Here is a 56,378-nt window from a genome sequence, read left to right on the forward strand (position 1 = left end):
GCGAACAGGCATTTGCGTCCGTAGAGAGGGAACAGCTTGCGGACGGCGAAGTTGCCGGCGATCGGGACGCCCAGCGAGAACGGGATCGCGGTGAGACCGGTGTGCAGCGCCGACCAGCCGAGACCGCCCTGCAGATAGAGCGTCCAGCTGAGGAAGAAGCCGGCCGGGATGCAGCTGAACAGCAGCTGTGCGCCGACCCCGGCACCGAAGGTCCGGATCTTGAACAGGGAGAGGACGACCAGGGGCGATCCGCCCTTGGCGGTCTTGTACCGCTCGTAGTACACGAACGCCACGAGGACCGGCACGGCGGCGATGAGCGAGGCGATGCTCCAGGTCGGCCAGCCGAGTTCGCGGCCGCGCAGCAGGGGCAGCATCAGCAACAGCAGGCCGGTGGTCACCAGCACCATGCCGACCAGGTCCAGCCGGGTGGCGCGGGGCGACTTCGACTCGCGCATCCACATCGCACCGGCGATCAGGGCGGCCACGCCGAACGGCAGGTTGACCACGAAGACGGTCCGCCAGCCCAGGTCGGCCGGATCCCAGGAGATCAGCACGCCGCCCAGCACCGGTCCGGCGACGATGGCCAGGCCGATCATGCTGGCGTACAGGCTGACGACCCGGCCGATCTCCTCCGCCGGGAAGGTCACGTAGATGATCGCCAGGACCTGCGGCACCATGATCGCGGCGGCGATGCCCTGCAGCACCCGGGACGCCACCAGGACTTCGGCGCTGGGGGCGAAGGCGCACAGGGCCGAGGCCGCGACGAAGCCGGCGACGCCGACCAGGAAGGCCCGTTTGCGGCCGAAGATGTCGCCGAGACGGCCGCCGGTGATCAGCGTGACCGCGAAGGACAGGGTGTAACCGACGTTCAGCGCCTGGACGGCGGCCGAGGAGGCGCCGAGGTCCTCCTGGATGCTCGGGATCGCCACGGTGACGATGTTGACGTCGAGCAGGTCCATGAAGGTCGCGGCAAGCAGGACGATCAGCGCCAGCCAGCGCTTGGGGTCCGGACCGGCGGCGGCGACGGGCGGTCCGAGAGCCGCCTCCGCCGTCGTCGACTTCGCTTCCTCGCTCATGGGTGGTACTCCAGTTCTTCGATAGGGCGTGGCCGGGAGAGGGGACCGGCCGACGGCTCAGGGGGTGGTGCCGCTCTCCGGGGCGGGCGGACCGGTGGGTTCGGTGGTTCCGGCGCGGGCCAGCGCGGTCCACGACCGCATCAGCAGATCCACCACGTCCATGACGCCCCCGGCCGGGCTCTCGCCGGCCGAGAGCACGCGCTGGATGGAGAGCCCGTCGTCCAGGGCGTGCACGATCAGGGCGAGCAGCTCCACCGGCGCGGGCGGGGTGACCGACCGGGCGGCGAAACCCTGTGTGAGGGCCTGGGCCATCGCTTCGCGGGAACGACGCTCGCGGTCGGCCAGCACGGACAGCACCGCCGGATCGCGCATGCCGTAGAGCCACAGTTCGGTGCGCAGGGCCAGCCAGCTCGCGAAGTTCTTGTCCCGCTCGCGGTGCCACTTGCGCAGGTGCTCGATCGTCTCCTCGAACGAGCCGGCGTTGGCGCTGAGTGCCTGCACCTCGGCCAGTTCGCGCTCGGTGCGGTGCTCCAGCAGGGCCAGGATCAGCTGCTGCTTGCCGTCGAAGTTGCCGTAGAAGGCGCCCCGGGTGTACCCGGCGCGTTCCACGATCTGTTCGACCGAGGTGCCGTTGACGCCGCATTCGGCGAACAGGTCGGCAGCTGCCTGCAGCAGCTCCTGGCGCGTGATTTCCCGGCTCTCCTGCCGGGTGAGTCGTTTGCTGATGATCGGCCTCCTTCCGAGAACTCGGATACAGTATCGCATTCTGATACAGTGCTGTATCTGAAAACTGCATGGTTCAACCCGGGATGTGCCGCACCGCTCGCCGGCGGCCCCCGTCAACACCCGGATCAGCGTTGTGAAGCTAGCGAATGGGGATGTTGGTGACCGAAGCATTCGATTGGACGGACGTCGAGTTCGACCTGTCCGACGTCAATTTCGTGACCGACCGCGAGGCGGGGGAACGCTGGACGGGAGCCCCCCGACCGGTGTGCCCGGGCCGCTTCTCCGACGGCAACGACGTCTACGTCGTCACCCGTTACGAGGCGGTCCGCGGCCTGTTCGCCGATCGCCGGGTCAGCAACCACCCGCCGGAGGGCGTCCACCTCGACAGCATGCGCCGCCGCGGCGTGCCCGAGGAACTGCTCAAGTACTTCGACTCGACGATCATGACGATGGTGCCGGAGGACCACCGGCGCGTACGCTCCCTGATCGACCGGGCGTTCTCGGTGCGCCGGGTCAAGTCCCTGCGCCCCCGGATCGAGTCGCTCGCGGACCAGCTGCTCGACCGGATGGACCCCGAAGGCGAGACGGACCTCGTCGCCGAGTACGCCCACCCGATCTCCACCACGGTCATCTGCGAACTCCTCGGTGTCGACGACGAGTACCGCGACCAGTGGCTGAAGTGGTCCGAGGCGTTCACCACCTTCGTCCGCCCCGACCCGGAGATCCTGCCGCCCGCGCTGCACGGCATGGTCGACACGGTCATCCGGCTGATAGGCGCGCGCCGTGCCCAGCCCGGCGACGACCTGATCTCCGACCTGGTCCAGGTCAGCGACGAGACCGAGAAGCTCGACGAGGTCGAACTCGTCGCCCTGGTCCTGGTCCTGGTGCAGGCCGGCCTCGACACGGTCCGGCACTCGATCTCGCTCAGCTTCTTCAACCTCCTGACCCACCCCGACCAGCTGGAACTGGTCAGGACGCAGCCGGAGAACACCGTCCAGGCGGTGCGCGAGCTGATGCGCTACTCCGGCCCGATCAAGATGGCCCTGCCGCGTTTCGCCGCGGAGCCGATCGAGATCGACGGGGTGACCATCCCCAAGGACGGCCAGATCCAGCTGGTGGTCGGCGCCGCCAACAACGACCCCGAGCGGTTCACCGACCCGCGCGTCCTCGACGTGACCCGCGCCGACAACCCGCAGCTCAGCTTCGCCGCCGGCGACCACTTCTGCCCCGGGGCGTCGCTGGCCACGGCGGAGACCGAGATCGCGCTCAACAAGCTGTTCGCGCGCTTCCCCGACGTGCGTCTGGCCGCCGACCCCGACGACGTCGGCCCGCGCTTCCTGAAAGCCGTCACACGACTGCCCGTCCGGCTCGCGTGACCACCGTTTCCATGCCCGACAACGACCAGCAGGATGAGCTTTGTTGCAAAGAGTATTAGGAACGCAGTACCTGACCCCCCTGCGTGAGGGCGGATCGCTGCCCGGCTTGGTGGAAGCCGACGACGACGGCGTCTACGTCGTGAAGTTCCGCGGCGCCGGCCAGGGCACCGCGGCCCTCGTCGCGGAGATCGTCGTCGGCGAGCTCGGCCGGCGACTCGGCATCCGCGTCCCCGAGCTCGTCACCGTCGACATCGACCCGGAGATGGCGCGCCGCGACCCCGACCAGGAGATCCAGGAGCTGCTGCGGGCCAGCGCCGGCGAGAACCTGGGCATGGACTTCCTGCCCGGCTCGGTCGGTTACGACGGTGTCGGGTGGGAGCCGCCCGCCGAGGAGGCCGCCAGGATCTACTGGCTGGACGCGCTGACCGCCAACGTCGACCGCACCTGGTCCAACCCCAACCTGATCATCTGGCACCGCCGGCTCTGGGCCATCGACCACGGTGCCGCACTGCTGTTCCAGCACTCCTGGCCGGCCGTCGCCACCTGGGCCGAGCGCCGGTACGACCTGTCCCAGCACGTGCTCGCCGACCTGGTCGCCTCCCTCGACCCGGCCGTGCTCGCCAAGCTCGACGCCGAGCTCGCCGAGACGGTGACCGCCGAGGCGCTGACCGAGATCACCGCCCTGGTCCCGGACAGCTTCCTGCTGGGCATGAACTCCGTTCCGCAGGACGCGAATCCGGCCGACCTGCGGCAGCGCTACGTGGACTACCTGCTCACCCGATGCGCCGGCGTCCGCGCGTGGTGGCCGGAGGAGGACGCATGACCACCGCCACGCCGTCCGTCCTCAGCTTCGACTACGCACTGCTGCGCGCCGTCCCGCGAGTCGACCGCAGCGAGCAGATCAACGTCGGGGCGCTGCTCTACTGCCCCGGTGCGGACTTCCTCGGCGCCGCGGTCCACATCGACGCCGACCGGCTTCGCGCGCTCGACCCCGACATCGACATCGACATGGTCACCGCGGCCCTGGACACCATCCGCGCGGTGTGCACGGGCGGCCCCGAGGGCGGTCCCGCCGGGGCCGGCACGCGTGGGTCGCGCTTCGGCTGGCTCACCGCACCCCGCAGCACCGTGATCCAGACCAGTCCCGTGCACGGCGGACTCACCACCGATCCGGCCGCCGAGCTCAAGCGCCTGATGGGACGGCTCGTGCACTGACCCGGACGGCGGCCCGCCGGCCCCCCTGCTTCCGCAGTCGCGTACACGGAGGAGCACAGATGCAAGACATCATCAGCGCCGTTCTCGACCCGGACACCCGGCCGGCGGACTTCGCCGCACTGCCGGTCCCCGAGAGCTATCGCGCGGTGACCCTGCACGCGGACGAGGTCGAGATGTTCGTCGGAGTCGCGGCCGAGGACCGCGATCCGCGCCGGTCGGTGCACCTCGACGAGGTCGCCGTTCCCCAGGTCGGGCCAGGGGAGGCGCTGGTGGCGGTGATGGCCAGTTCGATCAACTACAACACCGTGTGGTCCTCGCTCTTCGAACCGTTGCCGACCTTCACGTTCCTGGCCCGGTACGGCCGCCGCTCACCCCTGGCCCGGCGGCACGACCTGCCCTACCACGTCATCGGCTCCGACCTCTCCGGAGTCGTGCTGCGCACCGGGCCCGGCGTGTTCGCGTGGAAGCCCGGCGACGAGGTCGTCGCGCACTGTCTGTCGGCCGAGTTGGAGGCGCCCGACGGGCACAGCGACACGATGCTCGACCCGGACCAGCGCATCTGGGGGTACGAGACCAACTTCGGCGGCCTGGCCCAACTGGCGCTGGTCAAGGCGAACCAGCTGATGCCCAAGCCGGCGCACCTGACATGGGAGGAGGCGAGCACGCCCGGTCTGGTCGCCTCCACCGCGTACCGGCAGCTGGTCTCCAGCAACGGAGCCCGGCTGAAGCAGGGCGACAACGTGCTCATCTGGGGCGCGTCCGGTGGCGTGGGGGCGTTCGCGACGCAGTTCGCGCTGGCCGGCGGCGCGAACCCGATCTGCGTGGTGTCCAGCCCGGCCAAGGCCGCCATCTGCCGGGCGATGGGCGCCGACGCGGTCATCGACCGCGCCGACGAGGGCTACACGTTCTGGAAGGACGAATACACCCAGGACCCGGCGGAATGGAAACGGTTCGGCCGCCGGATCCGGGAGCTCACCGGCGGTGAGGACCCCGACATCGTCTTCGAGCATCCCGGCCGGGACACCTTCGGCGCCTCGGTGTACGTCACCCGCAAGGGCGGCACCATCGTGACCTGTGCCTCCACCTCCGGCTACCGCCACGAGTACGACAACCGCTACCTGTGGATGTCGCTCAAACGGATCGTCGGATCGCATTTCGCCAACTACCGGGAGGCGTGGGAGTCCAACCGCCTCGTCGCCAAGGGCAGGATCCACCCCACCCTCTCCCGAACGTACGCCCTGGAACACGCCGGCCAGGCAGTCGACGACGTGTACCGCAACCGGCACATCGGCAAGGTCGGCGTGCTGGCCCTGGCACCGCACGAGGGGCTGGGCGTCCGCGACACCGCGATGCGCGACCGGCATCTCGACGCGATCAACCGCTTCCGGCGGACGCAGTCGCCGTGACACCGGGACCTCACGCGACCTGCGTACCGCCGCGCCCATGCACGCCTTCAGGGAAGGGAAACACATGACCGACACAAGCCTCACCACGGTCCGCTCCGACGCCGAGCTCGACCACGTCTGCGACCTCCTCGACCAGGACGGTGCAGTCGTCGTGGAGGAGTTCCTGGACCCCGGCACCCGGGAGGCGCTCTGGGCCGACCTGGGTCCCGCGCTGGAGAAGTTCGGGTACGGCGACAACGACTTCTCCGGCCACAAGACCAAGCGGATGTCCTCGCTGTTCGCCCGCAGCCGGCACATGGCCGCCGTCGCGCTGCACCCGCTGTTCCTCGGGGCCGCCCGCCGGCTCGTCCAGCAGCCCGTGCCGGTGTGGTTCAGCGGTCAGCAGGTGAGCATCTCACCCAACGTCCAGGTCAGCGCGACCCAGGTGATCCAGATCTGGCCCGGCGAGGACGAGCAGTGGCTGCACCGCGACGACACCTCCCATCTGCGGCCCTACCCCGCGCCCACCACCCGGGTCCAGGTCATGGTCGCGATGACCGATTTCACCGCGGAGAACGGCGCGACCATGACGATCCCGGGAAGCCACCGCTGGGACGACGAGCGGGCACCGCAGCGCGACGAGGCGGTGCCGGCCGAGATGCCTGCGGGATCCGCGCTGATCTGGCTCGGCGGTCTCTATCACGGTGGCGGGCGCAATGCGTCCACCGAGCCGCGTACCGGGCTGACCCTGTCCTATATCGCCGGCAACATGCGACAGGAGGAGAACCAGTACCTCGCGGTGCCGATGGACGTGGTACGCGAGTACCCCGAAGAGCTGCAGCGCCTGCTGGGCTACGACGTCTGTCCTCCCTTCCTCGGCTGGTACGAATCCAGCAACCCGCACGCTCTGCTCGCCGAGCGCGCCGGTTGACGAGCTTCCCGCGTCGGCCGTCATCCGCCTTCGACCTGCGCAGGTGAAAGACCGGGGATCGCGGTTTCCCTTCCTGCTTCTTGTCGGAGTGGGTTCGGGCCTCCATCACGACGCGGGCGCTCGGCGCAGTCACCCAAGAAGCGGGAGGCGTCCGGGTGGGGACGCCTCCGGGCCCCTCTCCGGCCTCGACGACGGCCTCGCCCGCGCCCAGGTGGAGCAGACCGTGGCAGCAGGCCCGTCGCACGACGGGCCCGATCCACCCCCGCAGCGGTGGATCGCCACGGCCCGCACGGGTGCTCGGGCATCTGGATCGTCAACGCCTCGTGTGCCTGCCACTTCTGGGCGTGCGCCCACGTCGAGCGCCGACGTGGGCTCGACCAGGCTGAGCTCAGCCGCCTCACGAAGGAGGTGATCGAGCTCTTCGCCGCCGGCCGGGCGGTGTCGGACGGCCCGGCAGATGCTGGACCACATCCTGGTCAGCCCGGGCCTGAAGCACGGCGCCGACTACGACGTGGTGCACATCAACAGCGAGTTCGCCGCGCAGACCAATGACCACGACCCGCAGGTCGACCGCGTGAAGCCGTAACGGTAAATCGCCCCGGTCGACGGCAGCCTGGTCGTCGTCACTGTGTCACCTTCGCCAGAACAAGTGGTGCGTCACGCCGCTCGCGCTGGGCACCACCTCCAGGTGGAACCGGTCGAGCAGCTCGTCGGGGGAGTCCCAGAGGCGCAGTCCGGACCCGAGCGTCACCGGCGCCACCGCCACATGCAGGGTGTCCACGAGGTCGGCGTCGAGGAACTGCCGGACGGTGGTGACCCCGCCGCCGAGCCGGACGTCCTTGCCCTGCGCCGCGTCCCGGGCCCGTTCGAGAATCGTGGCCGGGGCACCGTCGACGAAGTGGAACGTGGTGTCGGAGAGCGTGAACGAGGGACGCTCGTGGTGGGTCATGACGAACACCGGCGTGCGGAACGGGGGCTCCTCGCCCCACCAGCCGCACCACTCATGGTCCTGCCAGGGCCCGCGCAGGGGCCCGAACTTGTTGCGGCCCATGATCTCCGCACCGATGTTGCGTGCGAAGTCCCGCGTGAAGTAGTCGTCCAGGCCCCGGCTCCCTCCGGGATCCGTGCGCATGGGCCAGCTTGCCGTGGCTCCGGCCCAGGCGAACAGCCGCTCCGCATGGTCGAGGCCGAACGGCTTCTGCAGGCTCTGATGTTCACCGGCAGCGATTCCGTCACTCGAGACATTGAAGTTCATGACCCTCAGCAATTGATCCACCTGCATCCTCACCGAACCCTGTCGCGTCATCGTGCGGCCGAGCACCCCACACCATGACGTCGAACAGAAGGCGGCCGGATCGACAGCGGCACACGACTCTCTTCCGGGGCGTGTCGCGAAGCGCGCCCGTCGGCAGCATGTCAGGTCAAGCGTCCCGGGCACTTGACTCCGTCGGCGTGGGGCATGACCCTCGCCCCAGGTATTGCGCGGTTCATGACAAGTTCATGGTTTCGTCAATCGCGCCCTCCCGCCGACCGAGGGACGTGGACCGTGACGCCGACCGCACGCTCGTACCGCGGACGCAAGCACGTCACCATGCTGTCGCTGCTGCTCCTGGTACTGACCATGGCCCTCGGACCCACCCCGAGTGCCGCGGCCGGCAACGACTGGTGGATCCCGACCGCACGACCCGCCCCGGACGTCCAGATCGACGTCACCGGCGAGCCGTTCACCGGCACCGACTCGGCAGGAGAAGTGCAGGGGTTCGTCGACGCGCACAACCACCTGTTCGGCAACGAGGCGTTCGGGGGCCGGCTGATCTGCGGCAAGGTCTTCTCCGAGGCCGGAGTCGCCGACGCCCTCAAGGACTGCCCCGAGCACTACCCCGACGGCACCCTCGCGCTCTTCGACTACATCACCCACGGCGGTGACGGCAAGCACGACCCGGTCGGCTGGCCGACCTTCGAGGACTGGCCCGCGTACGACTCGATGACCCACCAGGCCGACTACTACGCCTGGGTGGAGCGGGCCTGGCGCGGCGGCCAGCGCGTGCTCGTCAACGACCTCGTCACCAACGGCATGATCTGCTCCATCTACCCCTTCAAGGACCGCAGTTGTGACGAGATGACCTCGATCCGGCTGCAGGCGAAGATGACCTACGCGCTCCAGGCCTACATCGACAAGATGTACGGCGGCACCGGCAAGGGCTGGTTCCGGATCGTCACTGACAGCGCGCAGGCCCGGCAGGTCATCGAAGAGGGCAAACTCGCCGTCGTCCTCGGGGTCGAGACCTCCGAACCCTTCGGCTGCAAGCAGATCCTCGACATCCCGCAGTGCAGCAAGGAGGACATCGACAAGGGCCTCGACGAGCTCTACGCACTCGGCGTCCGCTCGATGTTCCTCTGCCACAAGTTCGACAACGCGCTGTGCGGCGTCCGCTTCGACTCCGGCGGCCTCGGAACCGCCATCAACGTCGGCCAGTTCCTGTCCACCGGCACCTTCTGGCAGACCGAGAAGTGCACCGGCCCGCAACACGACAACCCCATCGGCAGCGCCTCCTCGGAGGCGGAGGCGGACCTGCCGGCGGGCGTGGACGTCCCCTCGTACGACTCGGACGCACAGTGCAACAAACGCGGTCTCACCGAACTCGGCGAATACGCCGTGCGCGGCATGATGAAGCGCAAGATGATGCTGGAGATCGACCACATGGGCGTCAAGGCCGTCGGCCAGGCCCTCGACATCCTGGAATCGGCGTCCTACCCCGGCGTGATCTCCTCGCACAGCTGGATGGACCTGAACTGGACCGAGCGGGTCTACTCCCTCGGCGGCTTCGTCGCCCAGTACATGCACGGCTCCGAGGGCTTCGTCGCGGAAGCCGCCCGGACCAAGGCACTGCGCGACAAGTACGACGTGGGCTACGGCTACGGCACCGACTTCAACGGCATCGGCGACCACCCCGCCCCGCGCGGAGCGGACGCCGCGAACAAGGTGACGTACCCCTTCAAGAGCGTCGACGGCGGCTCCGTCATCGACAAGCAGACCTCCGGCGAGCGCACCTTCGACATCAACACCGACGGCGCGGCCCACGCCGGCATGATCCCCGACTGGATCGAGGACATCCGACAGGTCGGCGGCCAGGACGTGGTGAAGGACCTGTTCCGGGGCGCCGAGTCCTACCTCGACACCTGGGGGGCCACCGAACAGCACCAGGCCTCCGCCAACCTCGCCAAGGGGCAGCCGGCCACGGCCAGTTCGTCCGAGTCGAACCCGTTCACGAGCTACCAGCCGGGCCGCGCCGTGGACGGCGACGACTCCACCCGCTGGGCCAGCGACTGGAGCGACGACCAGTGGTGGCAGGTCGACCTGGGCTCCACCCACCTCGTCTCCCGGGTGACGCTGGACTGGGAACGCGCGTACGGCAAGTCGTACCGCATCGAACTCTCCACCGACGGCACCACCTGGCAGACCGCCTGGTCCACCACGAGCGGCGACGGCGGCCTGGACACGGCCCGGTTCACCGGCACCCCGGCCCGCTACGTCCGGATCCACGGCCTCGACCGCGGCACCGACTGGGGGTACTCGCTGTACGAGGTCGGGGTCCACAGCGCCTGAAGCGAGACCGGCCCGACCACCACCACCGAGGTCCGGCCAGTGCGGCCTCCGCCGCCGAGCCCGGTCAGGTCGTCCCGCTTGATCCCCAGGTCGTCCGGCCCGAGGCCCAGGGCTTGTGCGAGCCGAGGGGCCGGTTCGAGCGGTATCGGCCAGGAGGCCGACGCGACCTTGTGGTGCACCTCGCGCATACCGCCCAAGCGGCCACCCCTTCCTTCCGACTCCGCGCCCGCGTACCTGTCCCGCGGCGCACCCACGGCTTCCCGAGGACGCACCCCGCTCAACTCCGTGGACGCACCGCGCGCCAGGGCCGGTGAACGGGCGGACGAGGCGCCGTGATTACGATGCTCCGTGAACCGTTTCCCTCCTCCCGGCCGGACAGCGCGATGAGCACCGCCGACTCGTTCCCCCTCGGGGCCTCGACCACGCTCGCCGAACTCGCCCGGGATCCGCACCCGCGCCTGGCACTGCTCCGCGCCCACGAGCCGGTGTCGTGGATCCCCGAGCTGAACGGCTGGCTGGTCACCCGCCGTGACCTCGGGCTGGACGTGATGAGGGACTCCGCCACGTTCACCGTCGACGACCCCCGCTTCACCACCGCCCAGGTCGTCGGGCCGAGCATGCTGTCCCTGGACGGTGCCGCGCACACCCGCCACCGCGAGCCCTTCGCAGCCCCCTTCCGGCCCCGAAGGGTGCACGACAACTTCGCCGCTTTCATAGAACGGGAGACCGACCGCCTCATCACCGCACTGGAACCGGAGGGCGCCGGCGAACTGCGCCGCGCCTTCGCCGGACCGCTCGCGGTGGCCGTCGTCACCGACGCCCTCGGGCTGGTCGGGACGACCACCGACACGGTGCTCTCCTGGTACGACGCCATCGTGCGGTCGGTCTCGGACATCACCGAGGGCCTGGCGGCGGGCCCGGCGGGTCCTGCCGCCTACGCACAGCTGCGGACCGCCGTCGAGGCAACCGTCGCCGACCCGCACGCCTCCTCGCTCCTCGTCTCCGCCGCCGGGCAGCTGGACGTGCCCGAAGTGGCCTCCAACGCGGCGGTGCTGATGTTCGGCGGCATCGAGACGACCGAAGCGATGATCACCAACGCCCTGCTCCACCTGCTGCAGAACCCCGCCCAACTCGCCCTGGTGCAGGCCGATTCCGGCCTGCTGGACGGAGCCGTCGAGGAGTCCCTGCGGCTGGAGCCCGGCGCTGCTGTGGTGGACCGTTACGCCACCCGCGACACCGTGCTCGGCCCGGCCGCGATCCGGCGCGGCGACCTGGTCAGTGTCTCTCTGACCGGCGCCAACCGCGACCCGGCCGTCTTCACCGACCCGGACCGCTTCGACGTCCGGCGCGCGGAAGCCCGCCTTCAACTGGCCTTCGCCCACGGCCCGCACCACTGCCTCGCCGCCCACCTGGCCCGCCTGGAAACCCGCATCGCCCTCCAGCGCCTGCTCGAACGCCTCCCCGGACTCCGCCTCGACCCGCAGCGGCCCGCCGCCCCGCACGGCCTGGTCTTCCGCAAGCCGGCCGCCCTCCACGTCCTCTGGGACGTCCAGGCCTGACGACTGACGTCATCGTCCTCACAGCAATCAGGGGGAAATTCAGCAACCCGTACAACGTGCCCCAACCCACCAGACCCATACCCGAGTGGGCTCGCAAAAGGGTCGTACTGCCCGCTCTCGCCGTGGCCTTCATCGTCGGCATCGCCGCCGGCGGCAGAGGCAACGACGACAAGAAGGATGTCGCGGACGACAAATCCCGACCCACCGCGGACTCGGCCGGCGGGGGACGCTGTGAGTTCCGACGACCACAGCGGTGGCGGCGGCAGTGCCTACTACGCCAACTGCACCGCCGCCCGTGCCGCCAGCATCACCTCTTGGTGAACTCCTCGATGCCGAGTCGGCCGAGTCCCCGGCCGAAGCCGGAACGCTTCACCCCGCCGAAGGCACCTCGCAACCGAGCCCGGCCGCTCCGGCCCCGGGGGGGGCTTGAGTGAGTGTCAGGTCCATTATGCCTGTTCGGGCGTGGTGTGCGGTAGGACGGAGCGCACGTTGGTTGGGGCTTGTTCGGGGTGGTGGTGTGCCCGCAGACTCGTCGTCATCCACTCTCTGACGTTCGTGTCGGTATCCGTTGTCGGGTGCCGGCGGGTTCGTCGTGCTGTCTCGTCGTGGGGCGGGTGCAGGTGGGGGGTGGGGGAGCGGAGGGGGATCGGTGGATCAGGAGTTGGTCGTGCGGGCGAGGGTCGAGTTGCTGGGTGCCAATCGGCGGGTGGTGCGTGGTGTGGAGGGGTTGCGGATCTATCGTCTGCTGGCGCAGGTGGAGTCGGAGGTGTATGGGTCGAAGCTGGCGTATGTTCTGGTGGAGGCCAGTGCGTCGTCGGTGGTGCGGGAGTTGCCTGGGCGGCGGTTGGCGTTGTTGGACGAGGCGGTGGCGGTGGCGTCGGCCCTGGGTGCTGCGAATCCGTTCCGGACCAGGGTGTTGGCGAAGGCGTTTGCCGCCAGGCGGGAGCTGCTTGAGGGGTGGCAGGCAGAGGAGATGTGAGACAGGTGTTCGTGCGCCGCAGGTGTCCCTGCGGCGCACGGAAGGGCTCGCAGGCCTGAGGCGGGCATGGTGGAGGGCCCGGGTGGTGAGCGTGGTGTGCGCGAGGTCGTCGGCGGCGACCGGGCTGGACACCTCGGAGCGCCGCCGGCGCCGCCGGCTCGTGCGCCGCGCCGAGGCCGTCGCGGGCAGGGGCAGATTCGGTCATGGCATGCCTCCCGACCTCACACCCGCCTGCACGACCGCCCCGCGGCACAGCTCCGGCACGACGAAATCCGTTGGCGGCGCGTTCAACAGGGGAGACGGGCGCCTCACAGCACCGGTCTCGTCTCCCTGTGATGGCCCCCCCGTTCCAAGGCGCGCCACCAAGCCGTTGGCGACCGGTCCGGCCGGCATCGAGACATCACGTGAGGCCGACAGCGAGGCTCTCACTGCGCCCCGTACCTCCACGAGCGGCGCCATACGGCCCGGGTCTGTCCGGGTCCCCCCTGTGCTGTTCGGGCTGAGTACCTGTTTCTGAAGTCCCTTTCGTTGTAGGGCTGTTGAGCACAGGTCGTGCTGGCTACATGCTGTCACGTACGGACTGGCCCCAGGACACTCCGTCTGTGTGGGTGCCTGCGAAGTCGGGGTCTTCGTAGATGTGGAGCCTCTTGATCTTTTCGCCCTGGAACTCGAACACGTTGCAGAAGAGTCCGAAGGATGAGGATCTGTCGGGGAACTTCACACCGGATGTCGTCTGTCCCTTGACGGCCCCTTCGACGACGACGTAGTCGCCGGACGTGAGGACGTTGAAGTGAGCGATGTCGTGCTCGATGTCAGCGATGCCCCGGGCGAAGCCTTGGGCGAAGGCCCCGATCTGCGCCAGGCCCTTGGCGGTTCCGAACTTCGGGAAGAACATCTGCGCGTCGTCCGCGAAGAGTTCGAGGAGTGCCGGATCGGCGGCATCGACCAGGCGGAAGTACTGGATGGCTGTTGCTGCACGCTGCGCGTGGAGGTCGGTTTCGTTCATGGTTCGTTCTGCTTTCCGTGTTGCCGATGCTCGTGGTTTCCACGGAGCACCGTTTCGACCTGATTCGTTCTGATTCGTTTGAGGAGTCGCGTCGGCCCGACGAGGAGTGCGCGGCATGGCACCGCCCGGTCTGACCACTGGGGACGCCTGTACGTGACCGGGAGAGAGATCCGCCGACAACTGCGGCCGTGTCTCGGCTGACCCTCTACGCACATGCCCGGCTGCCCCGGGCCGCGGGGTCCCTGAGTGCCCTACGCTCAGCTGGCGTTGAACGCCTCGGCGACGGTCAGCGTGTCCTCGTACAGGTGCATGCGAGCGATCCGGCCGTCCTCGACCGCCAGGTGCATGGCGGCCGGTGTGGTGAACTCCTTGCCGCTGGCCGCGGCGGTGTGTGTGAAGACCGCCAGCAGCACCACGTCACCACCGTCGACGATGAAGCGCTCCAGCACGACCTTGCTCTGGCCGTGCGCGAAGTGCTGCCACATCGTGGTGAAGTACGGCGAGACCTCCTCCCGGCGGGCGCGGCGCCCGGTCCAGGGCAGCGCGTCACTGCCGGGAACGTGCCAGTCGATCTCCTCGGAGAACAGTTCCTGGACGCCGTCGGGGTCCTGCCGGCCGAGGCGCTCCAGGAACTTCTCGGCCACGATCCGCGAGGCCTGAGTGTCTGTTGTCATCGTCCTTGTCCTTAGTCTTCTATCTCTTCGTCAGCGTAACCATTTTGGTTACATCGATGGGCGTGGAATGCGACTCCCCTCGGTCAGGGGAAGTGTGCGGTCAGAGGTCAGGCGACTTTCAAGATGTCCCGCAGTACGTCCTCCAGCGTGGTCTTGGCCAGCTCCCTGCACAGGGCGGCCTCCACGTCGCCGTACACCGCGGCCATTGCCGGCCCGATGCCGTGCCCCACGACGCACTCGGGGTCCGGTGTCGCACGATGCAGGGCGAAGACCGGCCCCGGTTCGATCGCCCGATAGACGTCGAGCAGAGTGATCGCCGCCAGGTCCCGCGCGAGCATCCAGCCCGCCCCCGCACCTCGCCGCGAATCGGCCAGGCCGGCCTTGCGCAGCTCGCCCAGCAGGCGTCGGATCACCACGGGGTTGGTATTGACGCTCGTCGCGATCTGCTCGGAGGTGGCGACCTCGTGGCCACGCCGCTGATACAACCCGATCCATGTCAGGGTGTGAGCCGCGATGGTCAGCCTGCTGTTGGCACTCATGTCGGACTCCACCTCCCATGCCCCTCGGCTCTAGTCGTAACTATATTTGTTGCATCTGCATGCGGCAAGCCCTGCGGGGCTGGCTGGACCCGCCTCGTCAGGGAGCACTCCGCCCACAGGCCCCCAAGATCACCCGGTGGCGGGTTTCTGGCGTATCTGGGTCATGCCCGGGGTCAGAGGCAAGGTGATGACGCTGTCCTTGGAAATGATCAGTCGCGGACTGTTTCGCGGGAGGCCGGCTGTCCGTTCCTGCGGGAGCTTCGGCGAGTGATGCGCCTGGTCATGATGGTGATCGCCGCCCAGGTGATCAGTGATTCCGATCTTCTCCTGCGGGGTGACTGGATTGGCGACCTGCCGGCCCGTGCGGCGCTTGGCCTCGTCCGGCGTCCACCGCGACCTGCCCGGCGGCGGCGTCAGGATCGCCGCGAACCGTTCCTCGTCGTCCGCGATCGACGCGAGGATGTTGTGGACCGTGAACGACACCTCCGCAACCCGCCGGTCCTCGGGCCACTTCGACGCCGTCTGCCGGGCCTGCTTCACCGTGTAGTAGGACATCCCGATGTCTTCGGACAGGCGGAACAGCGACTCCTTCACCGTGAACGGGCCCTCGGCTGACGCAGCCCCGCCGTGCTCGCGCATCGGCTCGATCTCCAGCGCGTAGTCGCCGACCTTGAACAGGATGCGGCTGGCCGTCTTCACCCGTTCCCACAGCTAAGCCACGATCTGTGCATGGCGGTGAGCGCTGACGCTGCCGACCCGGTCCACGGCCGTCTCGATCTCTTCGGGCATGATTTCACCACCAACCCGCAGGCTGGGCACGGCAGTTGACCGTGGCGAGATCCGGCCCGCCTCATGGACCAGAGAGGCAGACCCAAAATCCTATGATCACAACAAACGACCGTAAATGCCCGGGATATGGCCAGAGTTGGGATTCGGGTGCGTTCGCGTTGCGGTCACTGTGACCGTTCGCCGAACGATTCCTTGCGGGCCCTCCAGGCCCTCGTCACGCACCGCCGCGAGCAGTAGACCGCGTTCGACCGCCGGTCCACTCCGGCCACCCAGCCAGCCCCGCACTCGGGGCACTCCACCCGGCCGGTGCCCTCCAGCTCCGCCACCACCCGCTTGCGCCACCGCGCTTCACGGCGCCACTGCCTGGCCCGACAAGCCGCCGAGCAGAACCGCGTACGAGCTGGAGCACCCGGCCTCAACCGCTCACCGCAGCCCTCGCAGACCCGCCCCGCAGCCCCGCCGGCGCCCTCGGACACCCAGCCAGGCTGAGACCCAAAGCTACTCAAAACCGAGGATCGAAAACAGGTACTGAACCCATCGCCGGGTGCACGCCGGGCGCACGCCGGGTGTGCACCGACTTCGCCGAGTGGTGGCGCAGGGCGAGCGCAGAGGCTGGTTCTCCCCGTCGAGGACGAGGTGCGCCTTGCGGTCGAAGTGGTCGCGAGGGCCGACGGCCTGGCGCTTCGGATCCTGGTCGGCTCGACCGAGACCCAGCCGGACCGCCTCCGGTCGCTCCTTCTGGGGATCCTCGAACCGGTGAACGCCCGTCGTGGGCGTCGAACGCCGGATGCGGTGTCGCTCAGCGCAGGTGCACGGGCAGTGCGGAAAGGCCGTTGACGATCATGGACGGTGTACGGGTGAGGCTCTCCGGCGGAGCCGCCGCCCGTAGGCCGGGGTAGCGGTCAAGAAGCGTGTGGAAGGCGATGCGTGCCTCGACGCGGGCCAGCGGGGCGCCCAGACAGTGGTGCAGACCATGCCCGAACGCCAGGTGCGCCCTGGCGTCGCGAGTGATGTCCAGATCGTCGGGCGATGCGAAGTGCCGGTGGCTCCGGTTGGCGGCCATCAGCGCGAAGACCACGGCCGAGCCCTCCGGTATCGCCGTCCCGGCGATGTCGACAGATTCGGTGGTCCAGTACGGCGGGGTGACCTGCACCGGCCCGTCGTGACGCAGGAGTTCCTCGATCGCCTGCTCCAGAAGCTCCGGGCGGTTCCGGAGAAGGTTCAGCTGGTCGGGGTGGGCGAGCAGAGCGCGGACGCTGTTGCCGATCAGGTTCGCCGTGGTCTCGAAGCCGGCGAGCAGCAGCAGGAAGATCATCGAGGTGATCTCGTCCTCGGTGAGCCGGTCGTCACCGTCGCGGGCCGCGATCAGGTCCGACAGCAGATCGTCCTGGGGCGCCTTCCGTTTCCGAGCGATCAACTGGCGGTCGAAGTGCAGCATTGCGGTGACGGCCTCCTCGTACTTCGGGAAGCCGTGGACGCCCGGCGAGATGGCGACGACCGTCCAGGCTGTGAAGGCCGCCCTGTCGTCTTCGGGGATGCAGAGCAGTCCGCAGATGACGTTGATGGGCAGCGGGTAGGCGAACGCCGCCATCAGATCGACGGTGTCCTGCCCCTCCACGGCGGTCAGCAGGTCGTCCGTCAGCTGCTGGATCCACGGAACGAGCTTCTCCACCCTGCGCCGGGTGAACACCGAGGTAACCAGTCGGCGCAGCCGCGCGTGAGTCGGCGGGTTGCTGTTGAGCATGGTGGTATGGATGCCGCGTGCCACGTCCTCGGGCAGTTCCCGCGCATAAACGGCGTTCTCCAAGCCGCCCTTGACGATGCGGGGGTCGGACATCAGGGCCCGGGTCTCCGCGTAGCCGGTGACCAGCCAGGCCGGTATTCCGTAGGGAGTCTCGACCGGATGGACGGGGCCCTCGGCGGACCAGTCGGTGTATATGGCGTGGCGCTCATCGCCCACGAGCGCGGTGAACGGGTTCAAGGTGCTCCCCTTGGGTCATCGGGACGTCCGATGCCCTGCCCTGTGCAGGCCGGCCGCCCATGGCCCCTACTCTTGCGTTCCACGTCCGAGCGGTCTTTCGCTCCGGCGCACGCTCCTTGCGCGGAAACGCAGACGCAGGCGCTCGGGCTGTGCCACGGCAGCTGCGGTTCTGGTCATGGCTGGTCCCGAAGAGCGTGTCGGCGCTGGTGGCAGGCCCGTGCGATGCCTTGGTGGCGACGGCGTCAGGCCATCCAGCTCAGGTGGTGCGCGTACCGGACCGGTGAGGACAACCGCCGCTTCGAGGCGGAAACGGCCGTCCGGACGACGGCCTGTCGCCCGGAGCCGGCGGCGCCACAGCGAGGCCGCACACCCGGCCCGCGGAGGCTAGAAGGGGTATGCGGGCCGCGTGTGTTGGACGGAGAGCCAGTGCTGCCTGGTGAGTTCGTCGAGCAGGGCGTGTGTGCCGTAGCGGCCGAGCCCGGAGTTCTTCTCGCCGCCGAACGGCGTGTTGGGCATGTCGACCACGGGCGAGTCGTTGATGTGTGTCATGCCGGTTTCGATGCGGTCGGCGAAGGCCGGCGCGCGCTCGCCGTCCGCGCTGAACACGGCGCTCGACAGGCCGTACTCCGTGTCGTTGGCGATGCGCAGGGCCTCTTCCTCGTCGGCGGCCCGCAGGACGGGCGCGACGGGACCGAAGATCTCGTTGGACGCCACGGCCATGTCGTTGGTCACGGCCGCCAGGACGAGGCACTCCGGGTCTCCGCCGAGGAGTACGGTCGCGCGGGGAGGCCGGCACGTACGCCGAGGTCCTGGCGCTGGCGCGATGAGGGCGCGGCGCCGACCCGGTAGCCGCCTTGTGGTGTGGGGGCGGACGTGACGGTGCCGCCGAGGGGCTCGGCTCGATGGGGGAGGCTGCCGCGTGGCTCCGTCCGGCGGGCCCGGTCAGCGGGGCGTGGTGCGCAGGTTGATGCCGCGGGCCTGGGCGTCGGCGGTCACGATCCGGGTCGCCAGCCGCGACAGCAGGGTGCGGTCGGTCTCGGGCAGCGGCGCGGCGCACTGCTCGATCCGTTCGGCGAACCTCGTGGCGACCTGCTCGACGAGCTGCCGTCCGGCGTCGGTGATCGACACCTGGTAGGAGCGGCGGTCGAGGGCGCTGACGGTGCGGGTGACCAGGCCGCGGCGCTGTGCCCGGTCGACCAGACCGGTGACCGACGACTTGTCGAGGCCGAGGTGCCGGCCGAGCTGGTTCATCGTCGGCTCCCGGTCCCGCAGGATGCCGAGCAGCCGGGTCTGGGTGATCGACAGGTCGTGCTGCCCCGCGAGCTCGGACAGGGCGTCCTGTACCAGGAACGACAGCTGGGCGAGGGCGTCGACCAGTCCGAGGTCCTCGTCTGCGGGTGACGGCGCGGGCGGGGGCGGCACGTCGTGGGATGGCGTCATGCCGTGATTCTACTTGCAAAGGTTCGCGGCACATACTAATTTGATTTGTGCCACGTACTAAAACCTCCGTTTCACGTACCAAATCCGAGGAGAGCAGCCATGGACATCCACGCCGCCGTCGTCAGCTCGTTCGACAGTCCGCCCCGCTACGAACCCTTCGACCTCCCCACCCCCCTCGCCGACAACGGCCGGGAACTCGTCGACGTCCTCGCGGTGGGCCTGCACCCCCGCGTGCGTACCGGCGCCTCGGGCAGCCACTACACCAGCACCGGGAAACTGCCGATGGTGCCCGGCGTCGACGGGGTCGGCCGGCGCGCCGACGGCAGGCTGGTGTACTTCGTCGCCGACGACGAACTCGTCGGCCCGATGGCCACCCGGACCGTCATCGACAGCCGCTACAGCATCCCGTTGCCCGACGGCGCCAACGCGGTGAAGATCGCCGCGGCCATGAACCCGGCCATGTCGTCCTGGGTGGCACTGCGCCGCCGCGTCCCGATCGAGGCCGGACAGTCCGTCCTGATCCTCGGCGCCACCGGTAACGCCGGACGGATGGCCATCCAGGTCGCCAAGCGCCTCGGCGCCGGCCGGGTCGTCGGCGCCGGCCGCGACCAGGCCCGGCTGGCCACCCTGTCCGGCCTCGGCGCGGACGCCGTCGTCGCACTCACCGACGACGCCGACGCCACCGCCGCGGCCCTGGCCGAGGAGGCCGCCGAAGTCGACCTGGTCATCGACTACCTGTGGGGCAAGCCCACCAGTGAGGCGATCATGTCACTGCTGCGGGCCCGCCCCGACCGCAGCCGTGCCCTGAACTGGATCCAGATCGGCGCCATGGCCGGCCCCACCATCGAACTCCCCTCGGCTGCGCTGCGCTCGGCGAACCTCCGGCTGCAGGGCAACGGCCAGGGCGCGGTGTCGACCAGGACCTACCTGGAGGAACTCCCGTCCCTCGTCGACGAGGTCGAAAGCGGCGGTCTCACCGTCACCGCCCGGCCCGTGCCCCTCGCCGACGTCGAAACCGCCTGGACCGCACCCGAGGTCCCGGGCGTACGCACCGTCCTGGTGCCCTGATCCCGGCCGCGCTGCCGACAGCCTGTACCGAACGTGCCGAAGGAGCACAGAGCCCTGGCACACGCCACCGAAACCGACGTGATCATCCGCGGGACCGGCGCGGCCGGACTGACCCCTGCCATCGACCTCGCCCGCCGGAACCTCTCGCTCCTGCTGATCGACAAGGCGGCGCACCCGTTCGTCGGCTCCTGCGGCAAGGGCATCCAGCTCCGCTTCGTCGGCTCCTGCGGCAAGGGCATCCAGCTCCGCAGCCAGGAGTGTTCGAGGACTGCCAGAGCCGGGCCGTCGCAGCCGAGCGGCAGGCCGAAGCCGACGAACGCGAGGGCCAGGGTGCAGGAGTGCCTCCGCCAGGAACGGGAAGCCGAGCAGGCCGCGCGGAAGGCCAGTGGCCGGCTCGGACGCCGGCGCACCTGACCCGAGCAAGCCGTCCTCTGGCGGCGCGGGCAAACCCACGGTGACGGTGGACAAGCCCGCGTTGTCAGTGGTCGCTGCGAGTCTGGACAGCATGAACGGCGACGAGCAGCTACTGAACGGCCGTGTTTACGGCGCGGACCACGACGCCCCCAACCCCGGCCCGCTCCCGCACCGGACCTACGCCGAACTGGTCGGTGGACCGCTGGACGGCCTGCTGCTGGACATCCACGGATGGCGCACCGAGGAAGTCAACGACGGTGTCGCCTTGTCCACCGAGTTGTCGCGGTGGCCCGGCGGCCGCGCCCTGTACGATCCGCGCCCCGGCGAACCGCGTGCGCCCGGCCTGGGTGTGGTGTGCCGCTTCTACTACTCGGGTGACACGCCCTGACCGTCGCCCCGACCACTGCAGGTCCGCGCTGAGGCGTAGTTCTGGTCGAGGGTGATCGCAGATGGCAGGTGCCTGCCGTTCAGACGAGGGCAGATCGTACTGCCCGCAGTACACCGTCATGCGGGTCAACTGGAGCGAAGGCTCTCGGCATTGCGAAGAAGAGGAAGCGTGGGCGATGGAGATCTTCCCGGCCGCCCATGAACGCCTCCAACAGGCCGCCCCCCCCGCGATCGAGCCGGGCGGCCGCAGCTCGTGAGAGATGCGGCCTTGTGGGTCAGTGCGGTAGCCAGACCGCGACAGCACTGGCCACCAGGGGAGTGAGGACCACGATGCCCGCTTGAAGATCAGCGAAAGGACCCGCTTCGGCACCCAGCAGGTGCTCGAATCTCGCGCGCTGTTCAGCGCGCTCAAGAAGTGCCGCCGACTCATCCGTGCCGGTCAACGTGAACAGCCGCTCGGCGAGCTGCAGCGCCTGACGGCGCAGCCCGATAGCGGCCGGGGTGTAGACAATGGCTACGAGCAGTGTCCCGACGCCGCCGAAGACCAGGACGTATTCAAGGGGCGTCGCATCGGCTGAGGTCAAGGCGTGTGCCTTCACCAACTCGGCCTCCATGCGCACCACGGCCCCCAGTGCGAGCGTGGACAGCGCGACGAGCGCTCCCAAGCCGCCCACCAGCGCCCGCATGGTCCGACGGCGAGCCAACAGCCATTCCATCAGCTCGCCCGCGGCTACATCGCTTCGGTCAGTCTGCGTCGCCCTCCACACCGCGTAGGCAACGCACACCATCGGCGTTGCACCGGCCAGGGCCGTCCCCACCAGTAGAGGCCCGCGCCAGACTCCTGGACGGTCATCGGCGGCAGCTGCGACCACGCCATAGAACGTCGTGCCCAGCGTCACCATGCCCACGATGACGACCGCCTCGCGACGCGATCGGCGCTCTGCCTGAGGCAACGCGCGCCACTGCTGGACACCCAAAGTGAAGACAATCCCTGCCCCACAGGTCAAACCGAGCGCAATCGCCGCCCAGACTGGCCACAAGTGGGCTTGCCGGGATTGGGAGGTGATCACCAAGCCCACCCAGATCCCGAGGCCGACCCCCACCGGTGCGGCAGATGCCGTCCAGGCCGCGACCCGATTCCCCCATGCCGACATCAAAACCCCTGTCCTTCGATCGTGGCAGGAGGTCATCGTGGCGCAGGCGAGGCGGGAGCCTCCGCCATTTGGCAGGGCGGACCTTGCGCGCAGCTGGTCAACTCGATCGGTCACAGGCCGACTGGAGCGTTCAGACACACCCGGAACGCCCCGACCACGATTCCGCCCCGGATCTCTGCCGGGCCGACCGGGCCAGGTCAACGGCTGTCGGCGGTCGTGCCGCGCAGCACCAGCCAGCTGCCCGCACGCCTGGCGTCCTACGGCCTGCCCACCCGGCACGGATGCGACAGCGCACTGATGGACCTCGCACCACTGATGCCACCCGCCGTCCTCAGTGAGGTCTTCGGCATCTCCGTCGGAGCAGCCCCCGGTTGGGCCGCCGCCACAGGCGGCCCCGCGCGCAGTACGCCGCCGGCCTCAGCCGCCGCTGGAAGAGTGGAAAGCGGAACCGATCGCCCGGCATCTGGAGCGGCTGTCGGTCGCGGAGGCACTGTTCCTGTACGACTACGCGGCCTGCTGAACCGGGCGGCTCGGCTCACCGGGGGTCTCATGACGTCCGCCGGTTCTGGCCTAGCCGGCCCTGACCCAGGTGGCGCTGAAGTCGGTGCCGTTGCTCAGCGCGCTGACGGTGTCCTTGTTCTGGCCCGTGCCGGTGACCATGACGATCTCCGACGGGTTGGCGGCGGCGAGCGGGGCGGCCTGGACCAGGGCTTCCTGGACGGAGACGGTGCCGAAGTCCGCCAGCGGCTGGATGCAGCCGCTGTCACAGGGGGGCAGCCCCACGATGACCTCGGCGGAACTTGGCGGCGAGCCCGAGGCCACGCCGGACGGGTGCTCCGACCAGCTCCCGGTGTAGTCCAAGATCCCCATGTCGTAGGACTTGAGGAAGGCGTTGTAGTGCGCGAAGCCGGTCAGCTCGTCGCCAGGCTGGACGGGGTGGCTGAAGGTGTGTCGCTGATCCGGGTAGAACTGGTACCAGGCGTAGTACACCGGGGTGCCGTTCGAGCAGTCGGCCTCGGTGCCGATCTGCTCGACCGTGCTGCTGTTGTAGCCGTCCAGGCCCACCCAGACGCTGGAGTACTGGCTGCCGGAGGCGCAGCTGACCGCCGGCTGCACCCAGGTGGCCTGGAGGAGGTTGTAGGTGCCGACGGCGACGTACCCGGACCAGTTGGCGGTTCGCATGGTGGCCGCGCCGGCGGTGCTCGCCGAGATCAGCGCGGACGCCGCGGCGAGGACGAGCGAGGCGAGGAAGATGCACATGCGTCTTAACAAGGAGTGCTCCTTGGAAGGGGCGGAGGGCTCGGCGACGGTCGGCTCCCGCCGCCGGGTCTGTCATCATTCCGTCCCGACCCCGCCCGCGACCAAGCGGCCGGCCGTCTGCGGCGCGGGAGCACCGATGGCCGGCCACCCGGCTTCGACAAGGAGCGGTACGCCAAGCGCGACACTGTCGAGCGGGCGAACGAGGAATGAGGAGCCGGAGCAGTTCGCTGGAGCGACGGCACTGATGCCCGGCGCCGCAGATGACCAACCGGCTTGCCCACGTGGCGCAGGGCACGTTCATGACAGGATTGCGATGGGGAAGGTTCAGGGCAGTCATAAGGGCGCCCATGACTGCCGTGAAGGGATCACCCGTGACGTCCACTGCGCCTCCCCCCATACCCCGGGCCGCAGGATCGTTTCCGCTCATCGGCCACGCGCTGAAGATGCGCGACAACCTCGGCTTCATCGACTCGCTGCGCGAGACACGGGAACCACTCGTCGAGATCATCCTGCAACCCGGGACGCGCACGATCGTGGTCCAGGACCCGGCCCTGATCCACCAGATGCTCAAGGGCCTGGGACCCAGCCTCGACAAGGGCCGGCTCTACGACAAGCTGGGCCAGCTGCTGGGCGACAGCGTCGTCACCGCCACCGGCCGTGACCACGTACGCAGACGCCGCCAGCTTCAACCCGCCTTCGCCCACACCGAGATCAGCCGGTACGTCGACCTCATGCGCGCCGAGGTGACGGCCACCGTCGCCGCCTGGGAGCGCGGGCGGCCCCTCGACGTACACGACGCGATGGTCGGGCTCAGTCTCGACATGCTGGCCAAGACGGTGTTCGCCGGCAGCCTCGATGACGCCGTCTTCCGCCGGCTGCGCAGCAACGTGTCGGTGGTGATGAGCGGCGTCGGTCTGCGCATCATGCTGCCCGACTGGGCCGAGCGCCTGCCGCTGCCCTTCAACCGCCGCTTCGACCGGGCCCGGGCCGAGGTGCGCGCCACCATCAACACCGCCGTCGACGAACTGCAGGCCTCCGGGCACGACACCGGGGACATGCTCTCCATGCTGCTGCGCACCATCGACGAGGAGACCGGCGAGCCGCTGACTGGGCATCAGATCTGCTCCGAGATCTTCCTCCTGGCCGTGGCGGGCACCGAGACGACCGCGTCCTTGCTGGCCTGGACCCTGTACGAGCTCGCCCGCAACCCCGGCATCGAGGCCCGGGTCCTGGCCGAGCTGGACGAGGTCCTCGGCGAACGGCCGGTCACCTTCGACGACATGATGCGGCTGCCGTACCTGGACCGGGTGATCACCGAGACCCTGCGCCTGCACCACCCCGGCTGGCTGGTCACCCGCCGTACCACCGAGGAGACCCGGCTCGGCGAGTGGACGCTGCCCGCCGGCACCGAGCTGGCCTACTGCCAGCACGCCCTGCACCGCGACCCCGAGCGCTTCCCCGACCCGCACACCTTCGACCCGGACCGGTGGACCGACGCCGCTCAGGAGCCTCCGCCGGGCGCGTTCGTGCCCTTCGGGGACGGCAAGCACAAGTGCATGGGGGACCGTTTCTCCCTCACCGAAATGGTCGTGGCGCTCGCGACGATGCTGCGTTCGGTACGGCTGGAACTCGCCGAGGGCCAGGTCATCCGCCAGGTCGCCCGGCTCACCGTACGGCCGCGCAACCTGCGGATGACCGTCCGCCCCCGAGCCGGGGTCGGCCTCTAGCGCGTGTCTCCTGCGGCACCACTGTCAGGGACGGTGCCGGCGTTGCCATCCCCCTCGCGCGCGATGCCCATCAGCCTTACAGCGGCTAACACGACGAAGAGGGAGGGCACGCCGGCTGCACCTGCCAAGCGAACTGGTCGGTCTCCTGGCCGGCGGGCCGCGGCGGTCGGCTGTGTGGGATGCGAGGGATCCGCCTGTCTCTGCGCTGTACCGTCTTCGGAGACGATCACCGGGGGGGCGGGATGACCAACGATCTTCAGTTCAGTTGGCGACTGAGTGGCAGCGGCTGGGCAACGTGCCTCATCAAGGATCGTTCTTCGGAGCGGAAGGACATCGTCAGCTACTGCACGGATGCTCTTGCCGACCTGCTTCACGGTGTGGCGGGTCTGTATGGCCCCATACCTGTCCAGCGCTTCTCCTTCGACCTCGAACCGGCTGAAGTGAGGTGGGTCCTGCGACGCAGGGGGTCGGACGTTGATGTGGCGATCTACCGCTTCCCTGACATGTCCGCGAGCTTCAATGCGCCCGACCAGAACGGCACACTCGTCTGGAACTCCATGCAGCCGCGAGACCTTCTTGGTCACGTCGTCGTGGAGGCCGCTCAGTCAGTACTGCAGGCCCATGGCGAGGACGGCTATCGGGCGAAGTGGGTTCAGCACCCCTTTCCCATCGCTGCACTGCAGGACCTCCGCCGACTGCACCTCCAGCACGACGTGTGCCCGGCGCCCGGGCGCTGCCGGGTCGCTCCGTGATCCGGTCCCGAATCGCCCCGCCCGTCTGATACCACCCTGCTACCATGCGGTATGGCCTCGGACCGCAAGCAGACCCAGCTCCGCCTGTCACCCGACGTTCTCGCCAATGGCAAGGACGCCGCGAAGGCCCGCGGGCTCGATTTCAACAAGTACGTCGAGCGGCTGATCGTGGAAGACACGACCGGTGCGCGGGCCGCCGGCATGGAGGCCGCGCAGCGCCTCATCGACCAGCACGGCGGCTTCCTCGATGACCTGGAGCGCCAGTTCGACGAGCCGGCCGGCGACGTGCGCCCGGGAGCCGCGGCGTGATCGTGCACGTCGACGAGTCCTGGATCCTGGAGGTCGCCGAACGGGCCGGTCACCGCGATCCGGGCGTGGACGACTACGGCGTTCCGCTCGCAGCTGTCGCCCGGCACCGCGGCGAGTTCTTCGACCGCCCTGTCTACGACGGCCCCTACGCGCGCGCCGCCGCCCTGGTGCACACGCTGGGACGCTGCCGGTGGTTGGAGCGCTCCAACCTCACCGTCGCCTGCGCGGTGGCCGTCATGTACCTCGCGGCGTCGAACATCCCGGTCGACCCCACCCGTGAACAGCTCTCGGCGCTGGCCCGCGAGCTGAACAGCCCGCGCGGAACCGCCGAACAGATCGCCGTCCTCCTGCGCACCTGGAAGCCTTGACCCGCTCTCCAGGCGGTCCTGCCTTTCAGGGCGTTCATGTCGGTGTCGGGCCGTTGCGAAGGAGTTCTCGGCGGGCGGTGACCATAGCTCGCCAGTGGGCAAGGACGACGTGTTCGTCGTCCAGTCGGCGAATGTCGGGTTCGTCGGGCCGGGGCCGGTCGATTGCGGCGGCTGCGATGGGCACGTAGTAGGCGAATTCGCCGTTCGCGGTCGCCTCGCGCAGCCGGCCGAGGATGTCGGTGAGGTCGCCGTCGGCGCCGCGGACGGCGTGGTGGAAGGCGAGGGCCGTCTCCAGGAGCGGGGTGAGCCAGGGGAGCCCGGTGATGATGCTCTCGGTGCGCAGCACGGTGGCGTGGCCGGTGATGTCGTGGTCGGTGCCGGCGTCGCGTGCGAGGGCGGCGACGTCGGCCAGGAGGCCAGGGTGACCCTGCGGTGCTCCTCGCGCATCGTGCCCATGCGCCACCCGCGCCACCGCGACACCGTGCTCGGCCCGGCCTTCACCCGGCGCGGCGATCTCTTCAGCGTGTCTCTGACCGGCGCCAACCGCGACCCGGCCGTCTTCACCGACCCGGACCGCTTCGACGTCCGGCGCGCGGAAGCCCGCCTTCAACTGGCCTTCGCCCACGGCCCGCAGCGGCCCGCCGCCCCGCACGGCCTGGTCTTCCGCAAGCCCGCCGCCCTCCACGTCCTCTGGGACGTTCCGGCCTGACGACCCTCGACGGCCGAAGGTCGATGTCCTGACGCAGGGCGCGGCGAACATCCGTCACGAACAGGTGACCGCTGCCGCAAAGCCACTCCACCACCCCACCTGGCGGCTAACGTCAACGCTCACACAGGAACCAGGGGGGAAAATGAGCAACCCGTACAACATGCCACAACCCACCGGAACCATACCCAAGTGGGCACGCAAAAGGGTCGTACTGCCCGCTCTCGCCGTGGCCTTCATCGTCGGCATCGCAGCCGGGGGGAGCGGCAACGACGACAAGAAGGCCGTCGCGGACGACAAGCCCCGGCCCACCGCGACTGCCACGGTCACGGCGACGGAGACCGCGACGGAGACCGCCGCGCCCGAGCCGGCGCCCACGGTCACCGAGACGAAAACGGTCAAGGTCAGGGTGACCGTCACCGCGGACTCGGCCGGTGGGGACTCTGTGAGTTCCGACGACGACAGCGGTGGCGGCGGCAGTACCTACTACGCCAACTGCACCGCCGCCCGTGCCGCCGGCGTCACCCCCCTCTACCGGGGCGACCCCGGATACGACTCGCATCTCGACCGGGACGGCGACGGCGTCGCCTGCGAATGACGGCGCCAAGCCCGCCCGGGGCAGACCCGCCCGGCGGCATGGAACACGAGAAGGGCCTGCCACCGATGCGGCTCAGGCCACCGTGCGGATCAGCTTCTTGTTGGTGAACTCCTCGATGCCGAGTCGGCCGAGTTCCCGGCCGAAGCCGGAACGCTTCACCCCGCCGAAGGGCAGCTCGGCACCCTCCGCGCCGACACCGTTCACGAAGACCATGCCGGCCTCGATCCGGTCGGCGACCCGCGCGGCCTGCTCGGGATCGGTGGTGAAGACGTAGGAACCGAGGCCGTAGGGGGTGTCGTTGGCGATCCGTACGGCGTCGTCCTCGTCGGTGGCCGGGAAGACCATCGCGACCGGTCCGAACAGCTCCTGGCGGGCCGCCGCGTGCTCGGTGCTCAGCCCGGTGAGCACGCCCGCCGGGAAGAACGCCCCCTGCCGCTCGCCGGAGCCGTGCAGGGTGGCGCCCTCCGCCACGGCCGCGCCGACCTGCCGTGCCAAGGTCTCGGCGGCGGCCGCCGAGGAGAGCGGCGCCCCGGTGGCGGAGTCGAGCAGCTTGGCCGTGAACCGCTCCACGAACGCGTCGTACAGGTCAGCCACGACCACGAACCTCTTGGCGGCGTTGCACGCCTGGCCGGTGTTGTCGAGGCGGGCGGCCACCGCGGAGTCGACCACGGCGTCCAGGTCGTCGGTGGACAGCACCACGAACGGGTCCGAACCGCCGAGTTCCAGGACGACCTTCTTCAGGTGCCGTCCCGCGATCTCGGCGACGGCGGCCCCGGCCCGCTCCGAGCCGGTGAGCGAGACGCCGTGCACCCGGGGGTCGGCGATCACGTCGGCGATCTGCTCGTTCGTCGCGTACACGTTGACGTACGCGCCCGCCGGGAAGCCCGCCTCGGCGAACAGCCGCTCCAGCAGCGCCGCCGTACCGGGACACTGCGGCGCGTGCTTGAGGACGATGGTGTTGCCGACGGCCAGGTTGGGGGCGGCGAACCGGGCGACCTGGTAGGCCGGGAAGTTCCACGGCATGATGCCGAGCAGGACGCCCACCGGACCGCGCCGCACCACCGCGGTACCGGCGCCGGAGGTGACGTCGAGGGGCTCGTCCGCGAGGAACTCCTCGGCGTGGTCGGCGTAGTAGTGGTAGATGTCGACGCAGAATCCGATCTCGCCCTCCGCCTCGGCGAGCGGCTTGCCCATCTCCCGCACGATGCTCGCGGCGAGTTCGGCGCTGCGCTCGGCGTGCAGGTCGCCCAGTCGGCGCAGCAGCGCGGCACGTTCGGCCACGGAACCGGTCCGGCCCCAGGCGCCGGCGGCATGGGCGGCGTCGACGGCCGCGGCGACCTCGGCGTCGGTGGCGGTCGGGTAGGTCTCGACGACCTCGCCGGTGGTCGGGTCGGTGACGGCGTACATGGTGTCTCCAGAGAGTGAGGGACAGAGGGGAAGCCGTGGGTCGGGGTCCGGGCCGGCGGACCACGGCGACGTCCGACTCCCCGAGGAGGACGACGGCCATCGCCCAGCAGGCCAGGCCCACGGGGTTGGCCCCGGCGCCTCCCGGCAGCCGTACACGATGAGGTCACCGCCCTCGGTGGGGAGTCGTTCACGTGGGTCTCCTGACGGTGCCGGCCGACGCGCCGGTCAGCGACACCCTGGCCTGCGGCGGTGCCGCGGTGCGGCCCGCGCCGACCGCCGAGGCTCGACGTGCACCGGCGGCTACGGCGCCGCACCGCTGTGAGCGGCGGGTTCCGGCCGATCCTGGTTATTGGTCGGTTGACCAATTAGATTATTGGTCGCCCACTCAATAGCATTCGCGGTATGACGTCAAGAGCTCCGGGCCGACGCGTCCGCAAGGCGCCCGCCGAACGTCGCAACGAGATCGTCGCCACAGCGGCGCGGATCGGGCTCACCGAGGGCCTGGAATGCGTCACGCTGCGCCGGGTCGCCGACGAGCTGGGCGTCCAGCCCGGACTCGTGGGTCACTACTTTCCGGCCGCGGACGAGTTGGTCGCCGAGGCGTTCACCCACGCCGCGAAGGCGGAACTCGACGACCTGCTGCAGCAGGAGCCGGACGGCCCTCTGCAGACCTTCCGGAGGTTCTTCGGCCTCACGTCGAGCGCCGACTTCGACGACGTCAGCAAGCTCTGGCTCAACGCACGGCACCTGTCGCGCTACCGTCCGGTGCTGCGCGAGCACGTCGTGGAGCAGGAACTGCGGTGGTGCCGGCGCCTGGAGGAGCTCATCACCGCCGGGACGGCGGCCGGGGTCTTCGCCTGCGCGGATCCCTGGGGCGCCGCCACCCGCATCCTGGTCGCGATCGACGGCGCCAGCGCCTACGTCAACACCAGCGCAGACCGGCGCAGGACGCCCACGGCGGATATGCCGCGCACCGTGGCCGAGACCGAGCTGGGCCTGCGGCTCGGTATGTTGCTCACCCACTGAACCCTTCCGGGCCCGGCCGACCGCCCGAGCCCGGCACGCACCCGCTTCGCGTCCGGCCTAACTGCGTGGGGCAGCACGGCATGCCGCCTACGCTGCCGGTCAGGCCGGGGCCGTCGCCCACGTTGCCGCTCACGAGCTCGGCGCGGCCGCCTACGCGATCAAGGCAGCACGTGCAGCGGCTCCGGAAGGCGGGAGCGAGGCCGTGGGACGACTCGAGTGCCGGTGGCAGCGCGATCAGCTTCCGGAGGCGATCCGCGAGCTCGTACTCGATGATCAGAGGTTGCGCAACGACATCTGCTGGTCGGTGTTCGACCGCTGAGCGGGATTCCGCCGCTCGTCCCGCAGGGGTCCGTCCGTCCACGATCCGTCGCCGTGCGGATCACCGCCTGGTCGCGGAGGGGGCGGGAACGCATGAGCTGCCCTCGTGACTTGACCCGGTCGTTGTCCGTGTCGGTCGGAGCGGCACCGCACCGAGGCAATCAGGCTGCCGCGCCCTGGCGCGTCGTTCAGGATGACCCCATGAGTCAAGACCTTGTGGCGTTCCTCTACGCACGGCTGGATGAGGAGGCCGACCTGGCTCGACGTTGCGACCGTGGCGGGTCGGGGGAGTGGACCGCCCACGGACACGCGGTCGACTTCGGTCGAGGAGAACTTCCGGGATTCCACCCCACCGTCGCCCTGCACGTGGCGCTGCACGACCCAGCCCGCGTGCTGCGCGAGGTCGAGGCCAAGCGCCGCGCGCTCGCCCGCCATGTGCTCAGTCCGGCCACCGGCGACCCCGAACTACCGTGGGACAACCGCGCCGACTGTCAGTACGACGGCGAGACCTGGCCATGCGACGACCTGCTCGACCTCGCGTCGCCTTATGCCGATCATCCTGACTACCCCCGACGAGTCTGAGGCAGAGATCGTTTACGGGAGGGCTCTGAGAACCCCCCCCGGCGAAATGGGGTGGCGAACGCACTCCGGCGAGGCGACGATCTCTCGGTACTCGCCGATGACGGGGAGGCCATGGGCGACATCATTCCGAGGGAAATCATCTCCCCTGCCGATGACGAGGGGAACAGCGTCACCGTCAACGTGCTGGGGCGTAACCCCAGGTGGGCTGCCGGGCTCGATGCCGAGATCGTCGTCGGGACGACCTTCGTGTCCGGCCGCTGTCACCTGCCATTGTCCGATTCCAAGATGGGCAGGGGGCGTCCCTCTCCGTCCGGCTCACTGGCGAGCGTGGCTGTCCGGAGGTGGTTGTAGCACCGTGGCCGATCCTTCCCTTGGCTGTCGCACCGCTCGGCGCTGCAGCGGGTGGCGTCATCGCAGCGGCATGGGGCTACGACACCGTGTGGGCCGCCGCGGCCGCCGTCCAGGCCGTAGGTGCCGCGCTGGTGTGGCGATGTCTCTCGGCTCGCGTATTCGATGAGGCTCGCCTCAGCCCCCTGGGCGAGGACGGCCGCGTCAAGGGCCCATGATGTCGACCACCTCGCGGCGAGGGCGGCACCTGCGTCCTCCCTGCACTGTTCAAGGTGCTCAAGGTGCCGAGCTCCTGCTGCCTCACGGCGTCATGGCGCGAGGCGGCGGATGAACTCGGGCCAGATGACCGGGTCGTGACCCGGAACCAGCTCGTATCCCTTCTCCTCCGCCAGCCGCTTGAGATGCCGGATGGGTTCCAAAGTCGCCTCCGGGGGGACGCCGATCGACGTGCCGGCGGGGCGTTCCTCGACGATGTTCTCGGTCAGGTCGGCCGCGTCGCAGGCGAACACGTACCCGCCGCCGTCGGCGAGGTCCACCACGAAACTCTGGTGGCCGGGGGTGTGCCCGGCGGTCAGGACGGCCGTGACGCCCGGTGCGATCTCCCGGTCGCCGTCGGCGGGCCGCCAGTCGATGCGGGGGTCGTCGAAGTCCACCCGGAAGATCGTCTCGCGCTCCACCTCGGGCCGTCCCGACAGCCCGAACTCCAGCTCGGCGCGCTGGATGTGCACGGGCACCCGGCCCGCGAAGTGCTTCAGCCCACCGGCATGGTCGGCGTGCAGATGACTGACGGCGACGGCCGTGATGTCCTTCATCGAGAGCCCGACGGCGGCCACCGCCTCCGGTAGCGGCTCACCGGGACCGGGCAGTTCCGGCTGGTAGGAGGGGGACGGGTAGTAGCGCCGGCGCAGCGCGGGGTCGCGCAGCAGTGCCGTGTTGAAGCCGGTGTCCAGCAGCAGCCACCCCTCCTCGGTCTCCAGCAGCACCCCCGGCACCGGCTCCCGCACCCGTTCCCCGTACGGCGCGCCGTGCACCGACACCGATCTGGGCAGGTCCTCCCAGCCGAGGAGAAGGGGCAGGACGCGCCGTACACCGCGTCGGGTCATGGTGCTCCGTCCGTCGTCGGGGATTTCGGAGAGTTCGGGGGTGTTCGGGGAATCCGGGGGATTCAGAGGTCGAGTTCGAGGAGGGGTGTGGCGGCGCGGCTGACACAGATCATCATCGTCCTGGCGGTCGCTCGCTCCTCGGGCCCGAGCACCGAGTCACGGTGGTCGGGGGTGCCCGCCAGGACGGGCGTCTCGCAGCTGCCGCAGTAGCCCTCCTCGCAGGAGTAGGGCACGTCCGGGACCCGGTCCCGTACGACCTCCAGCACCGACCGGTCCGTCGGCACCGCCAGCCGCAGCCCAGACCGCCGCAGCACGACCTCGAACCGCCCCTGTTCCGTGTCCTGCGGTGCGTCGGCGGCCGGGCCGAACCGCTCGACGTGCAGCGGGCGCGGCGGTACGGCCGTCCGGCACAGCTCGGCCACCGTGTCCAGCATCGCCGCGGGACCGCACGCGTACACGGCGTGTCCGGGCGGGACGGCGGCGAGTTCCGCGGCGAGGTCGGGCAGGCCCGCCTCGTCCTGCAGGACCAGCCGGACCCGGTCGCCGCCGAGCGCCGTCAGCTCCTCGGCGTAGACGAGCCGGGAGCGGTCCCGGGCACCCAGGACGAGCCGCCACGGCAGATCACCGGCGGCCAGGGCCCGGGCCATCGGCAGCAGCGGGGTGACGCCGATGCCGCCGGCCAGCAGGAGGTACCCGGGGGCGGGCAGCAGCGGGAACCGGTTGACCGGCCCGTCGACCGTCAGCTCCCGGCCGACCAGTGCCGTTCCGTGCAGCTCCAGGGAGCCGCCCCGGCTGTCCGGCGCGCGGTGCACGGCGACCGTCCAGACGGCACGCTCCCGCGGATCCCCGCACAGCGAGTAGGAGCGGCGCAGGCCGGAGGGCAGGGTCAGTTCCACATGGGCGCCGGGTTCCCACGGGGCCAGCGGCAGCCCGTCCCGCCGGGTCAGCCGCAGCTCGACGACGTCCTCGGCGATCCAGCGGACCTGGCGGACCAGAAGGCGCACGCTGTCCGGTGCGCGCAGGTCAGAAGACACGGAAGTACTCCCGTTGTTCCCAGTCGGTGACCTCCTGGTCGAAGCGGGCGATCTCGGCCCGCTTGACGCTCGTGTAGTAGGCCACGAAGTCCTTGCCCAGCCGCCCGGTCAGCTCCCGGTCGGCCTCCAGCGCGTCGAGCGCCTCGCCGAGCGAGCGTGGCAGCGGCTCCGCCCGGGTCGCGTACGGCTCGTCGGCCGCCGGACCCGGGTCCAGACCACGCGCCACTCCGTCCAGACCGGCGGCGAGCTGGGAGGCGAGATAGAGATAGGGGTTGGCGGCCGGCTCCCCGATGCGGTTCTCCAGCCGGGCGGACGACGGACCGTCACCCAGCACCCGCACCATCGCGCCCCGGTTGTCCCGCCCCCACACCGCACGGTCGGGCGCCAGCGACAGCGACCGGAACCGTTTGAACCCGTTGAGGGTGGGCGTCGACAGCGCGCTGGTGGCCCGGGCGTGGCGCAGCAGCCCGCCCAGGAAGGCGTTGCCGTACGGCGACAGCCCCGGCCCGCCGACGACAGGACCGGCACCGGGACCAGGACCGGCACCGGGACCGGGACCGGCATCGGCATCGGTCTCGGCCCGTGCATCGGGCTCGGGGGCGAACACGCCCACGTCGCCGCGGACCATGCTCTGGTGCAGGTGCCAGCCGCTGGAGAACACCCCGGGCAGATGGGGTCGGCACATGAAGGTCGCGTGGTGGCCGTGGCGCGCGGCGACCTGCTTGACGGCGCTGCGCAGCAGTACCATCGCGTCCGCCGTGCCCAGTCCGTCGGCGGGCCGCAGGGTCAATTCGACCTGGCTCGGCCCGAACTCGACCTCCAGGGTGCGCAGCGGCAGCCCCAGCTCTTCGAGCGTGCCGCGCAACACGTCGAGCATCGGGTCGAGTTCGTCGTAGCGCAGCTCGCTCAGGTACTGGTAGCCGTGGTTGAGCATGCCCACCTCGGGCGCCGCGCCCGGCTGACCCAGGTCGGCCGCGCCCAGCCTCGGGTCGTCCAGCCGGAACAGGTGGAACTCCACCTCCAGGCCCGTGCGGTAGGTGAGCCCGTCCGCCTGCGCCAGCACCGAGCGCAGCAGCCCGCGCGTGCACAGCGGGACCGGGGCGCCGGAGGTGAACCGCAGGTCGCACAGGAGCCAGCCGGTGCCGGGCGACCACGGCAGCATCCGGAAGGTGAGCGGGTCGGGCACCATCACCATGTCGGCCGCGCCGCGCAGTTCGGGCAGCCCGAGCGGGGTCTCCCGGGTGAACAGCGGGAACACGGTACGGCCCGAGGTGTCCTTGGCCAGCAGGGAAGAGGCGATGCCGGTGCCCTCGCGCAGCACGGTAGACACCTCGGAGGCGGTGACGGTCTTGCCGCGCAGCAGCCCGTGCTGGTCGGCGAAGACCAGCCGCACCACCTTCAGCCCGCCGCCCGCGGCACGGCCGCGGATCTCCTCGGCGGCGGCCGCCTGCTCGGCCGTCCACCCCGCGTGACGTTCGACGAAGTCCACGCGGTCAGCCGTCCGTTCCGGCCGCCTGCGCCCAGCCGCTCTCGGCCCGCTGTTTCGCGGTCACGGCGGCCCAGTGCTCGGCCCAGCCCTCGGTGGGGCCGATGCCGTCAAGCGTGACGGGGCCGCGCAGTCCGGCTGCGCGCTCCGCGGGCAGCACCAGCGGCGGGTCCTCGCCGCGCTCGACCGCGGATATCGCCTCGCCCAGCATGCGCCGGTACATCACGATCGCCTTGTCGGAGCGGCCCAGGTGCTCGCGGGTGCGGTCCTGGATCGCGCCCTGGCCCTCCACCGCCCACTGGTCGTGCACGTTGATGTCGGTACCGAGCCCGGTGTACGTCGTGGCCAGCTGCTCGACGGGGTCGTAGCCGTAGCCGTTCGAGCGGCCGAAGCGCGGGCGGTAGTCGGGCAGGGTGACCGCGTCGACCCGCTGCCGGCGCATCTCCGCCCGGTCGACGGGGCCGCCGACGCTGGTGAACTGGGCGTACCAGTAACAGGAGGTGTCGTCGATCGGCACATGCCACTGGGTGATCGCGGTCTCGGCGTCCAGCGGGATGTGGAAGCCGTGCGGGAACACCTGGTGGGTGACCCGGACATGGGTGCGGCTGCCGTCCATCGGGCGGCCCTCGGTGTCGGTGCCGTCCAGCGTGCGCAGCGCCGTGATCCGGATGCCGTACGGCGTGCGGACGGCGTCGATGTCGGGGCGGCCGTACTCCCGCAGGATCTTCGTCATCGGCAGGTCGGTGCCCTGGGAGGCGGCCCGGAACTGCTTGCCGTAGCTCTCCGAGGGGTCCTCGTCCTGGAAGAAGCGGTGCAGGTACGAGGCGTGCGCGGGATCGATGCCGACCTCCAGGGCCTGGAGCCAGTTGCACTCCAGCAGGCCCTTCCAGGCGAAGGTGTGCCCGGCGGGGGCCTCGAAGCAGTCCAGCGCGGGCAGTTCGGGCGGCTCGCCGGGGCCGAGGTAGCCCCAGACCACGCCGTTGACCTCGCGCACCGGATAGCTGCCCAGCCGGACCCGCGCGGCGAGGTTGCCGCCCGCCGGTTCGGCCGGGGTGTCCAGGCAGGCGCCGTCCCGGCCGAAGAGCCAGCCGTGGAAGCAGCAGCGGAGCCCGCCGTCCTCCAGCCGGCCCAGTGCCAGATCGGCTCCCCGGTGCGGACAGCCCCGGTCGACCAGACCGAGCTCACCGTCCCCGTCCCGGAACAGGACGAGGTCCTGACCCAGCACCTTCGGGGCCACCAGGGGCCGTACGCCGTCGAGTTCCTCGCTCAGGGCGACGGGCTGCCAGTAGCGGCGCATCCAGGTCCCGGCGGGCGTACCCGGGCCCGTCCTGGTGAGCCGTACGTTCTCTTCCTCGCGCATCTGACGCCTTTCTGTCCCGGTCACGGAGACCGTAGCGATGGAAGGATCCAAGGTGCCAATAATTGGATCCAATATTTACGTGGGCGTAACAGCCCTCCCGGCGACGGGCATCGAGCACGCACACCGCCACCATGGCCGCGTCGGCGGACGCCATCAGCAGGCCCGCCGCGCCATGTCCGTCGGCCGCCATCAACGCGGCCAGCGGCAGCACGGCCAGGTGCGCGACGAGGAACGGGCCGCGCGGAGCCACCGGGTGACGGCAGAGCAGCACGCCCGCCGTCACCCAGGAGAACGACCGCGCGAGTTCGGCCCCCGGCCCGTCGAGCCCGTGCAGCGGCGGCAGGTGCCAGGCGTACGCCGACACCGCCCAGACCACCGCCCCCAGCCGGACCCCGCTGCGCTCCCCGGCGGACGGCGGCCCGGTCGCGGCGACGGCGCGCGCCAGCAGGGCCGGTCCCAGCACCGCCAGCGACTCGAAGCGGACCATCGCCCACACATGCGCGTCCGTCCCGCCCGGCGTCCGCACCAGCAGCAACGGGACGGCGAGCACGGCCGCGGCCGCCGCGGCGGTGAGCACACACCGCCCGGTCAGCCGCCGCGCCCCGGGCACCAGCACCACCCGGAGGGCGGGCCACGCCATGGCCCACGTGACCGCGAGTACCGCACCCACGAGGCCGACGGCGACCGTCGGATCCGCCGAGCCGTACCCGGTGCCCGCGGCCGCGTGCCCCGCGTGCCCGCCGCCGACCGGGGAGGCACCGGCGGTGAACAGGGCCACACCCGTCACGACCAGCACCACGAGCGCGGCGAGCGGCTGTGCCGTGGTCATCCGGAGCAGCAGTGCCCGCCGTCCGGGGCCGCCGCGGTGGCCGGCGGATGGCAGGAGACCGGGGCCGGGACGTCCAGCGCGGGGTTGCGGTCGAAGAAGCCGTCCGGCTCCAGCCGCAGCCTGGCCCGGGCCACCGGCATCACCGGCCACTCCTCGGGACGCGGGAAGTGGTGCGAGCCGACCGTCGCCCACAGCACCAGCTCCGTGCCGTCCAGCGAACGGTCCTCCTCCTGCCAGCGGTGCACCCCGTCCGCGCCGGGTTCGGCCTGGTTGGGGTACTCGCCCGCCACGAACCGCCGCGCCGGGTCGTACTCCGTCGCCCACAGCTGCTTCGCCACGAACGGCGCGCGCCGCGCGCACACGCTGTCCGGACGCACCGGCAGCGCCGCCGTGTTCTCCACGTGCACCCGGTACGCGGTCGGCTCGCCCATCCGGTTGCGCGCCTCCGTGCTCTCCACCCGCCAGTGCAGGGCCCGCGAGGCGTCCGTGGACCGCCCGCCCTCTGCCTCGCTGAGCACCGGCCGCAGCACGGTCCGCGCCGCGTTGCCGTACGGGTCGAGCGCCGGGTCGCTCTCGTGCTCGGCGGTCACCTCGACCAGCCGGTTGGCCGTCCCGTCCACCGCCATGTCCAGGCGTACGGCGAAGAAGTGCTGGTGGTTGGTGACCGCCACGTTCGGGGCCACCCGCCGGGCGTACGGCGTCTCCTCGTCCGCCGTGACACCGGTCGCGGACAGGATGCCGGTCATCTTGATCTCCAGCATGACCGAGCCGTCCTGGTACAGGGACCAGTAGAAGCCGTAGTCGTAGTTGGCGACCGTCGCGAACGCCGAGATGATCAGACGACGGGAGCGGCGCACCTCGGTGCGGCCGGTGCGCCCGTCGTGGTGCTTCCAGAGGATCCCGTCGTCCTCCTCGTGCATGCAGACCGCGTTGGGGATGACCCGGGGCACGCCGTCGCCGCCGAGGACCGCCGCGTCGAAGTAGTGGATGACGCCGAGGCAGTCGCAGCCCAGGGCGAGGGAGTTGGTGAGCGGCCCGGCGCCGTACTCGCCCCAGTCGAAGAAGTTCTTGCGGTACTGGGTGGAGGCGGTGTCGAAGTACGGCACGTACATCTCGTTGACCGAGGCCCGGCGGATCACCTCGCGCGGCCCCCGACCGCCCGCGTCGAAACTCAGGTCGTGCAGCACGAGACCCTCGCGGTGGCTGAAGCCGACGCGCACCGACCAGCCCTGCCAGTCCACCCGCTGCCCGGTCACGGTGAAGCTCGGTCCCTCGGGCTGGACCACCTCCAGGGGCCGCAAGCCCGCCCGCTCGGGCACGGTCCCGGCGGCGAACACCCCGGACTCCTCCGACAGGGGCACCACCCCGTGGTCCTCGATGTACAGCACCTCCATCGACTCCATGTCGATGATCGGCACCACGCCCTGGACGGGCCGTGCGTAGCCGTTGTCGTCCTCCGACTCGCGGTGCCACACACTGCCCCAGGTCAGCCGGCGGCCCGGGTGCTCGGGCGGTTCGAAGCCGCCGATCGACTCCGGGTCGACCATCACCAGCGACACGTCGTGGATGCCGCGCAGCGCGAGCGCCTTCCGGAACCGCGGGTCCGCCCGGCATGCGGCGGCGGCCTGCCGGGCCTCCTCCGAGGAACAGCCGGGACTGCGCACGTCCAGCTCGCGCCAGGCCGTCGCACGCGGCTCCGCACCGAGTTCCAGGTCGACTTCGTACCCGAGGCGCGCGGAGGGGCAGATCACCACCGCGCGGGCCCGCCGGGCGTCGCCGGGGCGGGCGGTGCGCGCGTGGTGCTCGTCCAGGGCGACGCCCCAGAACCGGACGTCCTCGGTGACCCGGACGTCGTCCTTCAACACCTTGACGGCGACGGCCAGTTCGGCGACGGACAGCGGATCCAGCGGGTGGGGTGCGGCAGCCGACTCGGGGCGGGGTGCGAGGGTGCTCATACGGGGGTTCCTTCCGGGGCGTTGCCGGTGCTGCGGGCGGTGCGGGTAGTACGGGCGGTGCGAGGCGCGGCGGGGGCGACGGCTGCCAGGTGGGCCGTGCCGCCGTCGGCGCGGGGATCGGAGGCGGCGTCCAGGCGGCCGTCGTGGATGAGCCGGACCACCTGGACGTGTCCGGCCAGATCGCTCGGACCCGGTGCGGTGACCACGGGAAGTCCGGGTGACACGGCGGGCGTCGACTCCGCTACCGAGCCGGGCTCGGCGAGCAGGGTCTGCTCCTCGAAGCCGATGTCCCGGGCGCCGATCACCCAGCGCGGGGCCGCCAGTACGGCGTCCGGGTCGGCGTCCGGGTCGGCCAGCGCGGGCAGGGTCTGGGCGAGGATCTGCGGCTGGGCCCGGCCGCCCTGGCAGCCGGCCGCCAGCAGCAGCGCGGGGGAGCGGCCGATCACCGGACACAGCGTGTGCGGCGGGCGCGCGCCCGGGCGCAGCAGGCCGGGATGGCCGGGCAGCAGACTGAACGCCGAGCCCCGGTTGTGCAGCACGATCCCGGTGCCCGGGTCGCACAGTCCGGAGCCGAAGGTCTGGTAGACGCTCTGGATCAGCGAGACCGCGAGCCCGGAGGAGTCCACGGCCGTCACCGCGACCGTGTCACCGGCCGGCCGGAACGACGGCCGGGGCGGGAGCGCGCCGGCCAGCGGCGCCGGGTCGAGCAGCCCGTCCAGGTCGAGCCGCTGCCCGCGCGGGTCACCGAGCAGCCGGTCCCGGGCGGCGGAGGCGTCCTGGCAACGGGCGGCCAGCACCCGGGTGCCTTCGACCGCCGAGCGGCCCGCGGCACCGGCCACCGCGGACAGCAGGGCGGGCAGCACGGCACCCTGACTGGGCGGGGGCGCGGCCCACCAGCGCACACCCACCGCCCCGGCTCCCACGAGTTCCACTTCCACTTCGACCGGATCGGTGAACTCGGCCTGGTGTGCGGCCAGGTCGGCCGCGGTGAGCGGGCTGCCGAGGTCGTGCAGGCCGGCGGCGAGGGTCCCGGCGACCGCGCCCCGGTAGAACGACGAGGGGTCGGCGGCGAGTTCGTCGAGGACCTGCGCCAACCGGGGCTGGGGCAGCGGGTCGCCCTCCGTCACCGGGCGGCCGTCCGGACCGGTCAGCAGCGTGCACAGGCCCGGGTCGGCCTTGACGCGCGCCTCGTTGTCCCGCACCGCGCGTGCCAGTCCGGCCGAGACCGTCGCCCCCTCCGCGGCGAGTGCGGCGGCGTCCCGCAGCGCGGTGGCGAGCGCCCCCGGCGTGCCGTACGCCTCGGCGAGCGCCGCCCAGCCCGCCACCACGCCCGGCACGGTGACGGTCTGCGGACCCTGGGCCGGCATCCGGGAGTCCGCCGCGCGCAGTGCCTCGACGTCGGTGCCCGCCGCGGCCGCCCCGACGGACAGCACCGCGCGCACCCTGCCGTCCGGCGCGTGGACCAGGGCGATCAGATCGCCGCCGAGAGAACACTGGTGCGGGTACACGACGGTCAGCGCGGCCGCGGCGGCCAGCGCCGCGTCCATCGCGTTGCCGTTGCGCCCGGCCGCCCGCCGGGCCGCGGTGAGCGCCGCGGGGTGCGGGGCGGCCAGGGCCAGTGCGCCGGCCGGGGTCACGCGGCGTCCCGGGGCAGCAGCAGTGTGCGCGAGGGGGCCGCCTCGGCGCCCTGGAGGGGTATCGGCAGCGACAGCATGTCGTAGACCCCGGCCGGGGTGTGCAGCAGGTCGACCACTTCCAGGATCAACACGTCCGCACCGCACAGCAGTTGGTGGGTCTCCCAGTGCGTGGTGTAGGCGACCGCCTCGATGCTGAGGTAGTCGATGCCCGCCGTGCGCACCCCCGCCTCGATCAGCCGTTCGGCGCCGTCCGGGGCCAGGCCGACCCACTGCCGGGCCTTCCACGGGCTGCGCAGCACCCCCGCCGAGTTGCTGGTGCGCAGCAGCACCCGCTCCTCCGAGCCGAGGCCCGCCGCGTCGAGGTCGGCCGCGGTGATCTGCTCCTCGACATGGGTCAGGTCCAGCACCCGGGCCGTACCGTTGAGGGCCGACAGGTCCAGCCGGTCCACGGTCTTCCCACCGTCGACGAAGTGGGCCGGGGCGTCGATGTGCGTCCCGGTGTGGGCCCCGATGCGCCAGCGGCTGACGTTGGACGGGTCGCCCGCCGTACGCGACTCGACGACCTCCACCTCGGGCCGCCGGCCCCAGTGCAGCATGCCGGGGTGGATCGGCACCGAGACATCGATGGCCTTGGTCACATCGAGATGCATGACACACTCCTATTGGATGCGGATAGTCTGTAAATGGATCCAATGTCGATGAACAGTGGACGGCGGCGGCGTGACAGACTTCTCCACCACCGCGCGGCTCCCGTCAGCCCCCGAGAAGGGTGAGACCCACTCCGATGACGCCCCAGACCGACGAAGGCGCCCTCGTCGACGACATCGCTGCCCGTATCCGCGCGCGGATCATGGACGGGGAGCTCCCGATCGGGAAACCGCTGCGCCAGGCGGCCCTGGCCGCCGAGTTCGGGGTCAGCCGCACTCCGGTGCGCGAGGCGCTGCGCCAGCTGCAGAACGGCGGGCTGATCGAGATGCAGCCGCACCGCGGCGCGGTGGTGCGGGTGCCGGCGCCCTGGGAGGTGCGTCAGGCCTACGAGGTGCGTGCCGAGCTGGAGGCCCTGGCCGCCCGGCGCGCGGCCGCCCGCATCACCGACAGCCAGCTCGCCGAGCTGCGCCGCCACAACGACGTGCTGCGTGCGGCGGCCGAGGGCACCGGTACGTACGGCGCGGGCGCCCCGGACACCACCCGGGCCAACGACTGCTTTCACACCGTGGTCTGCCAGGCGGCGGACAACCCCTGGCTGAGCCGGATGATCGACCGGATCAACGAGAGCTTCCCGCGCAACGTGTCCTCGCTGGCCCTGACCGGCGACGAGCGCCACCGTCAGCTGAACGTCCGTCAGCACGACGCCGTCGTCGCCGCGTTGACCGACCGGGACGAGGACCGGGCACAGGAGGCGATGCGCGAGCACGTCATCAGCGCCGGCGAACACCTGACCGCCTGGTACGAGCGCCGTTCCCAGACCGTCTTCCACGGCTGACCCGCGCCGGGCTCCGGCCGCCCCCGTCCCGGCCGCCCCGGTGGCGGCCCTCACCGGGCACCGCCGGCCACCAGCCGCGCGGGGGAGAGGAAGTCCAGGTCCGGGCGCGGGAGTTCGCACACCAGGTCGGCCAGGGCGGCCCCGATCGCCGGGCCGAACTTGAAGCCGTGCCCCGAACAGGCCGAGGCCAGCAGCGCCTGCGGCACCCCGGGCACCTCGCCGACCAGGAACCGCCGGTCCGGTGTCATGGTGTACAGGCACGTCAGGCTCTCCGTGACCGGGCCCGCACCGGGCAGCACCCGGGCCACCGCCCTCGTCAGCAGGGCGAGTTCGTCGGCGGTCGCGGCGGGTCTGACCGCATCCGGATCCCACGCGGGACCGGCGTCCAGGCCGGCCTTCAGCCCCGGGCCGTCGGCAGCCGGAAAGCCGTAGAGCAGCCCCTCCGGCAGATCGACCGAGAAGCTGCCCAGCCCGCCGGGCCCCAGCGGCCCCGCCGGATCCGCGGCGAAGTACGCGTTCACGATCCGGGTGACCGTCAGGTGCGAGGCCAGCGACGGCACCAGGTACGGCGTCCACGGCCCGGCGCACAGCACCAGCCGACGGGCCCGCACCTCCCCGTCCGCCGTCCGGACGACGACCCCGTCGCCGTCCGGACGCCAGCCCGTGACCCGGGTGCGGTCGGCGATCGTGGCCCCGGCCCGCTCCGCGAGGGAGAGCTGGGCGCGCAGGGTCGCGGGGGCGTCGATGATCCCGGCGGCCGGGTCGTGGACCGCCGTGAACCCCTCGGGCAGCCGCAGCCCCGGGAAGATCCGGGCCGCGGCCGTCCGGTCCACCGTCCGGCAGCCGGGACCGCGCAGCGGATCGGGCCGCTCCCCGGGGGCCGCGTAGAGCCCGCCGGTGATGTCCAACAGCCGGGTTCCGGCGGCCTGTTCCAGCTCGGCCCAGGCGCGGTAGGCGGTGTCGACCAGTCCGTCCCAGTCGGGGTGCGGATAGGCCCGGCGGATCATCCGGGTGGCTCCGTGCGAGGAGCCCCGGTCGTGCCCCGCCCCGAACTGCTCCAACCCGAGCACGTCCAGCCCCCGCTCGGCGAGCTGCCGCAGCGCCGCGCCGCCGTGCACGCCGAGCCCCACCACCACGGCGTCCCGGCGACCGGCCCCGGGCGCCCGGACGGGCCGGGCGCGCGGGAGGCGGGCAGGGATCCGAGCGATGTCCGCCGCTGCGTCCGTGGCATCGGTGGCCGCCGCCGACACCGTACGGTCCTTTCCACCGGCGTCCGCGGCGATCTCCGCGACCGCCTCCACCAGGGCGTCCAGGTCGCCGTCGTCGGTGTACACGTGCACCGACGCCCGCACCACCTTGGCCAGTCCGCGCGGGTCCATGTCCCAGCGGCCGTGGTCGGCTGGCACGGCGATCAGGTACACCCGCCGCAGCGCCAGGCGCCGTTGGACCTCGCCCGCGTCGAGCCCCTCCACCACGAAGGTGACGATCGCCCCGCCCGCCGCCGGCGGGTCGGTGAGCCGTACTCCCGGGACCGTGCCGAGCCTCTCGCGCAGGCGCGCGGCGAGGGCGGAGAGGCGGGCGAAGACGGTCGCGGGGCCGAGCGCGTGCAGGTCGGCAAGTGCCGAGCCCAGGCCGAGCCGCAGCGCGTGGGCGGCCTCCCACAGCTCGAACCGCCGTGCGTCGGGGGCCAGTTCCCAGCTGCGCTCGGCCGTCCAGCGGGCCCCGCGGACGTCCGGAGCCTCGGGTGCGAGCCGTTCCAGGAGCGGACGGCGTACCGCCAGCAGGCCCGTGCCGCGCGGACCGCGAAGGAACTTGCGGCCGGTGCCGATCAGCAGATCGCAGCCTAGGGCCGGCATGTCGACGGGCAGCTGGCCGAGCGACTGGGTGGCGTCGAGCAGGAACGGCACCCCGTGCTCGGCGCTCAACGCGCCGATGCCCGCGGCCGGTTCGACCAGGCCCGACGAGGTCGGCACGTGCGCCGCGGTCACCAGCGCGGCGGGACCCGTGCGCAGCGCCCGCTCCAGGGCCGCCAGATCGGTCGCGCCGTCCGGCCCGTTGGGCAGCACCTCCACCCGGAGTCCCGTGTCGCGCTCGGCGGCCAGCAGGTGCAGGGCGCTGCTCACGTAGCTGGAACGGGCGGCGAGCACCCGGTCCCCGGGGCGCAGCCGCAGCGCCGACACGATGCGCTGCCAGCCGGCGGTGGCGCTCTCGACCAGCGCGATCTCGTCGGCGTCGACACCGAGCAGGCGGCCGGTACGGGTGTAGACGGCCGCCAGGCCGTCGGCGGCGAGCCGGGCTGCCTCGTAGCCGCCGTGCAGACTCTCGGCGCGCAACTGGCCGATGACCGCCTCGACCGTGTCCGAGGCGAGGAGCGCGGCACCGGCCGCGTTGAAGTGGTGTCCGGTCGCACAGCCCGGGGTGCGGGCCCGCTCGGCGGCCACGTCGAATCCGGCGGGAGCCGGCGGCACCGCCGTCACGGGGGCGCTCACAGCGCCATCGTGATGCTCTTGGGCTCGGTGAACCCGTCGACCGCCGCGTCGCCGAGATCCCTGCCCAGACCGGACTGCTTGCTGCCGCCGAACGCCACGGCGGGATCGAACTCGTTGTAGGTGTTCACCCACACGGTGCCCGCCTGGAGCGCCGCCGCGGCGCGGTGCGCGCGGCCGAGGTCGGTGGTCCACACGCCCGCCGCGAGCCCGTAGTCGCTGTCGTTGGCGAGCGCGATCGCCTCCTCCTCGGTGTCGAAGGGGAACACCGCGGCGACCGGCCCGAAGATCTCCTCCCGGGCGATCCGCATGTCGGGCGTGACGTCGGTGAACACCGTGGGCCGCACGAACCAGCCGGGTCCCGGCAGGGGTTCGCCGCCGGTGGCCGCCTTCGCGCCCTCGGCGAGTCCCAGGTCCAGGTAGCCCGTGACCCGGTCGAACTGCTCCTGGGAGACGAGCGGGCCGATGTTGATCCCGCCGGAGAGCCCGGGACCGATCCGCAACGCCTCCACGGCCGGCAGCATCCGGTCCAGGAACTCCGCCAACACCGTTCTCTGCACCAGCAGTCGACTGCCCGCCGTGCACATCTGTCCCGAGTGCCCGAACACGGCCCGCACGGCGGCCGGTACGGCGGCGTCCAGGTCGGCGTCGGCGAACACCATGTTGGCGGACTTGCCGCCCAGTTCGAGCGTGAGCCGTTTCACGGACGGCGCCGCCGCGGCCATGATCAGCCGCCCGACGTCGGTGGACCCGGTGAACGACACCTTGGCCACGTCGGGATGCGCGACCAGCTCCGCCCCGGTGCGCCCGTCGCCCGTCACCACGTTGACGACGCCCTCCGGCACACCGGCCTCAAGGCACAGCGCGGCCAGCCGCAACGCGGTCAGCGGGGTCTGCTCCGCGGGCTTGACGACCACCGTGCAGCCGGCGGCCAGGGCCGGGGCGAGCTTCCAGGCGGCGATCATGAAGGGGAAGTTCCAGGGGAGTACGGCCGCCACCACGCCCACCGGCTCCCGGACGCTGTACACATGCCGGCCGGGCCCCGCGGGATGCACCGTGCCGGTCAACCGGGCCGGTGCGCCCGCGAAGTGCCGGATCGCCTGGAGACCCAGCTCCACGTCACCGCGGGCCCGCTCGATGGCCTTGCCGTTGTCCAGGGTGTCCAGGACCGCCAGCGCCTCGGCGTCCCGCTCCACCAGGTCCGCCAGCCGCAGCAGGACGTCCCGCCGGTCCCGGGGCGGCAGCGCGCGCCAGCGGCCGTCGCGGTGCGCCGCCGAGGCCGCGGCCACCGCCGCGGCCACGTCGGTGGCGTCCGCCTGGGCGATCGTGGTCAACGTCTCGCGGGTGGCCGGGTCGAGGACCGGGATGCGCCGGTCCGAGGTGCCCGTGGTCCAGGTGCCGCCGATGAGCATGGGCTCGCACGCGGGCAGCCTGGGCAGGGTGATGCTGGGGTCCAAGGGGATTCTCCTTGTCGTTCGTGCAACGGGCGGCGCGGTTCCGCGGGCGAGACGGCTGAGGCGCGCTACCTCGGGCGGGACGGCTCACGCCGGACGGCTCAGGCGGGACGGCTCAGGCGGGACGGCTCAGGCCAGACGGGTCAGGCCGGATCGCCGGGCCGGTGGGCCGCGCTGGGCCAGGGCTCGCGCACGGCCGCCGAGACCGCGCGGGCGGTGGTGAGCACACAGCGGTCGAACTCCGCCCGCCCGTGGTCCGCGTTCGCCTCGGTGACGTCCCTGCCCCACACCCCGGTCTCGCTGACCTGGTCCATGCGGTAGTCCCAGAAGGAGTCGACGTCGACGTGCGAGGTGGCCCGCTCCATCCGCACCAGGTCGGGCGCCAGGTGCAGCATCACCGAGGTCTCGAAGTAGTTGGCGTGCATCAGCGCACGCCCGTACGTGACATGGCCGTCGACCTCGGGCCCGGGGTACATCGTCACGTACCCCAACGCCCGCACCCGGGCGTCCCGGTGACGCACCCTCAGTTTCTCGGCGGACACGTCGAGCGCGCCGTTGTTCCAGATGTGGCCGTTGAGCAGGACGAACTGCCGTACCCCGCTGGCGTACAGGGAGTCGATGACGTCCTCGACGACGGCGATCAGTGTCTCGGGGCGCAGCGCCACCGTCCCGGCGAAGCCCCCGTGCGAGGCGGACACGCCGAAGGCCAGCGGCGGCAGCACCGGTACGCCGGTCAGCGCGGACACGCCCAGGGCGACCGCCTCGCAGATCCGGGTGTCCACGGCCAGCGGCAGATGGGGGCCGTGCTGTTCGGTGGCGCCCACCGGGATGATCACGGCGTCACCGGCGGCGACCGTGGTCCCGGCCTCCGGCCAGGTCAGCTCCTCCCACGGCAACGGCTTCCCGCTGCCGCCGAGTTGCGCGGCGAGTGCGGGCACGTCGAGCCCGGTGGGCACGCTCAGGCCGCCTGGCCCTGTGATGACGGACGGCATGTCTCTCCTGTCCTCGGGGGTACGGGGGTCTCGTTCGCCGGTCACCAGCGGCGTCGGCTCTTCTCCGGCAGCAGGTCCAGCGCGCGTGCCGGGAGGGGACGGTCGCCGTCGACCGTGGTGAGCCACACGACGGCGTCCGGGCAGTAGTCGCTGATGAGTTCGCGGCACACCCCGCACGGCGCGATGATGCGGAACTGCCCGGCGGGCTTGATCTGCACCGACACCACCGAGGTCACCGCCAGCGGCGCACCGGGCGCGAGTGCGCCGCGCGCGGTGCCCAGGGCGACACCCTCCGCGCAGACCGAACTGCGCCGGCAGGAGCCCTCGACATGGACGCCGGTGTGGATCCGGCCGTCCGCGGTGCGCAGGGCGGTGGCCACCTCGTGCCGGTCCCGCTGCCACACCCGCTCCAGCAACGCCTGGGCCACGGAAAGGAGTTCGGCGTCCTGCTCGGTCATCTCCGGCGGGACCGCCACGGGCGCGGCGGTCATGCGCCGAGCCCCAGCAGGCGGGCCATGTTGCCGCCCTCGACCAGCGCCCGATCCTTCTCGTCCTCGATCGCCTTGGCGATCTTCATGCGCTCCAGGTCGAAGTCCGAGCCGGGCCACTCGCTGCCCATCAGGATCTGCCGGGGGCCGAGCCGGGCGTAGGCCCGCTTCACGTCGCTCATCAGCGTCGCGGAGGTCTCCAGGTAGATGTGCGGCTGCCGTTCGGCCACGATGATCGCCTCCGGCACGTTCCACACCGCGCCCATGTGCGCGATGATCGTCGGCACCTCGGGGTGGTCCCGGGCGATCTCCTCGATGGCGAGCGGCGCACAGAAGGCGTCGTCCAAGGCGTTGACCAGCACCATCAACCCGCGCCTGGCGCAAGCCTCGAAGACCGGGTCGAGGAGCCCGTGGTCGGCGACGTGGTAGCCGTGCAGACTCGGGTGCAGCTTCAGGCCCACCAACCCGGCGTCGGCGATCCGGTCGATCTCCTCGACGGCGTCGTCGGCCTGAGGCAGCACCTGGCCGAAGCCGAAGAACCGGTCCGGGTGCGCGGCCACCAGCGAGGCGATGAAGTCGTTCTCGATGCGCTGCGCGAGCGAGCACACCATCGCCATGTCCACCCCGGCCGCGTCCATCCGGTCGAGGATGCGGCGCGGCTCGAAGGGCTTGTAGGGCGGCGGCGCCTCGCCCTTGCGGGCGCCCGTCAGGTAGTCGGAACGGCCGCGTACGTCCTGGGTGGTGTTGTAGGCGTCGATGATCAAAGCTGGTCCTCACTCACGGGCACGGGGCCGAGGGGCAGGTGGCAGCGGACGCGGCGGCCGGGTGCGATCTCGCGCAGTTCCGGGTGCCGGGTGCGGCAGAGGTCGGTGGCGAACGGACAGCGGGTCCGGAACAGACAGCCCTCCGGAGGGTCCGCCGGGTCCGGCAGTTCGCCCTCCAGGGGCTGCCGTTCGACGGCCGGGCCGGGCCGCAGCTCCGGCACGCTGGCCAGCAGCGCGCTGCTGTACGGATGGGCCGGGCCGGAGAAGAAGTCGTCCCGGGAGGCGGTCTCGATGATCTCGCCTAGGTACATCACGGCGACCCGGTCGGCGATGTGCCGCACCACACCGAGGTCGTGGGAGATGAACAGCATCGTCAGACCCCGGTCGCGCACCAGTTCCGAGAGCAGGTTCAGCACCTGGGCCTGGATGGACACGTCCAGCGCGGAGACCGCCTCGTCGGCCACCACGAACCGCGGCGAGGACGCCAGGGCCCGGGCGATGCCGATGCGCTGGCGCTGCCCGCCGGAGAACTCGTGCGGCCTGCGCCCGGCGGCCTCGGCCCCCAGCCCGACGAGTTCGAGAAGTTCGGCGACGGCACGCTCCGCCTCGGCGCGGCTCGCGCCCCGGGAGCGCAGCAGCGGCTCGGCCACGATGTCGGCGACGGTACGGCGCGGGTTCAGCGAGCCGAAGGGGTCCTGGAACACCATCTGAAGCTCGGCCCGGGTCCGCTTCAGCGCCCGGCCGCGCAGCCGGGTCAGATCGGTGCCGAGGAAGTCGATCCGGCCCGCCGACGGTTCCACCACGCGCAGCAGCGCCCGCCCGAGCGTGGACTTGCCGCACCCCGACTCACCGACCAGGCCCAGCGTCTCGCCCTCGGCGATGTCCAGGTCGACGTCCCGCAGCGCGCGCACCCGGCCGCCGGCCCGGCCGGCGTACTCGACCCGCAGTCCGCGGGCGCTCATCAGGACCTCGCTCATACGGCGGCTCCCGCAGCCTGGGCCGCCCGAGCCCGCACCCGGGCCTGTGCGGTGAGCACACAGGCGTCCAGATGAGCCGGGCCGCCGTGGCGCCGCCGCAGCTCCGGGCGGCTGTCGCAGCCGTCGTGGGCGAACGCGCAGCGCGGCCGGAAGCCACAGCCGGGCGGCCGTCCGACACCGGCGGGCGGCGCGCCGGGGATGGCCGGCAGCCGCTCGGGCACCGGCCCGTGCAGCGGGGGCACCGAGCCGAGCAGGCCCATCGTGTACGGGTGCTGCGGGTCGAACAGCACCTCGTCACGGGTGCCCTGCTCCACGATCCGGCCCGCGTACATCACCGCCACCCGGTCCGCGACCTCCGCGACCACTCCCAGGTCGTGCGTGATCAGCAGCACGGCCGTGCCGTGCTCGCGCTGCACCCGCTTCAGGAGCGCCAGCACCTGGGCCTGGATGGTCACGTCCAGCGCGGTGGTCGGCTCGTCCGCGATCAGCACCGCCGGGTCGTTGGCCAGTCCCATCGCGATCATCACGCGCTGGCGCATGCCGCCGGAGAGCTGGTGCGGATAGGCGCGGGCGGCCCGCGCCGGTCCCGCGATGCCGACCTCGCCGAGCAGTTCGACGGCGCGGCTCGCGGCCGTGGCGCGCGAGACGTCACCATGGGTGCGGATCGTCTCCGCGACCTGCGCGCCCGCCCGGTGCAGCGGGTTGAGCGCGGCCAGCGCGTCCTGGAAGACCACCGCCACGTCCTTGCCGCGCACCCGGCGCAGCTCCCGCTCGGACGCCCCCACCAGCTCCCGGCCCCGGAAGGACACAGATCCGTCGATGTGGGTGCGCGGACCGCGGTTCAGGCCGACCAGACTCATCGACAGCGCCGACTTGCCCGACCCGGACTCGCCGACCAGCGCGAGGATCTCGCCCCTGCGCAACGTCAGGTCCACGCCGTCCACGGCAGGTAGTCGGCCCGCCGACACGTCGAACCCCACCCGCAGCCCACGGACTTCGAGCACCGCCTCCGGAGGGACCACGTCGTGCGAGCCTTCAGCCCCGGTCGTGCTGTGCGCGCTTTCCGACGCGGTCGTGCCGTGCGCCGCCTCCGCCGCGGTCACGTCATGCACGTCCTCCGGCGCGGTCACGTCGTGCACGTCCTTCGCCGCGGTCACGTCATGCAGGTCCTCCTGCGCAGTCGCGTCGTGCACGCCCTCCGGCGCGTTCATGCGGCACCGCCCACGGCCAGTGCCGCCCGGTGGATCAGCTCGGCGACCCGCTCGGGCCACACCAGGGTGGTGTAGTGGCTGCCCGGGACGTGCTCGACGGTCGCCTTCATCCGCTCGGCCATGAAGTTCTGGATCTCGGGGCGCAGGGTGCGGTCGTCGTCGGCGACCAGGTACCAGCTGGGCAGCGACCGCCAGGCCGGGACCCCGGTCGCCTGGGTGAAGATCAGGTTCTCGGCCTTCCGTCCCTCTGCCTCGACGACCGCCCGCTGTTCCTCCGACAGGTCCGGGCCGATCTCCGCCCAGAATTCCGCGCTCGGCTCGGACTTCCACTCGCCGTTCGGGCCGCGCCGCATGTACTTGGAGATCTCCGCGGGCTCGTAGCGCTCGACGATCCCGTTGACGGTCTCGCCCTCGTCCGGCCCGAACGCGGCGACGTAGACCAGCCCCGCGACCCGCGGGTCGCGTCCCACGTTCGTGATCACCGCGCCGCCGTAGGAGTGCCCGGCCAGCAGCACCGGGCCTTGGGCGCCCGCGAGGGCGGCCGTGGTCTCGGCGATGTCGTCGGCGAGCGAGGTCATCGGGTTGGTGACCGTGACCAGCCGGTGGCCGTGGGCGGCGAGCAGCGGTTGGACCGCCGACCAGGTGGTGGGCCGTCCGCCGGCACCGTGGACCAGCACGATGTCCATCGGGATCATCCTTTGCGTAGACGCGGGTCGAGAACCGTGTAGAGCAGGTCGACCGCGTGGTTGACGAGGGTGAACAGCAGGGCGATCGCGAGGGCCGCGCCCTGCACGACCGGGTAGTCGCGCTGCAGCACGCCCTGCACGAGCAGCCGTCCGACGCCCGGGTAGGAGAAGACGGTCTCGGTGACCACCGAACCGCCCAGCAGGGACCCGAACTGGAGCCCCAGGACGGTGACGATGGGCAGCCAGGCGTTGCGCAGCACGTGCCGGCGCACCACCGCGCCCTCGCCGAGGCCCTTCATCCGGGCGGTGCGCACGAAGTCGTCGCCGAGCACCTCCAGGACGGAGGCGCGCACGATCCGGGTGATGAACCCGGCCATCGACAGCGCGAGCGTCACGGCGGGCAGGATCAGGTGCTGGAACCACGGCCCCACCAGTTCGGGCCGGTCCTGGAGGATCGCGTCGAGCAGGACGAAGCCGGTGGTGGGCCGATAGTCGAGGGTGCTGGGCAGCCGGCCGAGGACCGGCAGCCAGCGCAGCCACACGCCGAACACCACGATGGCGAGCACGCCGAGCGCGAACCAGGGCAGCGAGAAGCTGACGGTTGCCACGGCCCGGGTCGAGGTGTCGATCCAGCTGCCCCGGCGCAGCGCCGCGACGACTCCGGTGACGACGCCGAGCAGCACCGCGACCGTCATGGCGGCGAGGGTGAGTTCCACGGTCGCGGGCAACGCGTCACCCAGCAGGCGGAGGACGCTGTTGGAGCCGTAGAACGAGGTACCGAGCCGCAGATGGACCAGGTCGTCGAGGAAGTGGCCGTACTGGGTGAGCAGCGGCTGGTCCAGGCCGAGGGCCTTGGTGACCCGTTCCTCGTTGGCGTCGAACTGCCCGGCGGAGGTGGTGCCGCCGCCCGCCGCGAGCGAGGTGGCCGGGGAGCCCGGCAGCAGCCGTATCGCCACGAACACCAGGGAGGCCAGCGCGAACAGCACGACCGGGATCACGGCCAGCCTGCGCAGGAACACCCAGGCCGCTCCCGTCGGCCGGGGCAGACGCACCCGGGTCAGTACCCCGGTGTCCGCGCTCATGCCGTCCCCCGAGGGTCGAGGGCGTCCCGCAGATCGTCGCCGGCGAAGTTGCACGCCACGACGAACACCAGGGTGAGGGCCGCGGGCAGTACCACCAGCCGGGGAGCGGTGTACACGAACTCCTGCCCGGCCTGCACCATGTAGCCCCAGTCCGGCGTCGGCGGCTGGATGCCGAGACCGAGGTAGGAGAGCCCGGCCGCGAAGCCGGCCGCGACCGACAGTGTCATGACGACCTGGGCGAGCAGCGGGCCTCCGATGTTGGGGAGCACCTCACGCAGCAGGATGCGGGGCGCCCCGGTGCCGCCGAGCCGGCAGGCCACCACGTAGTCCTTGGCCGCCTCGCGTGCGGTCAGGGTGCGGGCCAGCCGGGCCAGCCCCGGTGCCAGTGAGACACCGATGCCGAGGGTCAGACTGACCGTGCCCGGTCCGGCCGCCGCCACCAGCAGGATCACCAGCAGGATCGAGGGGAAGGCCAGCGCCAGGTCCACCAGTCGCATCAGCGCCTGCTCGACCACACCGCCCGCGTATCCGGCGACCAGCCCGACCACCGTGCCGGCCCCGGCCGCGAGCGCGGTCGCCGCGAAGGACACCAGCAGCAGCGGGCGGGCCCCGTGCACCAGCCGGGCCAACTCGTCCCGGCCCAGGTCGTCGGTGCCCAGCGGATGCCCCGGCGCCCCGGGCGCCAGCAGCGCCGAGGAGGTCTGGCGCAGCGGGTCGGCCGTCACGAGCAGCGGTCCGAGCAGGGCGACCAGCACCATGGCGGCCAGCAGCAGCCAGGCGAGCAGGGCGGGCCAGGAACGGGCCACCCGGCGCCGGCGCAGCGCGCCCAGCAGCCGCCGTACCGCCCCGGACCGGACCGGGGAGGCCGCCGCACCGGGGGCCGCCTGCTCCACCGCCACGACCTCGACCGCGGCGCCGGCCTCAGACACTGGCCTTCTCCATGTAACAGCGGTGGTTGGCCAGCGCGTCGGTGTTCATGCCCTTCACGTCCGCACCGCTGACGACCAGGTTGCTGAAGCAGGCCAGCATCGACAGGACCATGTACTCCTCGGCCCATCGGCGCTGGATCTTCGTGTAGGCGGCGGTGCGCTTCTTGGTGTCGGTGAGGTTCTTGGCCGTGTAGAGGTCGTCGGCCAGGGAGGCGGCGCCCTTCAGGGTGTCCATCCCGGAGAGCTTGGAGCCGTAGATGCTGGTGGGGCTCGCCATCGCGCCGACCATGTCGTCGGGGTCCGGCACGTAGGTGTTGCGCTCCCAGATCATCAGGTCGTGGTAGTCGTCCTCGCCGTCCAGGAGCCGGCTGAAATAGGTGGCGGGGTCCACCGAGGTGGTGGCCACCTTGAAGCCGACGTCGGTGAGGTTCTGGGCGATGATCTGGGCCGCCTTGGGGTGCCAGGAGTCGCTGGCGGCCATCAGCCGGATGGTGCGGCCCTTCGCGCCGGCCTCCTCGACCAGCTGCTTGGCCTGCGCGGTGTCCTGGGTGCTGAGGTCGGCGAGCGCGGTGTCGTAACCGCTCTGGGCCGGCGGGATGGCGTAGCCCCGGGGTTCGGCGCCGACGCCGTAGAACGCCTGCGCGAGGATGGCCTTGCGGTTGATGGCCAGGTTGATGGCCTTGCGCACCTTGAGCTCGGGGACCCGGCGGGCGTCGATCATCATGATGGCGTCGGCGTTGTGCGGGGTGTCGTACACCTTCACCGCGCTGTCCTTGCGCAGCTGCGAGACGGCGGAGTACGGGGCGAACTGGGTGGCCGACACGTCGCCGCTGAGCAGCGAGCTGACGATGGTGGAGGGATCCTGGACCTGGCGCAGCACCAGCCGGTCTATGGGGGGCTTGCCCAGCCGGAAGCCGTCGAAGGCCTTGAGCGTGATGGACTGCCCGGAGGTGGCGGCGGAGAAGGCGAACGGCCCGGTGCCCACCAGGTGCTTGCCGATGTCGGCGCCGTACTTGTCCAGTGCGGCCTTGGAGATGATCCGGCCGCCGATGTCGGAGAGCTTGCCGAGCACGGTCCGGTCGGGCTTCTTGAGGACCATCTTCACGGTCATGTCGTCGGGCGCGGTGAGCGAGGCGACGTTGGCGCCCATGCTCGCCAGCGGCCGGGTCGCGCCCTTGGGCAGCGTCTTGTCGTCGGGGTCGAACTGGCGGCCGAGGCTGGCGAGTACGTCGGCGGAGCTGAGGGTGGTCCCGTCGTGGAACTTCACCCCCTTGCGCAGGGTGAAGGTGTAGGTGAGCTTGTCATCGGACACGGTCCACTTCTCCGCGAGGTCCGGTGTGGGCTCGTTGGTCTCGAAGGAGATGAACGTCAGACCGCGGCAGATGCAGTCGACGGCCATCCAGTCGCCCAGGGAGGTGTAGAAGCCAGGGTCGTTGACGGCACTGGTGGCGTCGATGGCCAGCGTGAGTGTGCCGCCCTTGCCGCTGCCGCCCCCGTCCTGGGCCGCTGCGCCGCATGCGGTGAGCAGGGCGGGCAGCCCGAACCCCACGCCCACGCCGAGCAGTCCGGCCCCCCGGAGCATCGTCCGGCGCGAGACGTCCCGCGACGCGATCGCCGACACCGACGACGGGGTGGCGGCGGCGGTCGAGGGCGATCCAGATGTGTGGTCCGGCATGGGGCCTCCTTGGGCACCGATCCTGAGAATGGATTAAATCTGCGCTGGATTGGATCCAAAAACATGCTCAGTGGCTCCCGATTCCCCGCCGTGTCCCTGGCGTTAAAGCCGTGTGAAGCGGATCCCGAAGAACGGGCCGCTCACGGCGACGAACGCACTACCGGCCTCCGGCGCCGCCGAAGACAGCTCCGTCCGCGCGGACCTGCCCGCCGACCGTCCGAGGATGCGGGCCGTCCACCGGCCCGATCTCTGTCGGCCAGAGCCGGGAACACGGTGGAAAACCTGGCCCGTCCGGTCTCACCGCAGGCGTTCCTCGACGACGTCCGCGCGATGGCCACGCCGTCTGCAGCGCATGGTCGGCCAACGCGGAAGTCCGCCTGCTTGGGCACCTGGAACCGGTCGCCGGCCATGCCGTGAACCGGAACCGAGCCAACAGGTCTGCGACGAGACGGCTGACGGGGCCGCCGTGCACGAAAGACCACGGCCCGTTTGCCGCGCGTCACGCGGGAGGAGGCCGACGGGAACTGTTCCCCATGACCGACGCCCGCGACTGCTCACTACACTCCCATGATGAACAACATACGGTGCACCCAATGCGGTGCGGTGGGGCTGGAGCCGGGCTTCGTCGAGGACTCCGGACAAGGCGCTCGCGGGTTCGCGCGGTGGATCGCGGGCCCCCTTCAGCGAGGCCCGCTCGGCAACGCCAGGAGGATGGGCCGGCCGCACTGGCAGATCGATGCCTACCGTTGCCCCGCCTGCGCACACCTGGAACTGTTCGCCGCCCAGCCGGACTAGCGGCGTACTGCTCTCGCGCATCCGCGTCCGTAATCTCCGCCGCACGTGTTGCCATGACCGGCGGCCCGTCACCCGCCACTGGCAGCGGAGCGGAAACTCACCGTTCGGCCTCGTGCTGCCAGGGGAGGCGGGGGGGCTTGAGTGAGTGTCAGGTTCATTATGCCTGTTCGGGCGTGGTGTGCGGTAGGACGGAGCGCACGTTGGTTGGGGCTTGTTCGGGGTGGTGGTGTGCCCGCAGACTCGTC

Annotated in this window: 55 protein-coding genes and 1 pseudogene (1 of these 56 cut by a window edge); 24 read left to right on the top strand and 32 right to left on the bottom strand. The window is 71.2% G+C overall.

All coding sequences use genetic code 11. The annotated features are described in order from the left end of the window. Both ACFWPQ_RS20235 and ACFWPQ_RS20240 read right to left on the bottom strand, forming a co-directional pair. Positions 1-1,076: the 5' portion of an MFS transporter gene (locus ACFWPQ_RS20235; RefSeq protein ID WP_384036215.1), read on the bottom strand. 589 nt of this gene lie to the left of the window's left edge; the window shows 1,076 of its 1,665 coding nt (coding positions 1-1,076); it begins with the start codon at positions 1,074-1,076; the stop codon falls past the left edge of the window. 57 nt (positions 1,077-1,133) lie between these two features. Further along, positions 1,134-1,841: a TetR/AcrR family transcriptional regulator gene (locus ACFWPQ_RS20240; protein ID WP_384036218.1), complete on the bottom strand. Its 708-nt coding sequence runs from the start codon at positions 1,839-1,841 to the stop codon at positions 1,134-1,136. 119 nt (positions 1,842-1,960) lie between these two features. On the opposite strand from ACFWPQ_RS20240, the gene ACFWPQ_RS20245 reads away from it, so the two are divergent. From ACFWPQ_RS20245 to ACFWPQ_RS20270, 6 genes are all read left to right on the top strand, one after another. Beyond that, a complete protein-coding gene (locus ACFWPQ_RS20245) occupies positions 1,961-3,178 on the top strand; it encodes a cytochrome P450 (RefSeq protein ID WP_384036221.1) in 1,218 nt (405 codons plus the stop codon). Positions 3,179-3,221: 43 nt separating this feature from the next. Next, on the top strand, positions 3,222-4,001 hold the full coding sequence (locus ACFWPQ_RS20250) for a HipA family kinase (RefSeq protein WP_384036224.1): 780 nt from the start codon (positions 3,222-3,224) through the stop codon (positions 3,999-4,001). After that, complete coding sequence (locus ACFWPQ_RS20255) at positions 3,998-4,393, top strand: DUF3037 domain-containing protein (protein ID WP_384036227.1); 396 nt, start codon at positions 3,998-4,000, stop codon at positions 4,391-4,393. The genes ACFWPQ_RS20250 and ACFWPQ_RS20255 overlap by 4 nt, the downstream gene beginning before the upstream one ends. Positions 4,394-4,452: 59 nt before the next feature. Further along, positions 4,453-5,799, top strand: coding sequence for a crotonyl-CoA carboxylase/reductase (ccrA, locus tag ACFWPQ_RS20260; RefSeq protein WP_384036231.1), 1,347 nt, complete (start codon positions 4,453-4,455; stop codon positions 5,797-5,799). 64 nt (positions 5,800-5,863) lie between these two features. After that, complete coding sequence (locus ACFWPQ_RS20265) at positions 5,864-6,709, top strand: phytanoyl-CoA dioxygenase family protein (RefSeq protein WP_384036233.1); 846 nt, start codon at positions 5,864-5,866, stop codon at positions 6,707-6,709. A gap of 457 nt (positions 6,710-7,166) precedes the next feature. Next, entirely contained in the window at positions 7,167-7,295 is a 129-nt protein-coding gene (locus tag ACFWPQ_RS20270; protein ID WP_384036236.1) for a hypothetical protein, read from the top strand. 45 nt (positions 7,296-7,340) lie between these two features. On the opposite strand, the gene ACFWPQ_RS20275 is transcribed toward ACFWPQ_RS20270, so the two are convergent. After that, the gene (locus ACFWPQ_RS20275) at positions 7,341-7,985 is read right to left on the bottom strand and encodes a dihydrofolate reductase family protein (protein ID WP_384036238.1); all 645 of its coding nucleotides are present in this window, start codon (positions 7,983-7,985) and stop codon (positions 7,341-7,343) included. A 315-nt stretch (positions 7,986-8,300) separates the two neighbouring features. Between ACFWPQ_RS20275 and ACFWPQ_RS20280 the strand changes: the two genes are divergently transcribed. From ACFWPQ_RS20280 to ACFWPQ_RS20290, 3 genes are all read left to right on the top strand, one after another. Beyond that, on the top strand, positions 8,301-10,316 hold the full coding sequence (locus ACFWPQ_RS20280; protein ID WP_384036376.1) for a discoidin domain-containing protein: 2,016 nt from the start codon (positions 8,301-8,303) through the stop codon (positions 10,314-10,316). 383 nt (positions 10,317-10,699) lie between these two features. Further along, positions 10,700-11,875, top strand: a complete 1,176-nt coding sequence (locus tag ACFWPQ_RS20285; RefSeq protein WP_384036241.1) for a cytochrome P450 — start codon at positions 10,700-10,702, stop codon at positions 11,873-11,875. Between the two features lie 649 nt (positions 11,876-12,524). Next, complete coding sequence (locus ACFWPQ_RS20290; RefSeq protein ID WP_384036244.1) at positions 12,525-12,854, top strand: hypothetical protein; 330 nt, start codon at positions 12,525-12,527, stop codon at positions 12,852-12,854. Positions 12,855-13,413: 559 nt separating this feature from the next. Here the strand turns inward: ACFWPQ_RS20290 and ACFWPQ_RS20295 are convergent. The 7 genes from ACFWPQ_RS20295 to ACFWPQ_RS20325 form a co-directional block, all read right to left on the bottom strand. Continuing rightward, complete coding sequence (locus tag ACFWPQ_RS20295) at positions 13,414-13,860, bottom strand: nuclear transport factor 2 family protein (protein WP_384036246.1); 447 nt, start codon at positions 13,858-13,860, stop codon at positions 13,414-13,416. A gap of 257 nt (positions 13,861-14,117) precedes the next feature. After that, positions 14,118-14,534, bottom strand: a complete 417-nt coding sequence (locus ACFWPQ_RS20300; RefSeq protein ID WP_384036248.1) for a nuclear transport factor 2 family protein — start codon at positions 14,532-14,534, stop codon at positions 14,118-14,120. Between the two features lie 107 nt (positions 14,535-14,641). Beyond that, on the bottom strand, positions 14,642-15,073 hold the full coding sequence (locus tag ACFWPQ_RS20305; RefSeq protein WP_384036250.1) for an Rrf2 family transcriptional regulator: 432 nt from the start codon (positions 15,071-15,073) through the stop codon (positions 14,642-14,644). A 129-nt stretch (positions 15,074-15,202) separates the two neighbouring features. Then, positions 15,203-15,772: a DUF6192 family protein gene (locus ACFWPQ_RS20310; protein WP_384036252.1), complete on the bottom strand. Its 570-nt coding sequence runs from the start codon at positions 15,770-15,772 to the stop codon at positions 15,203-15,205. 889 nt (positions 15,773-16,661) lie between these two features. Further along, on the bottom strand, positions 16,662-17,843 hold the full coding sequence (locus ACFWPQ_RS20315) for a cytochrome P450 (protein WP_384036255.1): 1,182 nt from the start codon (positions 17,841-17,843) through the stop codon (positions 16,662-16,664). Positions 17,844-18,227: 384 nt separating this feature from the next. Then, complete coding sequence (locus ACFWPQ_RS20320; RefSeq protein ID WP_384036378.1) at positions 18,228-18,668, bottom strand: aldehyde dehydrogenase family protein; 441 nt, start codon at positions 18,666-18,668, stop codon at positions 18,228-18,230. Positions 18,669-18,785: 117 nt separating this feature from the next. After that, the gene (locus tag ACFWPQ_RS20325; RefSeq protein WP_384036258.1) at positions 18,786-19,283 is read right to left on the bottom strand and encodes a MarR family winged helix-turn-helix transcriptional regulator; all 498 of its coding nucleotides are present in this window, start codon (positions 19,281-19,283) and stop codon (positions 18,786-18,788) included. A gap of 99 nt (positions 19,284-19,382) precedes the next feature. On the opposite strand from ACFWPQ_RS20325, the gene ACFWPQ_RS20330 reads away from it, so the two are divergent. From ACFWPQ_RS20330 to ACFWPQ_RS20340, 3 genes are all read left to right on the top strand, one after another. Continuing rightward, entirely contained in the window at positions 19,383-20,351 is a 969-nt protein-coding gene (locus ACFWPQ_RS20330) for a zinc-binding alcohol dehydrogenase family protein (protein ID WP_384036260.1), read from the top strand. A 33-nt stretch (positions 20,352-20,384) separates the two neighbouring features. Next, the gene (locus ACFWPQ_RS20335) at positions 20,385-20,765 is read left to right on the top strand and encodes a hypothetical protein (protein WP_384036263.1); all 381 of its coding nucleotides are present in this window, start codon (positions 20,385-20,387) and stop codon (positions 20,763-20,765) included. A gap of 91 nt (positions 20,766-20,856) precedes the next feature. Beyond that, positions 20,857-21,153 carry a hypothetical protein gene (locus tag ACFWPQ_RS20340; RefSeq protein WP_384036266.1) on the top strand — a complete coding sequence of 99 codons (297 nt, stop codon included), beginning with the start codon at positions 20,857-20,859 and terminating at the stop codon, positions 21,151-21,153. Between the two features lie 274 nt (positions 21,154-21,427). Here ACFWPQ_RS20340 and ACFWPQ_RS20345 read toward each other — a convergent pair whose 3' ends face one another. Together ACFWPQ_RS20345 and ACFWPQ_RS20350 are read right to left on the bottom strand one after the other, a co-directional pair. Further along, positions 21,428-22,225, bottom strand: coding sequence for a hypothetical protein (locus ACFWPQ_RS20345; protein ID WP_384036269.1), 798 nt, complete (start codon positions 22,223-22,225; stop codon positions 21,428-21,430). A gap of 651 nt (positions 22,226-22,876) precedes the next feature. After that, positions 22,877-23,578, bottom strand: a complete 702-nt coding sequence (locus ACFWPQ_RS20350; protein WP_384036272.1) for a G1 family glutamic endopeptidase — start codon at positions 23,576-23,578, stop codon at positions 22,877-22,879. A gap of 359 nt (positions 23,579-23,937) precedes the next feature. Here ACFWPQ_RS20350 and ACFWPQ_RS20355 point away from each other — a divergent pair, with 359 nt between their 5' ends. The 4 genes from ACFWPQ_RS20355 (at position 23,938) to ACFWPQ_RS20370 (ending at position 26,722) form a co-directional block, all read left to right on the top strand. Continuing rightward, positions 23,938-25,293, top strand: coding sequence for a cytochrome P450 (locus ACFWPQ_RS20355; protein ID WP_384036275.1), 1,356 nt, complete (start codon positions 23,938-23,940; stop codon positions 25,291-25,293). 242 nt (positions 25,294-25,535) lie between these two features. Continuing rightward, positions 25,536-26,045, top strand: coding sequence for a hypothetical protein (locus ACFWPQ_RS20360; RefSeq protein WP_384036277.1), 510 nt, complete (start codon positions 25,536-25,538; stop codon positions 26,043-26,045). Positions 26,046-26,096: 51 nt separating this feature from the next. Continuing rightward, complete coding sequence (locus ACFWPQ_RS20365) at positions 26,097-26,354, top strand: hypothetical protein (RefSeq protein ID WP_350784386.1); 258 nt, start codon at positions 26,097-26,099, stop codon at positions 26,352-26,354. Continuing rightward, complete coding sequence (locus ACFWPQ_RS20370) at positions 26,351-26,722, top strand: fic family toxin-antitoxin system, toxin component (protein ID WP_384036280.1); 372 nt, start codon at positions 26,351-26,353, stop codon at positions 26,720-26,722. Before ACFWPQ_RS20365 ends, ACFWPQ_RS20370 begins: the two co-directional genes overlap by 4 nt. Before the next feature lie 34 nt (positions 26,723-26,756). Here ACFWPQ_RS20370 and ACFWPQ_RS20375 read toward each other — a convergent pair whose 3' ends face one another. Continuing rightward, positions 26,757-27,185: a hypothetical protein gene (locus ACFWPQ_RS20375; RefSeq protein WP_384036283.1), complete on the bottom strand. Its 429-nt coding sequence runs from the start codon at positions 27,183-27,185 to the stop codon at positions 26,757-26,759. Here ACFWPQ_RS20375 and ACFWPQ_RS20380 point away from each other — a divergent pair. Both ACFWPQ_RS20380 and ACFWPQ_RS20385 read left to right on the top strand, forming a co-directional pair. After that, positions 27,177-27,431 carry a hypothetical protein gene (locus ACFWPQ_RS20380; protein ID WP_384036286.1) on the top strand — a complete coding sequence of 85 codons (255 nt, stop codon included), beginning with the start codon at positions 27,177-27,179 and terminating at the stop codon, positions 27,429-27,431. The two genes, ACFWPQ_RS20375 and ACFWPQ_RS20380, sit on opposite strands and share 9 nt — an antisense overlap. 142 nt (positions 27,432-27,573) lie before the next feature. After that, a complete protein-coding gene (locus tag ACFWPQ_RS20385) occupies positions 27,574-28,026 on the top strand; it encodes an excalibur calcium-binding domain-containing protein (protein ID WP_384036289.1) in 453 nt (150 codons plus the stop codon). A gap of 72 nt (positions 28,027-28,098) precedes the next feature. On the opposite strand, the gene ACFWPQ_RS20390 is transcribed toward ACFWPQ_RS20385, so the two are convergent. Then, a complete protein-coding gene (locus ACFWPQ_RS20390; protein WP_384036291.1) occupies positions 28,099-29,433 on the bottom strand; it encodes an NAD-dependent succinate-semialdehyde dehydrogenase in 1,335 nt (444 codons plus the stop codon). Positions 29,434-29,835: 402 nt separating this feature from the next. Between ACFWPQ_RS20390 and ACFWPQ_RS20395 the strand changes: the two genes are divergently transcribed. From ACFWPQ_RS20395 to ACFWPQ_RS20410, 4 genes and pseudogenes are all read left to right on the top strand, one after another. Next, complete coding sequence (locus tag ACFWPQ_RS20395) at positions 29,836-30,459, top strand: TetR/AcrR family transcriptional regulator (protein ID WP_384036294.1); 624 nt, start codon at positions 29,836-29,838, stop codon at positions 30,457-30,459. A 61-nt stretch (positions 30,460-30,520) separates the two neighbouring features. Beyond that, positions 30,521-30,778, top strand: a pseudogene (locus ACFWPQ_RS20400) (putative immunity protein); the annotation flags it as partial. Positions 30,779-30,978: 200 nt separating this feature from the next. Next, entirely contained in the window at positions 30,979-31,359 is a 381-nt protein-coding gene (locus ACFWPQ_RS20405) for a DUF6221 family protein (protein ID WP_384036296.1), read from the top strand. A gap of 111 nt (positions 31,360-31,470) precedes the next feature. Further along, a complete protein-coding gene (locus ACFWPQ_RS20410) occupies positions 31,471-31,710 on the top strand; it encodes a DUF5959 family protein (RefSeq protein WP_384036299.1) in 240 nt (79 codons plus the stop codon). Positions 31,711-32,015: 305 nt separating this feature from the next. Here ACFWPQ_RS20410 and ACFWPQ_RS20415 read toward each other — a convergent pair whose 3' ends face one another. The 7 genes from ACFWPQ_RS20415 to ACFWPQ_RS20445 all read right to left on the bottom strand — a co-directional run bounded on the left by ACFWPQ_RS20415 (position 32,016) and on the right by ACFWPQ_RS20445 (position 41,761). Further along, on the bottom strand, positions 32,016-32,810 hold the full coding sequence (locus tag ACFWPQ_RS20415) for an N-acyl homoserine lactonase family protein (protein WP_384036301.1): 795 nt from the start codon (positions 32,808-32,810) through the stop codon (positions 32,016-32,018). A 62-nt stretch (positions 32,811-32,872) separates the two neighbouring features. Continuing rightward, positions 32,873-33,844, bottom strand: coding sequence for a PDR/VanB family oxidoreductase (locus ACFWPQ_RS20420; protein WP_384036308.1), 972 nt, complete (start codon positions 33,842-33,844; stop codon positions 32,873-32,875). Then, the gene (locus ACFWPQ_RS20425) at positions 33,834-35,333 is read right to left on the bottom strand and encodes a glutamine synthetase family protein (protein ID WP_384036311.1); all 1,500 of its coding nucleotides are present in this window, start codon (positions 35,331-35,333) and stop codon (positions 33,834-33,836) included. Before ACFWPQ_RS20425 ends, ACFWPQ_RS20420 begins: the two co-directional genes overlap by 11 nt. Before the next feature lie 4 nt (positions 35,334-35,337). Next, on the bottom strand, positions 35,338-36,714 hold the full coding sequence (locus ACFWPQ_RS20430; protein ID WP_384036314.1) for a Rieske 2Fe-2S domain-containing protein: 1,377 nt from the start codon (positions 36,712-36,714) through the stop codon (positions 35,338-35,340). Positions 36,715-37,515: 801 nt separating this feature from the next. Then, complete coding sequence (locus ACFWPQ_RS20435; protein ID WP_384036317.1) at positions 37,516-39,474, bottom strand: primary-amine oxidase; 1,959 nt, start codon at positions 39,472-39,474, stop codon at positions 37,516-37,518. After that, positions 39,471-41,111, bottom strand: coding sequence for a gamma-glutamyltransferase (locus ACFWPQ_RS20440; RefSeq protein WP_384036320.1), 1,641 nt, complete (start codon positions 41,109-41,111; stop codon positions 39,471-39,473). The genes ACFWPQ_RS20435 and ACFWPQ_RS20440 overlap by 4 nt, the downstream gene beginning before the upstream one ends. After that, the gene (locus tag ACFWPQ_RS20445) at positions 41,108-41,761 is read right to left on the bottom strand and encodes a cyclase family protein (RefSeq protein ID WP_384036323.1); all 654 of its coding nucleotides are present in this window, start codon (positions 41,759-41,761) and stop codon (positions 41,108-41,110) included. Before ACFWPQ_RS20445 ends, ACFWPQ_RS20440 begins: the two co-directional genes overlap by 4 nt. 134 nt (positions 41,762-41,895) lie before the next feature. Here ACFWPQ_RS20445 and ACFWPQ_RS20450 point away from each other — a divergent pair, with 134 nt between their 5' ends. Beyond that, positions 41,896-42,594: a GntR family transcriptional regulator gene (locus ACFWPQ_RS20450; protein WP_384036326.1), complete on the top strand. Its 699-nt coding sequence runs from the start codon at positions 41,896-41,898 to the stop codon at positions 42,592-42,594. Positions 42,595-42,644: 50 nt separating this feature from the next. Here the strand turns inward: ACFWPQ_RS20450 and solA are convergent, their stop codons facing one another. The 11 genes from solA to ACFWPQ_RS20505 all read right to left on the bottom strand — a co-directional run bounded on the left by solA (position 42,645) and on the right by ACFWPQ_RS20505 (position 55,338). Beyond that, the gene (gene solA / locus ACFWPQ_RS20455; RefSeq protein ID WP_384036329.1) at positions 42,645-45,083 is read right to left on the bottom strand and encodes an N-methyl-L-tryptophan oxidase; all 2,439 of its coding nucleotides are present in this window, start codon (positions 45,081-45,083) and stop codon (positions 42,645-42,647) included. Beyond that, a complete protein-coding gene (locus tag ACFWPQ_RS20460; RefSeq protein WP_384036332.1) occupies positions 45,080-46,537 on the bottom strand; it encodes an aldehyde dehydrogenase family protein in 1,458 nt (485 codons plus the stop codon). Before ACFWPQ_RS20460 ends, solA begins: the two co-directional genes overlap by 4 nt. A gap of 140 nt (positions 46,538-46,677) precedes the next feature. Beyond that, positions 46,678-47,526, bottom strand: coding sequence for a creatininase family protein (locus tag ACFWPQ_RS20465; protein ID WP_384036335.1), 849 nt, complete (start codon positions 47,524-47,526; stop codon positions 46,678-46,680). A gap of 41 nt (positions 47,527-47,567) precedes the next feature. Next, positions 47,568-48,017, bottom strand: coding sequence for a cytidine deaminase (locus tag ACFWPQ_RS20470; RefSeq protein WP_384036338.1), 450 nt, complete (start codon positions 48,015-48,017; stop codon positions 47,568-47,570). Then, positions 48,014-48,778 carry an amidohydrolase family protein gene (locus ACFWPQ_RS20475; RefSeq protein ID WP_384036341.1) on the bottom strand — a complete coding sequence of 255 codons (765 nt, stop codon included), beginning with the start codon at positions 48,776-48,778 and terminating at the stop codon, positions 48,014-48,016. Before ACFWPQ_RS20475 ends, ACFWPQ_RS20470 begins: the two co-directional genes overlap by 4 nt. Beyond that, on the bottom strand, positions 48,775-49,755 hold the full coding sequence (locus tag ACFWPQ_RS20480; protein ID WP_384036343.1) for an ABC transporter ATP-binding protein: 981 nt from the start codon (positions 49,753-49,755) through the stop codon (positions 48,775-48,777). The genes ACFWPQ_RS20475 and ACFWPQ_RS20480 overlap by 4 nt, the downstream gene beginning before the upstream one ends. Next, positions 49,752-50,966 carry an ABC transporter ATP-binding protein gene (locus ACFWPQ_RS20485; protein ID WP_384036346.1) on the bottom strand — a complete coding sequence of 405 codons (1,215 nt, stop codon included), beginning with the start codon at positions 50,964-50,966 and terminating at the stop codon, positions 49,752-49,754. Before ACFWPQ_RS20485 ends, ACFWPQ_RS20480 begins: the two co-directional genes overlap by 4 nt. Beyond that, positions 50,963-51,652 carry an alpha/beta hydrolase gene (locus tag ACFWPQ_RS20490; RefSeq protein WP_384036349.1) on the bottom strand — a complete coding sequence of 230 codons (690 nt, stop codon included), beginning with the start codon at positions 51,650-51,652 and terminating at the stop codon, positions 50,963-50,965. Before ACFWPQ_RS20490 ends, ACFWPQ_RS20485 begins: the two co-directional genes overlap by 4 nt. Before the next feature lie 5 nt (positions 51,653-51,657). After that, the gene (locus tag ACFWPQ_RS20495) at positions 51,658-52,734 is read right to left on the bottom strand and encodes an ABC transporter permease (RefSeq protein WP_384036352.1); all 1,077 of its coding nucleotides are present in this window, start codon (positions 52,732-52,734) and stop codon (positions 51,658-51,660) included. Continuing rightward, positions 52,731-53,663 (bottom strand): ABC transporter permease, encoded by a 933-nt coding sequence (locus ACFWPQ_RS20500; protein ID WP_384036355.1) that lies wholly within the window; start codon positions 53,661-53,663, stop codon positions 52,731-52,733. The genes ACFWPQ_RS20495 and ACFWPQ_RS20500 overlap by 4 nt, the downstream gene beginning before the upstream one ends. Further along, positions 53,656-55,338 (bottom strand): ABC transporter substrate-binding protein, encoded by a 1,683-nt coding sequence (locus ACFWPQ_RS20505; protein WP_384036358.1) that lies wholly within the window; start codon positions 55,336-55,338, stop codon positions 53,656-53,658. The genes ACFWPQ_RS20500 and ACFWPQ_RS20505 overlap by 8 nt, the downstream gene beginning before the upstream one ends. A gap of 603 nt (positions 55,339-55,941) precedes the next feature. Between ACFWPQ_RS20505 and ACFWPQ_RS20510 the strand changes: the two genes are divergently transcribed. Then, positions 55,942-56,133 (top strand): hypothetical protein, encoded by a 192-nt coding sequence (locus tag ACFWPQ_RS20510; protein WP_384036380.1) that lies wholly within the window; start codon positions 55,942-55,944, stop codon positions 56,131-56,133. Positions 56,134-56,378 lie beyond the last annotated feature (245 nt).

The organism is Streptomyces sp. NPDC058464 (genome assembly GCF_042721035.1).
Taxonomy (GTDB): Bacteria; Actinomycetota; Actinomycetes; order Streptomycetales; family Streptomycetaceae; genus Streptomyces.

Coding starts and splice junctions, on each gene's coding strand:
- ACFWPQ_RS20285 (WP_384036241.1), top strand. CDS start 10,700: ATGAGCACCGCCGACTCGTTCCCCCTCGGGGCCTCGACCACGCTCGCC.
- ACFWPQ_RS20280 (WP_384036376.1), top strand. CDS start 8,301: ATGCTGTCGCTGCTGCTCCTGGTACTGACCATGGCCCTCGGACCCACC.
- ACFWPQ_RS20395 (WP_384036294.1), top strand. CDS start 29,836: ATGACGTCAAGAGCTCCGGGCCGACGCGTCCGCAAGGCGCCCGCCGAA.
- ACFWPQ_RS20295 (WP_384036246.1), bottom strand. CDS start 13,860: ATGAACGAAACCGACCTCCACGCGCAGCGTGCAGCAACAGCCATCCAG.
- ACFWPQ_RS20365 (WP_350784386.1), top strand. CDS start 26,097: ATGGCCTCGGACCGCAAGCAGACCCAGCTCCGCCTGTCACCCGACGTT.
- ACFWPQ_RS20325 (WP_384036258.1), bottom strand. CDS start 19,283: ATGACGCCATCCCACGACGTGCCGCCCCCGCCCGCGCCGTCACCCGCA.
- ACFWPQ_RS20505 (WP_384036358.1), bottom strand. CDS start 55,338: ATGCCGGACCACACATCTGGATCGCCCTCGACCGCCGCCGCCACCCCG.
- ACFWPQ_RS20465 (WP_384036335.1), bottom strand. CDS start 47,526: ATGCCGTCCGTCATCACAGGGCCAGGCGGCCTGAGCGTGCCCACCGGG.
- ACFWPQ_RS20485 (WP_384036346.1), bottom strand. CDS start 50,966: ATGAACGCGCCGGAGGGCGTGCACGACGCGACTGCGCAGGAGGACCTG.
- ACFWPQ_RS20495 (WP_384036352.1), bottom strand. CDS start 52,734: ATGAGCGCGGACACCGGGGTACTGACCCGGGTGCGTCTGCCCCGGCCG.
- ACFWPQ_RS20255 (WP_384036227.1), top strand. CDS start 3,998: ATGACCACCGCCACGCCGTCCGTCCTCAGCTTCGACTACGCACTGCTG.
- ACFWPQ_RS20330 (WP_384036260.1), top strand. CDS start 19,383: ATGGACATCCACGCCGCCGTCGTCAGCTCGTTCGACAGTCCGCCCCGC.
- ccrA (WP_384036231.1), top strand. CDS start 4,453: ATGCAAGACATCATCAGCGCCGTTCTCGACCCGGACACCCGGCCGGCG.
- ACFWPQ_RS20480 (WP_384036343.1), bottom strand. CDS start 49,755: ATGAGCGAGGTCCTGATGAGCGCCCGCGGACTGCGGGTCGAGTACGCC.
- ACFWPQ_RS20490 (WP_384036349.1), bottom strand. CDS start 51,652: ATGGACATCGTGCTGGTCCACGGTGCCGGCGGACGGCCCACCACCTGG.
- ACFWPQ_RS20390 (WP_384036291.1), bottom strand. CDS start 29,433: ATGTACGCCGTCACCGACCCGACCACCGGCGAGGTCGTCGAGACCTAC.
- ACFWPQ_RS20340 (WP_384036266.1), top strand. CDS start 20,857: ATGAACGGCGACGAGCAGCTACTGAACGGCCGTGTTTACGGCGCGGAC.
- ACFWPQ_RS20380 (WP_384036286.1), top strand. CDS start 27,177: ATGCGCCACCCGCGCCACCGCGACACCGTGCTCGGCCCGGCCTTCACC.
- ACFWPQ_RS20405 (WP_384036296.1), top strand. CDS start 30,979: ATGAGTCAAGACCTTGTGGCGTTCCTCTACGCACGGCTGGATGAGGAG.
- ACFWPQ_RS20305 (WP_384036250.1), bottom strand. CDS start 15,073: ATGAGTGCCAACAGCAGGCTGACCATCGCGGCTCACACCCTGACATGG.
- ACFWPQ_RS20415 (WP_384036301.1), bottom strand. CDS start 32,810: ATGACCCGACGCGGTGTACGGCGCGTCCTGCCCCTTCTCCTCGGCTGG.
- ACFWPQ_RS20410 (WP_384036299.1), top strand. CDS start 31,471: ATGGGCGACATCATTCCGAGGGAAATCATCTCCCCTGCCGATGACGAG.
- ACFWPQ_RS20450 (WP_384036326.1), top strand. CDS start 41,896: ATGACGCCCCAGACCGACGAAGGCGCCCTCGTCGACGACATCGCTGCC.
- ACFWPQ_RS20445 (WP_384036323.1), bottom strand. CDS start 41,761: ATGCATCTCGATGTGACCAAGGCCATCGATGTCTCGGTGCCGATCCAC.
- ACFWPQ_RS20265 (WP_384036233.1), top strand. CDS start 5,864: ATGACCGACACAAGCCTCACCACGGTCCGCTCCGACGCCGAGCTCGAC.
- ACFWPQ_RS20470 (WP_384036338.1), bottom strand. CDS start 48,017: ATGACCGCCGCGCCCGTGGCGGTCCCGCCGGAGATGACCGAGCAGGAC.
- ACFWPQ_RS20435 (WP_384036317.1), bottom strand. CDS start 39,474: ATGAGCACCCTCGCACCCCGCCCCGAGTCGGCTGCCGCACCCCACCCG.
- ACFWPQ_RS20270 (WP_384036236.1), top strand. CDS start 7,167: ATGCTGGACCACATCCTGGTCAGCCCGGGCCTGAAGCACGGCGCCGAC.
- ACFWPQ_RS20360 (WP_384036277.1), top strand. CDS start 25,536: ATGACCAACGATCTTCAGTTCAGTTGGCGACTGAGTGGCAGCGGCTGG.
- ACFWPQ_RS20385 (WP_384036289.1), top strand. CDS start 27,574: ATGAGCAACCCGTACAACATGCCACAACCCACCGGAACCATACCCAAG.
- ACFWPQ_RS20300 (WP_384036248.1), bottom strand. CDS start 14,534: ATGACAACAGACACTCAGGCCTCGCGGATCGTGGCCGAGAAGTTCCTG.
- ACFWPQ_RS20240 (WP_384036218.1), bottom strand. CDS start 1,841: ATGCGATACTGTATCCGAGTTCTCGGAAGGAGGCCGATCATCAGCAAA.